The organism is Streptomyces justiciae, assembly GCF_015163075.1.
Taxonomy (GTDB): Bacteria; Actinomycetota; Actinomycetes; order Streptomycetales; family Streptomycetaceae; genus Streptomyces; species Streptomyces justiciae.
The window spans coordinates 1-57187 of sequence record NZ_JADDXU010000030.1; the positions used below are offsets into that span (position 1 = coordinate 1).

General features: G+C 69.9%; 45 protein-coding genes and 1 pseudogene (1 of these 46 cut by a window edge). 25 read left to right on the top strand and 21 right to left on the bottom strand.

All coding sequences use genetic code 11. The annotated features are described in order from the left end of the window. From IQ210_RS44420 to IQ210_RS44430, 3 genes are all read left to right on the top strand, one after another. The coding region (locus IQ210_RS44420; RefSeq protein WP_194084951.1) for an aggregation-promoting factor C-terminal-like domain-containing protein at nt 1-250 on the top strand (250 nt) is incomplete at its 5' end. 60 nt (nt 251-310) lie between these two features. After that, the gene (locus tag IQ210_RS44425; RefSeq protein WP_194084952.1) at nt 311-1270 is read left to right on the top strand and encodes an RNA polymerase sigma factor; all 960 of its coding nucleotides are present in this window, start codon (nt 311-313) and stop codon (nt 1268-1270) included. A 108-nt stretch (nt 1271-1378) separates the two neighbouring features. Beyond that, nucleotides 1379-2281 carry an alpha/beta fold hydrolase gene (locus IQ210_RS44430; RefSeq protein WP_194084953.1) on the top strand — a complete coding sequence of 301 codons (903 nt, stop codon included), beginning with the start codon at nt 1379-1381 and terminating at the stop codon, nt 2279-2281. Nucleotides 2282-2446: 165 nt separating this feature from the next. Here IQ210_RS44430 and IQ210_RS44435 read toward each other — a convergent pair whose 3' ends face one another. From IQ210_RS44435 to IQ210_RS44445, 3 genes are all read right to left on the bottom strand, one after another. Further along, nucleotides 2447-2827, bottom strand: coding sequence for a DUF6009 family protein (locus tag IQ210_RS44435; RefSeq protein WP_194084954.1), 381 nt, complete (start codon nt 2825-2827; stop codon nt 2447-2449). A 202-nt stretch (nt 2828-3029) separates the two neighbouring features. Continuing rightward, nucleotides 3030-4607 carry a DNA primase family protein gene (locus tag IQ210_RS44440; RefSeq protein ID WP_194084955.1) on the bottom strand — a complete coding sequence of 526 codons (1578 nt, stop codon included), beginning with the start codon at nt 4605-4607 and terminating at the stop codon, nt 3030-3032. Beyond that, nucleotides 4604-5749: a bifunctional DNA primase/polymerase gene (locus IQ210_RS44445; RefSeq protein ID WP_322658405.1), complete on the bottom strand. Its 1146-nt coding sequence runs from the start codon at nt 5747-5749 to the stop codon at nt 4604-4606. The genes IQ210_RS44440 and IQ210_RS44445 overlap by 4 nt, the downstream gene beginning before the upstream one ends. A gap of 936 nt (nt 5750-6685) precedes the next feature. On the opposite strand from IQ210_RS44445, the gene IQ210_RS47710 reads away from it, so the two are divergent. From IQ210_RS47710 to IQ210_RS44470, 5 genes are all read left to right on the top strand, one after another. Beyond that, a complete protein-coding gene (locus IQ210_RS47710) occupies nt 6686-7495 on the top strand; it encodes a hypothetical protein (RefSeq protein WP_228049573.1) in 810 nt (269 codons plus the stop codon). A gap of 309 nt (nt 7496-7804) precedes the next feature. Further along, the gene (locus IQ210_RS44455; RefSeq protein WP_194084957.1) at nt 7805-9070 is read left to right on the top strand and encodes a ParA family protein; all 1266 of its coding nucleotides are present in this window, start codon (nt 7805-7807) and stop codon (nt 9068-9070) included. Next, nucleotides 9067-10218 (top strand): ParB/RepB/Spo0J family partition protein, encoded by a 1152-nt coding sequence (locus IQ210_RS44460; protein ID WP_194084959.1) that lies wholly within the window; start codon nt 9067-9069, stop codon nt 10216-10218. Before IQ210_RS44455 ends, IQ210_RS44460 begins: the two co-directional genes overlap by 4 nt. 444 nt (nt 10219-10662) lie before the next feature. After that, nucleotides 10663-10920 (top strand): replication initiation protein, RepL2, encoded by a 258-nt coding sequence (locus IQ210_RS44465; protein ID WP_194085022.1) that lies wholly within the window; start codon nt 10663-10665, stop codon nt 10918-10920. A 345-nt stretch (nt 10921-11265) separates the two neighbouring features. Beyond that, a complete protein-coding gene (locus tag IQ210_RS44470) occupies nt 11266-11898 on the top strand; it encodes a peptide deformylase (protein WP_194084960.1) in 633 nt (210 codons plus the stop codon). 32 nt (nt 11899-11930) lie between these two features. On the opposite strand, the gene IQ210_RS44475 is transcribed toward IQ210_RS44470, so the two are convergent. Continuing rightward, complete coding sequence (locus tag IQ210_RS44475) at nt 11931-12932, bottom strand: helix-turn-helix transcriptional regulator (RefSeq protein ID WP_194084962.1); 1002 nt, start codon at nt 12930-12932, stop codon at nt 11931-11933. Between the two features lie 65 nt (nt 12933-12997). After that, entirely contained in the window at nt 12998-16741 is a 3744-nt protein-coding gene (locus tag IQ210_RS44480) for a S8 family serine peptidase (RefSeq protein WP_322658408.1), read from the bottom strand. Between the two features lie 290 nt (nt 16742-17031). On the opposite strand from IQ210_RS44480, the gene IQ210_RS44485 reads away from it, so the two are divergent. After that, complete coding sequence (locus tag IQ210_RS44485) at nt 17032-17460, top strand: Ohr family peroxiredoxin (protein ID WP_194084965.1); 429 nt, start codon at nt 17032-17034, stop codon at nt 17458-17460. Between the two features lie 245 nt (nt 17461-17705). Here IQ210_RS44485 and IQ210_RS44490 read toward each other — a convergent pair whose 3' ends face one another. Next, the gene (locus IQ210_RS44490; protein ID WP_194084966.1) at nt 17706-18629 is read right to left on the bottom strand and encodes an SGNH/GDSL hydrolase family protein; all 924 of its coding nucleotides are present in this window, start codon (nt 18627-18629) and stop codon (nt 17706-17708) included. A gap of 202 nt (nt 18630-18831) precedes the next feature. Here IQ210_RS44490 and IQ210_RS44495 point away from each other — a divergent pair, with 202 nt between their 5' ends. From IQ210_RS44495 to IQ210_RS44505, 3 genes are read left to right on the top strand one after another with little or no spacing between them, the layout of a single operon-like run. Continuing rightward, nucleotides 18832-19278, top strand: a complete 447-nt coding sequence (locus IQ210_RS44495; protein WP_194085023.1) for a VOC family protein — start codon at nt 18832-18834, stop codon at nt 19276-19278. Nucleotides 19279-19328: 50 nt separating this feature from the next. Continuing rightward, nucleotides 19329-20774 carry a dihydrolipoyl dehydrogenase family protein gene (locus IQ210_RS44500; RefSeq protein WP_194084968.1) on the top strand — a complete coding sequence of 482 codons (1446 nt, stop codon included), beginning with the start codon at nt 19329-19331 and terminating at the stop codon, nt 20772-20774. Beyond that, a complete protein-coding gene (locus IQ210_RS44505; protein WP_194084970.1) occupies nt 20771-21373 on the top strand; it encodes a GOLPH3/VPS74 family protein in 603 nt (200 codons plus the stop codon). The genes IQ210_RS44500 and IQ210_RS44505 overlap by 4 nt, the downstream gene beginning before the upstream one ends. Before the next feature lie 74 nt (nt 21374-21447). Here IQ210_RS44505 and IQ210_RS44510 read toward each other — a convergent pair whose 3' ends face one another. The 4 genes from IQ210_RS44510 to IQ210_RS44525 form a co-directional block, all read right to left on the bottom strand. Continuing rightward, nucleotides 21448-22482, bottom strand: coding sequence for a class I SAM-dependent methyltransferase (locus tag IQ210_RS44510; protein WP_228049575.1), 1035 nt, complete (start codon nt 22480-22482; stop codon nt 21448-21450). Nucleotides 22483-22636: 154 nt separating this feature from the next. Next, the gene (locus IQ210_RS44515) at nt 22637-23203 is read right to left on the bottom strand and encodes a hypothetical protein (protein ID WP_194084972.1); all 567 of its coding nucleotides are present in this window, start codon (nt 23201-23203) and stop codon (nt 22637-22639) included. Between the two features lie 242 nt (nt 23204-23445). Beyond that, the gene (locus IQ210_RS44520) at nt 23446-24210 is read right to left on the bottom strand and encodes an MBL fold metallo-hydrolase (protein ID WP_194084974.1); all 765 of its coding nucleotides are present in this window, start codon (nt 24208-24210) and stop codon (nt 23446-23448) included. A 93-nt stretch (nt 24211-24303) separates the two neighbouring features. Next, nucleotides 24304-24828 (bottom strand): YbaB/EbfC family nucleoid-associated protein, encoded by a 525-nt coding sequence (locus IQ210_RS44525; protein ID WP_194084975.1) that lies wholly within the window; start codon nt 24826-24828, stop codon nt 24304-24306. 132 nt (nt 24829-24960) lie between these two features. Here IQ210_RS44525 and IQ210_RS44530 point away from each other — a divergent pair, with 132 nt between their 5' ends. Next, nucleotides 24961-25359, top strand: a complete 399-nt coding sequence (locus IQ210_RS44530) for a 6-pyruvoyl trahydropterin synthase family protein (RefSeq protein ID WP_194084977.1) — start codon at nt 24961-24963, stop codon at nt 25357-25359. A gap of 27 nt (nt 25360-25386) precedes the next feature. Here IQ210_RS44530 and IQ210_RS44535 read toward each other — a convergent pair. Next, a pseudogene (locus tag IQ210_RS44535) lies at nt 25387-29470 on the bottom strand (discoidin domain-containing protein). Between the two features lie 192 nt (nt 29471-29662). On the opposite strand from IQ210_RS44535, the gene IQ210_RS44540 reads away from it, so the two are divergent. Then, nucleotides 29663-30124 carry an MEKHLA domain-containing protein gene (locus IQ210_RS44540; RefSeq protein WP_194085024.1) on the top strand — a complete coding sequence of 154 codons (462 nt, stop codon included), beginning with the start codon at nt 29663-29665 and terminating at the stop codon, nt 30122-30124. A 79-nt stretch (nt 30125-30203) separates the two neighbouring features. Here IQ210_RS44540 and IQ210_RS44545 read toward each other — a convergent pair whose 3' ends face one another. Further along, nucleotides 30204-30608 carry a cupin domain-containing protein gene (locus IQ210_RS44545; protein WP_228049580.1) on the bottom strand — a complete coding sequence of 135 codons (405 nt, stop codon included), beginning with the start codon at nt 30606-30608 and terminating at the stop codon, nt 30204-30206. Between the two features lie 418 nt (nt 30609-31026). Between IQ210_RS44545 and IQ210_RS44550 the strand changes: the two genes are divergently transcribed. Next, nucleotides 31027-31524 (top strand): sigma-70 family RNA polymerase sigma factor, encoded by a 498-nt coding sequence (locus IQ210_RS44550; RefSeq protein WP_194084979.1) that lies wholly within the window; start codon nt 31027-31029, stop codon nt 31522-31524. Between the two features lie 187 nt (nt 31525-31711). Here IQ210_RS44550 and IQ210_RS44555 read toward each other — a convergent pair whose 3' ends face one another. Then, on the bottom strand, nt 31712-32470 hold the full coding sequence (locus IQ210_RS44555) for a glucose 1-dehydrogenase (protein WP_194084980.1): 759 nt from the start codon (nt 32468-32470) through the stop codon (nt 31712-31714). A gap of 134 nt (nt 32471-32604) precedes the next feature. Here IQ210_RS44555 and IQ210_RS44560 point away from each other — a divergent pair, with 134 nt between their 5' ends. Continuing rightward, complete coding sequence (locus IQ210_RS44560; protein WP_194084982.1) at nt 32605-33312, top strand: TetR/AcrR family transcriptional regulator; 708 nt, start codon at nt 32605-32607, stop codon at nt 33310-33312. Here IQ210_RS44560 and IQ210_RS44565 read toward each other — a convergent pair. Continuing rightward, entirely contained in the window at nt 33309-35480 is a 2172-nt protein-coding gene (locus IQ210_RS44565; protein WP_228049576.1) for an AfsR/SARP family transcriptional regulator, read from the bottom strand. The genes IQ210_RS44560 and IQ210_RS44565 overlap by 4 nt on opposite strands. Nucleotides 35481-35875: 395 nt before the next feature. On the opposite strand from IQ210_RS44565, the gene IQ210_RS44570 reads away from it, so the two are divergent. Then, a complete protein-coding gene (locus IQ210_RS44570; protein ID WP_194084984.1) occupies nt 35876-36499 on the top strand; it encodes a hypothetical protein in 624 nt (207 codons plus the stop codon). A 237-nt stretch (nt 36500-36736) separates the two neighbouring features. Continuing rightward, a complete protein-coding gene (locus IQ210_RS44575; protein WP_194084985.1) occupies nt 36737-37423 on the top strand; it encodes a hemerythrin domain-containing protein in 687 nt (228 codons plus the stop codon). A gap of 40 nt (nt 37424-37463) precedes the next feature. On the opposite strand, the gene IQ210_RS44580 is transcribed toward IQ210_RS44575, so the two are convergent. The 3 genes from IQ210_RS44580 to abc-f form a co-directional block, all read right to left on the bottom strand. Next, nucleotides 37464-38027 carry a CGNR zinc finger domain-containing protein gene (locus tag IQ210_RS44580; RefSeq protein ID WP_194084987.1) on the bottom strand — a complete coding sequence of 188 codons (564 nt, stop codon included), beginning with the start codon at nt 38025-38027 and terminating at the stop codon, nt 37464-37466. A 78-nt stretch (nt 38028-38105) separates the two neighbouring features. Continuing rightward, nucleotides 38106-39707: an ABC-F family ATP-binding cassette domain-containing protein gene (locus IQ210_RS44585; RefSeq protein WP_194084988.1), complete on the bottom strand. Its 1602-nt coding sequence runs from the start codon at nt 39705-39707 to the stop codon at nt 38106-38108. Nucleotides 39708-39788: 81 nt separating this feature from the next. Further along, entirely contained in the window at nt 39789-41423 is a 1635-nt protein-coding gene (abc-f, locus tag IQ210_RS44590; protein WP_194084990.1) for a ribosomal protection-like ABC-F family protein, read from the bottom strand. A gap of 338 nt (nt 41424-41761) precedes the next feature. Between abc-f and IQ210_RS44595 the strand changes: the two genes are divergently transcribed. The 5 genes from IQ210_RS44595 to IQ210_RS44615 all read left to right on the top strand — a co-directional run bounded on the left by IQ210_RS44595 (nt 41762) and on the right by IQ210_RS44615 (nt 45925). Next, complete coding sequence (locus tag IQ210_RS44595) at nt 41762-42478, top strand: molybdopterin-dependent oxidoreductase (protein ID WP_194084991.1); 717 nt, start codon at nt 41762-41764, stop codon at nt 42476-42478. Then, nucleotides 42432-43097, top strand: a complete 666-nt coding sequence (locus IQ210_RS44600; RefSeq protein ID WP_194084992.1) for a cytochrome b/b6 domain-containing protein — start codon at nt 42432-42434, stop codon at nt 43095-43097. The genes IQ210_RS44595 and IQ210_RS44600 overlap by 47 nt, the downstream gene beginning before the upstream one ends. A gap of 83 nt (nt 43098-43180) precedes the next feature. Beyond that, entirely contained in the window at nt 43181-44767 is a 1587-nt protein-coding gene (locus tag IQ210_RS44605) for a tannase/feruloyl esterase family alpha/beta hydrolase (RefSeq protein WP_194084993.1), read from the top strand. Between the two features lie 44 nt (nt 44768-44811). After that, nucleotides 44812-45393 (top strand): DUF308 domain-containing protein, encoded by a 582-nt coding sequence (locus tag IQ210_RS44610; protein ID WP_194084994.1) that lies wholly within the window; start codon nt 44812-44814, stop codon nt 45391-45393. Nucleotides 45394-45487: 94 nt separating this feature from the next. Continuing rightward, a complete protein-coding gene (locus tag IQ210_RS44615) occupies nt 45488-45925 on the top strand; it encodes a nuclear transport factor 2 family protein (protein ID WP_194084995.1) in 438 nt (145 codons plus the stop codon). On the opposite strand, the gene IQ210_RS44620 is transcribed toward IQ210_RS44615, so the two are convergent. From IQ210_RS44620 to IQ210_RS44635, 4 genes are all read right to left on the bottom strand, one after another. Beyond that, on the bottom strand, nt 45922-47154 hold the full coding sequence (locus IQ210_RS44620) for a cytochrome P450 family protein (RefSeq protein ID WP_194084996.1): 1233 nt from the start codon (nt 47152-47154) through the stop codon (nt 45922-45924). The genes IQ210_RS44615 and IQ210_RS44620 overlap by 4 nt on opposite strands. A 138-nt stretch (nt 47155-47292) precedes the next feature. Next, entirely contained in the window at nt 47293-48144 is an 852-nt protein-coding gene (locus IQ210_RS44625; protein ID WP_194084997.1) for a Bax inhibitor-1/YccA family protein, read from the bottom strand. A gap of 133 nt (nt 48145-48277) precedes the next feature. After that, a complete protein-coding gene (locus IQ210_RS44630; RefSeq protein WP_194084998.1) occupies nt 48278-48745 on the bottom strand; it encodes an SsgA family sporulation/cell division regulator in 468 nt (155 codons plus the stop codon). A gap of 219 nt (nt 48746-48964) precedes the next feature. Further along, nucleotides 48965-50662 carry an amidohydrolase gene (locus IQ210_RS44635; RefSeq protein ID WP_194084999.1) on the bottom strand — a complete coding sequence of 566 codons (1698 nt, stop codon included), beginning with the start codon at nt 50660-50662 and terminating at the stop codon, nt 48965-48967. A gap of 423 nt (nt 50663-51085) precedes the next feature. Between IQ210_RS44635 and IQ210_RS44640 the strand changes: the two genes are divergently transcribed. Both IQ210_RS44640 and IQ210_RS44645 read left to right on the top strand, forming a co-directional pair. Beyond that, a complete protein-coding gene (locus tag IQ210_RS44640) occupies nt 51086-52663 on the top strand; it encodes a hypothetical protein (protein ID WP_194085000.1) in 1578 nt (525 codons plus the stop codon). Beyond that, nucleotides 52660-57187, top strand: the 5' portion of a protein-coding gene (locus IQ210_RS44645) for an FtsK/SpoIIIE domain-containing protein (RefSeq protein WP_194085001.1). The gene runs 71 nt beyond the window's last position; 4528 of the gene's 4599 nt are visible here — the first part of the coding sequence; it begins with the start codon at nt 52660-52662; its stop codon lies beyond the right edge, outside the window. Before IQ210_RS44640 ends, IQ210_RS44645 begins: the two co-directional genes overlap by 4 nt.

Here is a 57187-nt window from a genome sequence, read left to right on the forward strand (position 1 = left end):
CAGCGCCCAGTTCCAGTGCTTCAGCAACATCGTGGACCACGAGTCCAGCTGGAACTACCAGGCGGTCAACGCCTCCTCCGGCGCCTACGGTCTCTTCCAGGCGCTGCCGGGCTCCAAGATGTCCTCGGTCGGCGCCGACTGGCAGACCAACCCCGCCACCCAGATCAAGTGGGGCCTCAACTACATGAACGGCGTGTACGGCAGCCCCTGCGAGGCATGGACGTTCTGGCAGGCCAACCACTGGTACTGAGCCTTCAGCCCGCGCAGCGATTAGGGTCGAAGACACGTGTCGTGGCCGGGAGGACAAGGTATGAGCGTGATACCCAAAGGCGCCGACCCGGCGCAGGACGCGGCTCTCACCCTGGCAGCGCAGTCGGGCGACGTGTCGGCGCTGGCCCTGCTGCTGAAACAGCATGCGCCCGGGATGAGAGCGGTGGCGCTCAGTGTGCTGGGGCCAGGCCCTGACGTGGACGACGTGATGCAGGAGGCGGCGCTGGTGGCGCTGCGCCGGATCGTCGACGTCCGCGATCCGCAAGCCGTGGGGCCCTGGCTGCACATGGTCGTACGCAACTGCTGCCGCACCCTGCTGAGGGCCTCCCGGCGGGTCGAACCCATGGCGGCGGTCCCCCTGCCCGCTTCCGGCTCCACACCCGAACAGCTCCTGCAGAGCCACGCGCTGCGGGACTGGGTCTGGGAGGCCGTGGAGGCGTTGTCTCCGACCCTGCGCCTGCCGCTCGTCCTGCGGTACTTCTCCACCGAGGTCACCTCCTACCAGCAGATCGCCGAGGCCTGCGCGGTTCCGGTGAGCACGGTGCGCAGCCGTCTGCACCAGGCGCGCGGTGCCCTCGCCCAGGCCCTCACCGCCACCGTCGGCTCGGCTCACGATGACGTGGCACGTCGTACCGAAGCCAGCTGGCAGGAAGCCCGCGAGACACTGGCGGCCGCCGAACGCGGCGAATTCGGCAAGGTGGTGAAGGACCGCTACTCCCCCGAGGTAGCACTGCTGGCCGGCGGCCGACGGATCGGCGGCGCCGGTCTCATGCTGGCGGGCATGGACGGAGACCTCGCGGCGGGAGTGCGCCAGCGCCCGCTGCATGTGGTGGCCGGACGATCGCTGGTCGTCTGGGAGATGGAACTGGTCAACCCGCCCGACGACCCGGACCACTGCCCGCCCGGAGTCGCCTGGATCATGTCGCTCAACGCCGGCCGCTTCGACCGGGTCTCCCTCTATCACGCGGCCCGCCCGCAAAAAGCCCCTGCCGAGGCCTGAGGAACAGGCCTCACGGATATGGCTCAGATCACATCACGGCGATAAAACTTCTCGGCCTCCGCGGCGTCTTGTCGGTGTCACTGACCTCACGGACTGACGGAGACCCCGATGAGCACCTCCCCCACCCACCCCGACCCCCTCTCCATCGGCACCCATACCTACCGGACGGGCGGGGTGATCCAGCGATACCACGTTCACGGCCGCGGCCCGGTGTGCGTGGCGCACTCCGGTGGTCCCGGCATCTTCTACGACTACCTGCGCATGCCCGCCCTCGAAGAGCACCTGACGATGGTCTACGTCGAACCCGTGGGCACCTCCGAGGACAGTCGGCTGCCCTCGCACCCGCACGGCTACACCCGCGAGCGCTACAGCCGCTTCCTCCAGGTGCTGATCAACCGGCTCGGCGTGTCGAAGGTGCATCTGCTGGGCCATTCACACGGCGCCTTCGTGGCCGCGTATCACGCCTTGCACCGCCCCGAGCAGGTGGCGGGCGTGGTGCTGTACGCAGGCGCCCCCGTCACCGGGCCCGAGCACGGCGCGGAAGCCAGCCGCATGGTGGAGGCGTTCGTCGCCAAGCACGCGGGCCACCCCGGACTGCCCGATGTCCTGGCCGCGTTCGGGGCCATGGGCAGCATCTCTAGCGACGAGCAGACCCTGGCGGTCGCGCGAGGTGTGCTGCCTTCGTACTTCGCCGACTACTGGGCCAACGAAGAGCGGCTGGCCCCGTTCCGTGACGCGGTCCGTGCCACCTACATCTCGGGCCTCGACGAGGACCTCGCCCCCGCCGTCATCGACGACCGCGCCGCCCTCAAGGAACTGGCGCCGCCCGCCCTGGTGATCGGAGGCCGTCACGATGTGATCTGCGGACCACGCTGGGCCTACGAACTCGACGAGCTGATCCCCGACTCACAGCTGCTGATGCTGGAGAACAGCGGACACATGGGCCACCTCGAGGAGCCCGAGACGTTCGCGGCGGCGGTCAGGGACTTCGTGCTACGGACCAAGGTGTAGGCCACCGCCGGGTTCATGTGCGTCGGCTGCTCCGGGGGCTGACGCACATGAACCCGATGCGCGCGCCGGTCCGTCGTAAGAGGGGGACTATGTGCACGTTCAGGACGCCACAGCTCGTGAGCCTGCCAGGACCTTGCGCGGGAGCCGGCCAGAAGGAAACAGCGGTCAGGGCGCCGACGCCACGGCCACCGACCCGGACTGGGAGCGAGGGGTCTTCGCTCCCGGCTTCTTCGGTTCGATCGTGCGCGGGTCGACGGCCTCGCCCGGGGCCCCCTCGCGGTACAGACCGTCGGGCAGGCTGTCACGGTCGTGGGGCAGCAGGAAGAACACCCGCCGCTTGTACAGGCCGCTGTCGGGGTCCGGCGAGGCATCCTCGTCCAACAGCGCGTAGCCGATCATGCGGCCGTCGCGTGCGTACGGCGGCTTGGTGTTGCGCCGCCGGGTCTTGTCCAGTGCCTGACGGACGTAGTCGAGCCGCTCGAGGTTCTCCAGCCACACCACCTCGGCCTCGTGGATGAGGTCGCTCTCGGTCAACAGCGAACTCATGGCTGCAGCCCCTCCTTCGTCGGCATGCTCCCCGGCCATGGAGGCATGTCCGGGCATCGATCTGTCCCGCCCCGGCCCGCTCGCCGCCAGGTGACGGGCCGCTCTGTGAAGTCCACCGCGTACGGGGCCGGGCCACCATCGTAGAGCGCGCCGCGACACCGGTGTAGGGCACGTCGGGTGGACGGCTGCCCGACGCCAGCCCTCATGCCTGCTCCAGCAGGCCGATGCCCGGGTAGTACTTACGGCCGTTCGACTTGATCATGTCGTTCGGTGAGGCCACGCCCACCTCCTGGCGGACGCGATTCGCGAAGGCCCGCGGAGTCGCCGGCCGGATGCCCTCACCGGCGTTGCACCACGAGCTGTACTCCGCGTAGAGCAGCCCCTGTTCGACCCGCAGATCCTTGCCCGGATCACAGTCCCGCGTGCAGCACTCGGCGAGGAAGCGGCCGATGTGGTCCTCGGTGGTGGCGTAGGCCGTAGTCGCCATACGAACCCGGTCGGGGCCCTCCAGCGGGTCTCTGGTGCGCAGATACCGCTGCGCGCCTTGGATCAGCCAATGCAGAATCCCCGGGCCTTCGTCCCTTACGAGTTCGAAGGCGAGGTTGTCGATCCTGCGGTGCGCCGGGACAGTCCGGGTGAAGGGCAGCAGACGGATGCGGCGCCAGAAGGCGAAGCCACCGGTGGAGACCTCCGGGCGGTGGTTGCCGAGCAGCCACAGGTGATGGGTGGGCGTGAACGAGAAGTAGTCCTGCCGCATACGGCGGGCCTTGATCTTGTCGCCGCCCGTCAGCAGCCGGACGCGTGCCTCGTCGAACTTGTCGTTCGGCTTCAGCTCGCTGCACACCACCAGGCGGCGCCCGTGCAGTTCGGTCAGCTCCGTGGAGTGCTCGGAGAAGGCACCCCGGTCCATCAGGAAGCCGGGCGGGGCCGCGTCGGCGTAGTCACCCAGGATCTGGATCATGATGTCGAGCAGGACGGACTTGCCGTTCTTGCCCTCACCGTGGAGGAACGGCAGCACCTGGGCGCCGACGTCGCCCGTGATGGAGTACCCGAGCAGCAGGTGCAGGAAGTCGATCATCTCCCGGCCCTCGTCGTCGTCCCCGAAGGTGTCGGCGAGGAAGCGGTGCCAGCGAGGAGTCTCCATGTCCTGCGGAGCGACGCTGGTGGCACGGGAGTGGAAGTCGCGGGTGGGGTCGGGCTTGCGCAGATGCCCGTTGTTGAGGTCGACGACGCCGACAGGGGTGCACAGGGCGTAAGGGTCGCCGTCGAGCCGGTCGGGGTCGACGGAGATGTCCGGGGACGCCTTCGCCTGCGTCAGGAGGGCTTTGAGGCCGGTGGTGGAGAGTGTGCGCCGCTTGTGCTGAGCGAGCTCACGATCGCTGAAGACACCGCGCGGATCGCTGAGCGGCATGTCCTCGGCCATCTCCCCCGCCGCCCACAGCGCGGCCTTCTCCCCTCCCCCACGCTTCCACCGGTAGCCGTCCCACGAGAACCAGCCCAGGCCCTCGACATGACGGAACTGGTCGCGGTGCAGCTGCACGAACAGCCGGGCGTTGCCCCGGTCGGAGAGCGAGGGAGGCACCGCGGCCGGGACACCGATACCGGACCCGGGCGGGACGAGCGGACCCACCTGCGGGACCGGCACGACGGATGAACCGACGACGCCCTGTGCGGGAAGCCGGGCGGCACCTGGAGCCACTTCCGCCGACTGAAGGTCGAGCATCTGCTGAGCGGCAGCCTGCGGATCAAAACGCGGGGAGCCTTCGGCACTGCTGCTCATGGACGTCCTTTGAGGTGAAGAGGGCGGACGGACCCTACGGCAAGGGCGTCGTCAACGATCTTTTCATTCCGGGACTGCTGCCAAGGGCGGGCATAGTGAGCGACACGGACAAGTCGCTCGCGAATGGCGGCGTGCTCAAGATGGCCCGCACCGACCAGGCCACCGGCGGTGTAGGCAGCCCTGTTGAGCTTCTCCGAGAAGCCCATGCCCTCCGACTCGGAGGCGCACTCCGCGACTTGGGCGATCAGGGGGTCAATGATCTGATGAGCGCCGACCGTCCGCCTGGGACCGCTCCTGCTCGGGGCAGCTGCCTCGGCAGGCAGGGCGGTTGTCGATGGCCCGGCTCCTGCGGCCTGCGGGGGCCGGGGCTCGATGACATGCCCTGTGCGGCGGAGTTCGCCCCGTAGCCACTCGGGTATTACGGCCGGATACCTGGCGGCACCTTCGGCACGGTAGACGCCCTGGGGCGTACGTGTGCCCGGGGCCACGATGTAGCCACCGTCCGCGCGCACATCAACTTGCCAGGCGAGCGCCGTGTTTCGCCCGGAGCCCGTCGAACAGCGGTAGCGGGTGGCGGAGTCGGGGTTCCGGTACCAGACATGCAGGCCGCCTGAAGGAGTCCGTACCCGCAGCGTGTTCTCGTCGTGCGCGGGATCCTTCTCGCCCCGGTAGGCGGCAAGCAGGGCCAGGGTGTCGAAGCCGGAGGCCAGACCTGCGAGTTCGACCTGCTCGGGGATGGGGATACCCGGCAGCAGATGAGCCCTGTCGGCGACAGACACCTGGTGGGCATCGATGTCGATCACGACGAGCCCTGCGGGGGCGCAGGCGACGCCCACGCCTGCGGAGGGACTGTCGGCCCACCACCGGTCGATGAGCGCCGGGTCGGTCGTCGCGGAGTGGAAGCCATGGCAGGGGCGTCCTGCGGGGAGGCAGGGGCAGGTCGCGGGGTCGTGTCGGACTCCTGCGCAGGAGGGGCAGTTGCCGACAGGCGTCTTACGTCCTGGGGAGAGCGGGTGCACCGGCCAGCCCTGCGCCGCACACCAGCGGGCGACGGCCTGCGGGGGCGCAGGGGACGCGGGCGCGACGCTGGCTGCACTGTCTCGGTCCTCACCTTCGCGCGGCACAGGAATCGTCCTTGTCACTTCTTGTCTGCCCGGTCACTTCACACACCTGATGCGAGGCCGCCCCGCCAGGGACCGAAGGGACTCTGATGCGAAAAGAGTGTAAGGCCCACCTTCGCAAAAGGAAGGTTGTCCAATCGGCGTGCCGTTTCTATCAGGTTCCTCAGTCCCTTGGGTCCCTTCGGTCCGGGGGCTGGTGTTCCACCCTAGGGGCGGAAGGGACTGAAGGGTTGGAGGCCCCCGACCCCGGTCCGGCGGGGCTGGGGAGGGACCAAAGGGTCCAGGGACCAAACGGCAGGGTCTGTGGGTTATGGGGGTCCCTGCTCGGTCCATGGACATCATTGCAGGTCAGAGAAGTACACCGTACTGGAACAGGGACCGTAGGGACTGAACTTCGCCATTATGAGCTGAAGTTGATGTGTGTTTCGTATACGCGCGCGCGTACGAATACATGTCTTGTCTACGTCATAATTGCGCTTTTCAGTCCCTTCGGTCCCTACGCAGCACAGCGAAAAGCCTCTGACCTGCAAAAACACCAGGGACCGAGGCCCAGGGACCGAAAGGGACCCGGTCCCTCTCAGTCCGGCCCTCAGCCCCTGGTCCCTGAGGACCACGTTCTGGGCATGCAGCAGCGTGAACCTCTTCGGTCCCTGCGCTCGTTGCCATGGTGTGGAGCACCGGAGCAGGGACCGAAACACCAACAGACCACTCCCCCGCCCGGGGCAGGCGGCGCTCCAGTCCCTGGGGTCGGCGAGTGCGTCCCTGTGGCGCGAGCCACCGCCGTTTTCGGGTGGCTTCACCACTCGCCCCCTCTGGGTACGGCATCTCCTCCCTGCTGGCGCTCGCCGAACCGGGCGTGGAGGGAGAGGGACCTATTACGGCGTAATAGGTCGGCCCGTCGTCCTGGAGAGAGGTTTCACAGAATGTGAAACGGGGTCCCTGGGACAGGATGTTGGCATGAAGAAGCGTGTGCGGAGTTCGGTTCGGCCTACGTCTCCCCTGGTCAAGGCCCCACTGCGGATCGGGGCCCTTGATGCCGTAGCTGTCGTTGGCGAGCTGCGGCAGATGCATGAGGACGCTGAGGATCCGGATGTGGAACGGATGCCTGCGGATGATGAGTTGTTCGGTGCACTGCTTTACGCGGAGAAGCACGCCCAGGCGCTGAGCACCCGCTCCCCCGAGGTACGGCGTTCAGCCGCGCTGAAGCGGGTGCAGCTGTGGGAGTACCTCCGTGAGCAGGCCGAGGTCCATCAGGCACGTGCGGTGGATGATGCGCGAAGTGCAGGAGCCCAGTGGATTCAGTTGGCGCCGACATTGGCGGTGGGAGCACCGAGCGCCGCGTACAACAAGGCGAAGCGGCTGAAGGCCGCCGAGCTTGTTGATGAGACTCCCCGGGCGAACCCGGTGCGCCGGACCCCTGAAGCCGTACTCAAGGCAGAACGTCGGCACGCCCTGGAGCAGGCCGCTGAGCGGAGGGCTCAGCAAGAAGCGCAGCAGCGGCACGCGCTCATGGTGCCTGTTGCCGCTCGGCTGTTGGAGCACCGTGAGTCACTGGTCCGGGATGACGACGTCGATTACTGGCTAGAGGAGATTGAGGCGGTCCTCCCCCACTGCCGGACTCCGCTGCAAATGGTGAGCCTCAACCGCTATCTCGACGCCGCCCTACGCGCCCTAACCAAGCTGGAGAAGGAGAGTGCTGGTTCTGTCGCCCTCACCGAGGAAGCTCGTCTAGCGGTGGATGCGGCGGTGGAGCTTCAGCAGCGGTAGCCAGGAAGCGGCGGGGCTGTCGTGTGTCTGTGGGTCTCCTCTGCCCTCAGACCTATTACGCCGTAATAGGTCTGAGGGCTCGACAGGTGCTTGAGGCCCCGTCGAGGAGAAGAGACCCGAGGGGTGCGGGGGCTTGTCGAGGGGGGTGTAGCCGAGGAGTCTGGGGAGTCCTGTGTCCCCTTGTCTGGCTTGTGAACCTGGGCGAGCTATTACGCCGTAATAGGGGTAGAGGCCTCTCCCCCATCACCAAGTCGCACTAACTAACGTGTCGGTGCAGCAGATGATCTATGACGTTAGTAAGGTAGCGCCATGAGTATGCCAGCCACCTCAAGCGACCGAGCCAAGGTCGTCTCCAAGCTGCCGGGATGGCTCCGGCAGAACCTCAAAGTCAGAACTGCCCAGCTCGGTATCGAGATTCAGACGGCCGTCGAGCAGGGCATCACCGCCTGGTGCGAGCTGGCCTCGGCCACCGCAACGGTCGACACCGCTGGAGCCGAGTCCTTCTCCACCTTCCTGCCGCCGGGCCAGTGGGAGGAGTTCCGGAGGATCGCGGAGGACCGTCGCGTATCCCTGATTCAGGGGCTCGCCCAGTCCGTTCAGCTCTGGCTCGACACGAACCCCGCGCCCGATGTCCAGCGTCCGGCCATCACCCGCCGCATCGTCGTCTGCAACCAGAAGGGCGGCGTAGGCAAGACCGCCATTACGGCGGGAGTGGGTGAGGCCCTGTCAGAGGACTCCAACCGACTCTTCCCCGTGCGCGTCGCCAAGGCCCTGGTCTCCGCACTCCGTGCCGGTGAGGCCGAAGCCGATGCGGCTGCTGTCGACAGCGACCCGCTCGATGTCGAGAAGCTTCCTGGGCATGGGCTCCGTGTCCTGCTCGTCGACTTCGACCCCCAGTGCCACCTCACCAACCAACTGGGCGCCGCTCCCCTGGCCATGAACGGTGACAGCCTCACCAACCACATGGCCGGCGACCCCAAGGGCGAGCTGAAGGACCTGATCGTCTCGGTGGACGAGGACAACTTCGGCGGCCGGTTGCATCTGCTGCCCGCATGCCATGACGCCTTCCTCCTCGACGTCCGACTGTCCGCGGTCCGCGCCCGCGAGGCGGCTCTGGAGCGGGCCCTTCTGCCGCTCGAAGCCGATTACGACGTAGTGATCGTGGACTGCCCGCCCAGCCTCGGCCTCAGCATGGACGCCGCCGCCTACTACGGACGCCGACGGGATGGCGAAGGGCCGGGCCAGTCCGGTGCCCTTATCGTCGTCCAGGCCGAGGACAGCTCCGCCGACGCCTACGACCTGCTGACGAACCAGATAGAGGATCTCCGTAACGACCTCGCCCTCGACATCGACTACTTGGGCATCGTCGTCAACCTCTACGACGGCCGACGTGGCTACATCGCCACCTCGTCCCTGCAGGGCTGGGTCGACATAAAGGATCCGCGAGTCGTGGGCCTCATCAACGACCTCAAGGAACAGAAGGAAGCCGTCCGCATGAAGCAGCCGCTGCTGAGCTATGCGCCGGCCTCGCAGCAGGCCATCGCCATGCGTGCACTGGCACGGGAGATCTCATGAGCAAGGCCGACCAGCTGGGAGCCGGACGCTTCGGGGGAGGGACCCGGCCCGTCAGTGCCCGGCGAGCTGCCATCGGCGCGGCCACCGGCGTGCCGACCGACGGGGTCGCTCCTCCGAACCGACTTCCCATCACCCGCATCAGCCCCAACCCCGAGAACCCCCGCACCTCGCTGGGTGATCTGACCGAACTCGCGGACAGCCTCAAGGAGCACGGGCAGAAGCAGGCCATCACGGTCATGAACCGTGACGCCTACATCAAGGCCAACCCCGCCCGGGCGAACGACCTCGAGCCCGACACCACCCATGTCGTCGTGGACGGCAGCAGCCGACTGGCCGCCGCGCGTGACGCAGGCCTGACCCATCTCAACGTCATGGTCGACGATGAGCAGGGGAGTGATGGCGACGCCATCCTGGAGTCCGCCCTCGTCGCCAACATCCACCGCAACGACCTCGATCCTCTGGACGAGGCGAAGGCGCTTCAGCGGCTGCTCGCCATTCACGGGTCACAGGTCAAGCTGGCCAAGCGGCTCAGTAAGTCTCAGGGCTGGGTGTCCCAGCGTCTCGCGCTGCTCAACCTGAGCCCGGAGCTTCAGGCGGCAGTGGGGGAGGAGCCCGTCGAACTCCTCCGTTCCGTGGCCAAGGAACCCCACGACCGGCAGGAAGCCGCTCTTCAGGAGCTCAAGGCCGAACGCGCCCGCAAGGAGGCGGAACGGCGAGAGCCGCCGCCTGCCCCCGCACCGGAAGTCCCTGACGTTCCTCAGGTGCTCGACGAACCGGAACCGGTTGAGGAAGCGGTCCCCGAGCCGACACCCGCGCCAACCGCAACTCCCCAGCCGACAAGGGGTGCACCGCCAGCCGTCGACTCAACGCCGGTGGCGGCGAAGCCGTTTGAGCCCCCGGCGCAAGCGGCGAAGAAGGACGCACCGGTGAAGTCGGGGGAGACCGTGCCCGATCCCCGGGCCTCCGACAGTGTGATCGGAGACGTGGATCAGGACCAGGCCGAGTCCAGCACTGCTCGCCGACTCCCTTATGAGGACGGCGCGTTCATCGCCATGCATCTCATCCAGAAAATGAGCGACGCCGAGTTCGACAGGATGCTCGACATCCTCAATGAGCATCAGAGCCAGCGCCTCGGATCCCGAACCTGATTCTTCTTCATGCTGCCTCTGGCTGTTACGGCTGTGGCCGGCACGAGAACTCTCGTGCCGGCCACAGCCGTCTCTACCTATTACGGCGTAATAGGTCGGCCGGGCAGCAGGTCCCGCTCTCCACCTTGGGGCGAGGCCCCGTCCGCTTGGGCCGGGGCTGGTACCCCGTCAGCCTCCTTGTGCCGGGTTCACAAGCGGATGGCGTGGCTGAGCCGAGTGGGGGCTGACCGAGGCATACGCGCGCCCCGGCGACCGCGTACTGGTACGTCGTGGCTGGCTTTCTGTGAGGCGGGAGCAGAGGGGGCGAGATGGTGTTGAGCGTTTTGGTCGGCGGGGGCGAGAGCGGGGTGGGGGAGTGGAGTACGGCGCTGTGTCACAAGGTAGGAGAGCGGCAGGCACACTCAAGGCTTGGAGCAGCGTGAAGCGGTGAAAGCAACGGCCGACATGACCGCCAACCAGCGTCTCGTCGTCATGCTTTACGCCCTGCACCCGACGGACCGGTCAGGTGCGGTTCTGGAGACCGCGGCTCAGCTGGCCAAGCTGGTCGGCATGGCGCCGCCTGTCTTCTCCAGGACACGGAAACAGGTCATCGGGCTTGGCTGGCTGGAAGAGACCGAGAAGATCGGGCACATCAAGTACTACCGGATCACGCCGGGTCGGCTGGGGGAGCGAGTCGTCGTTCCTCTCCGCCGGGCCACCTGACGGAGCCATCTCAGGCGTCCCAGGGATCGCCCCTCATGTACGTCACGTCAATGAGGGGCGATCCCTGGGACGCCTTGTCTGCCGTAAGGGCAATGCCGCCGTTTGACGGACTGGCGTCTTGCCTGAATCTCGCAAAAGGCGCAGATGCCTAGCAATCGGACTCAATTCGAACAGTTCGATTCTTCGCTCAGAACGATTCTCCCGTGAACGGCCTCATGGTGACCCGAGCGCCGTTCGCGCTCGTGCGATTTCCGTATGGGCTGTTTGTCCGGTCTCTGCTGTGCCCTTACTCACTCCGCGGTGATCGCGTGAACCTCGCACCGCTCGGGCTGCGGTTGTGCAGACATGGGAAGCAATGAACTCGCCGAGAAGGTGGCTCAACTCCTCGAGAAGCCCGGGCCCTTGACTATTGTTCAGGCAGGCGATCCCGTACTCCGCCAGAAGATCGCTTTCTATGACGGCCAGCTCGACGACGACACGCTGGGCCGTCTGATCGCCAGGATGCGCGAGACGATGAGCGAGATCCACGGAGCTGTCGGACTGGCCGCACCGCAGGTTGGGCTTCCGCTCCGGCTGGCGGTGTTGGAGACGCCCGCAGAGTTCTCCGCCCGGCTGATCGAGCGGGGGCAGCAACCCGTGCCGTTCACCGTGCTGGTCAACCCCTCGTACAAGGCCATGGGCCGATCGCGGACGGCGAGCTTCGAGGGATGCCTGAGTATGGTCGGCTGGCAGGCCGTAGTGGCTCGGCCCGACCGGATCCGGCTGACCCGGGAGGACGAGACGGGACGGCACCTGGTGGAGGCGTACGACGGACTCGGGGCGCGGATCGTGCAGCATGAGGCCGATCACCTCGACGGAATGCTCTACCTCGACCGTTCCGAGCTGCGCTCCTTGTCCACGACTGAGCAGGTTGTGGCGCGGTGGGGTGTCGCGGGAGTGACCGCCGCCTCTCAGCAGCTCGGGTTTGCGTTGCCGTAACAGACACTGCCGAACCGGGAGTTGAGGGACCGTCAGAGCCAGCCGCGGCGGGCGGCCTGCCACGCCAGTTGCATGCGGGTGCCCGCGCCGGCGCGTGTCATCAGGCTCTGGATACGACGCTGGACGGTACGTCGGCTGAGGCCCAGCTGCGAGGCGATCGTCTTGTCGGCGACTCCGGCGACCAGCAGGGACAGGAGTTGGCCGTCGGCCGGTGACAGGGAGGGGTGTGCGCCGGTGTCGTCCGTGGTCAGGTCGGCGCCCTTTGCCGAGAGATGCAAGGGGACGGCGTTCTCCCAGTAGCTCTCGAACAGGGCGACCAGGGCATCGAGCAGACTGCTGTCTCTGACCAGGGCGGTGGTGGGCTCTCCGGGACTGCCGTGGGGGCCGCCGGGCACCAGGGGGAAGATGCCCACGGACCGGTCCGCTATCGCGAGGCGCAGAGGCAACCACGGGACGGAGCGGGCGAGTTCGCCTGCGCGTACGCCCGCTACAACGTTGTCAATGGCCCCCTCGTCGTCGAAGAAGGCCTTCTCGTACAGCACGCGGTAGCGGACACCCCGGGCGAGGGCCTCGAACTCCTCCGTGTTGCTACCGGAGGGCATGGCCACGTACTGGGCGCGGCAGAACCAGAGCATCTCCTCGCGGGCGTTGACCTGGATCTGCTTGAGCCGCTGGCGCAGCGCCTCGGCCCCGGTGATGACCTCCAGGAGCTGTCCGGCGTCGTGGCGGCGCGCTGTCTCGCGGTACGTCTCCAGCAGACGGCCCGCCTCGGCTCGTGCGGTGTCCAGCGCATCGGCGGTGCTTTTGATGCGGGGGAGGAGCGCCACGTCCGGGGGGACCGCCTGGAACATCCGGGGTGTGCCGTCGGTGTGGGTGGCGAGTCCTTGGCGCACCAGGGCTTCGAGCACCTGTGTGCTGTCGGTCCCGTTCAGACCGGTGCGGAGTGAGATGTCTTGGGCGGTGGTGCCACCCGATGCGACCAGGAGGCGGTAGACCGCCTCCTGGTCTGGTGAGACTCCCGCGGCTTCCAGCATCCCGAAGGTCTTCTCCGCTCATGGTGGCGTGGACAGTTCGAGGACTGTACTCCACGCCGTGACCGTCAGCCGCGTACCGCCCAGGCTCGGTGCACCGTCTGCTGGATGCTGTTGCCCGCGGTGTCCTGGGCGGTGACCCGGACGGTTGCGTAGGCGGTATCGCCGTTGTGGGGTGGGCGGTTGAGTGTGGCGCGGAAGGTGTTCCGGCCGTGGTCGCGGAGGTTGGCCGTGCGCCAGGTGCGGCCGTCGTCGTAGGAGATCTCCACGTGCATCTTCGGACGATGTGGGGCGGGGGCTCCGTCCTGGGCGCGGACGCCGATTATTACGCCGTAATAGCCCGACCCGGTAACGGTGTTGTGGGCGTCGACCGGTACGGCGTAGTCGAGTTGGAGGAGGGGGAGTGCGGTGGGCTTGTCGGTGGGGGAGGAGCGGAAGGACCAGGTCGTCGCGGTCCTGGTGGCGTAGTCCCAGTCGGGGGAGGTGCGGGAAGTGTGGAGTTCCAGGCGGTAGTTGGCGGGGGCGGTCGGTACTTCGATGTCGGTCCAGGCGGTGTTGAGGTCGGTGAGTTCGGTGCCGTCGCGGTAGAGGGCCGCGGTGACGGTGTCCTGGGACGCCTCCGTGGTGCGGGTGCCGATGCCGCCGCCGTCGTCGGGTAGGTAGCGGGACCAGTGGCCGGGCTGGGAGTCGGTGAACTCCGGTATGCGCAGGCGCATGACGTTGCCCTGGCGCGCGGTCGGTTCGGTGGCGTTCACGGGAATCGACGGGCGGACGACCGAACCCTGCCAGATCTCCTTCGCTGTGGTGCCGGCCCGGTAGGTGTGCGGGGTGTCGCGCATGCCGAGCGAGAGCGGTACGTCGGGGTCGTAGACCGTGGTGTGGTGGACGAGGTGTTGCCAGGTGGTGTCACCGGCGCCGACGTACTCGGTGCGGGTGATGCCGGTGGGGACGTAGCGGTTGTACTGGAGCCAGGCCGTCTGCTGGTAGGGGCGGCGGGCGAAGCGCTGTTCCGCGGCCCAGCCGCTGCCGCCGTTGTCCGCGTACGTGGTGTGCAGTACGGCGCTGTCGCGGGCGGTGACGGTGTGGACGACGTGTTGGGGGATCTGCTGTCTGGCCACCTGCATGACGTCGTAGAGGTAGGGGCTGCGGGCCGTGCCGCGGAAGGTGAGTTCGGTGGTGCGGTGGTGGATGCGGGTCAGGATCTTGGCGCCGGTGGTGGCTCCGACGCGGATGACCGGCAGGGGGGAACGGTCGCCGTCGGGGGTCCAGCGGGTCCACGGGCTGTCGTCGAAGTGGATCAGCAGGACACCCTTGGCGCCGGCGGCCGCGATCTGTCGCAGTGCCTGGTCCGTGCCGGTGCCCTGCTGGTCGGTGAGGACCGCGAGTCGGCCGCGGAGGCCGCCGAGTTGCGGGGCGGCGGCGTCGCCCGCGTTCACGGCGCGCAGGGTGGTGCCGCGGTCGCTGAAGAGGGGCGAGTTCGGCATGTAGTAGGCGTTGAGGGGGTCGGGCAGGCCGGTGGCGCGGACTTGGAGGAGCGGGGCTACGAGCTGCCAGCGGGAGGCGAACTCGAACGTGCCGTTGTGTACTTGGGCGGTCGGGCTGACGTAGAGCCGCTTGGCGATGTCGAAGAACATGGTGCCCTGGACCAGGGCGTGGCCGTCGAGTTCGCGGTAGGTCTGGTAGCTGAGGACTCCGCGCTGTTCTGCGGGGCGGGGGGTGCGGATCTCGACGGGGACGGTCTTGCGGGCGTCCACGGTGACCGTCGTGTCCTTGGTGACGTTCACCTCCGGCAGGACGACTTCGCGCAGTTCCTGACCGTCCTCGGCGGTGCTGAGGGAGGAGTGGCTGACCTGGTAGGTGCCTTCCTCGACTTCGGCGATGCCGTGTTCGGGGTCGGAGTAGGGGACGAAGCCGGCGGGGCCCCAGATGAGGGGCTGTGCGGGGACGCGGGTGCCGTGCTCGTCGTACGTCCGTACCGTCAGCCGGTGGATGGGGCCGTGCACGATCAGGCAGAGCGTGGTGTGTACGGGCGCGACGGCGGCGTCGGTGGGGGTGGCGATTATGTAGCCGTAATAGGTGCCCTGGCCGGTCCTGGCCGGGTCCGTGGTGAGGGGGACGGTGGTGGTGCCGTGGGCGGGGACGGTGACGGTGGCGGCGAGTCGTAGGGCGTCCGGCGGGGCCGGGCGGCCTGCTGTGTTCGTCAGGCGGGGGGCCAGGTTGAGGGTGATGGCCTGGTCGGAGGTGTTGGTGTAGGTCAGGTCGAAGGTGCGGGCCGGGTCGGTGAGTTGGAAGGGACCCGGGGTGAGGGTGCCGGTCGCCGTGAGGGTGCCGAGGGCCGCCGCCGGGGCGTCGACGCGGCCGCCGCCCTGCTCGGTGACCTGCTGGCCGGTGATGGTGCGGGCGGTGCTGACGAGGGCGTCCTTGAGCCGGCGGCCGGTCCAGTCGGGGTGGCGCTGGGCCACCAGGGCGGCGGCGCCCGCGACATGGGGCGTGGCCATGGAGGTGCCGGAGTAGGCCACGTAGTACTGGTCGACGACGTCGCCCTCTGTGGTGCTCGCGGCGCGGGCCGCCACGATGCCGACGCCGGGCGCGGTCACGTCGGGCTTGACCGCGCCGTCGCCGACGCGGGGCCCACGGCTGGAGAAGTCCGCGAGGGAGTCGTCCCGGTCGATGGCGCCCACGGTGAGCGCCGACTCGGCCGCGCCGGGGGAGCCGACGGTGGAGGCACCGTCCCGGCCGCTGTTGCCGGCGGCGATCACGAACAGGGCGGAAGTGGTTCGGGAAAGCTCGTTGACGGCCTGGCTCATGACATCAGAGCCGTCGCTGGGCTGGTCAGAGCCGAGGCTCATGTTGATGACCTTCGCGCCCTGGGCTGCCGCCCACTCCATACCGTCGATGACTTGGGACTCGGAGCCCGAGCCGTTGTCGCCGAGCACCTTGCCGACGAGGAGGTCGGCCTCGGGGGCCACGCCCTTGCGGGTGCCGGAGGAGGCGGCACCGCTGCCGCCGACGATGGAGGCGACGTGGGTGCCGTGGCCGTAGGGGTCGTCGGTGGTGGCGCTGTCCGAGAAGTTCGCCGTCTTCGTGACGCGTCCGGCCAGGTCGGGGTGGGTCTGGTCGACACCCGTGTCGAGGATCGCGACCTTGACGCCCTGCCCGCGTGCACCCGTCTGCCAGACGGCCGGGGCACCGATCTGGGCGGTGCTGCGGTCCAGGACGGCGTGGACGCGGCCGTCGAGCCATACGCGGGGAACGGCGGCCCTCTTCAACTTCGCGTCGGTGCGGGCCAGTTGGGTCCAGAAGCGGCCGAGGTCGGCCTGCGCGACATGGAGGGAGTGGGCGTCGATGCTGGGCAACTCCCTGCTCGGGGAGCCCGGCTCGGCGAACGCGGTGAGCCGGTCCGCGGTGCGCTCGGCGGTGCCGCCGGGGGTGGCGACGATCAGGGGCAGCGCGTGGGTGTGGGCGTCGTCGTAACCCTGGGCGAGGAGGTTGGTGACGTCGAAGAGGGCCCGGTCCAGGCGGCCTTGGGAGACGAGGGAAGCGGCGTCGGACGGGAGCACCGTCAGGTGTCCGTCCTGTTCGAAGGTGTGGAAGACGATGCCGTCGCGGCCGGGGCCCGGCCGTATCGCGGCTGTCTGGTGGCCGTCCGGGCCCTTGGCCACGGTTACGCGGTCTCCGGTGATCAGGTGGACGGTCGCCTCGGTGGATGCGGGCCGGGCCGCCGCCGTGCCCTGCGGCGGTGCGGTGGGGGCGGCGGACGACGGGGTGACCGCTGGGGTGAGTAGGGCGACGCTCGCTGTGAGTGTCGTCAACAGGCGGAGGTGTCTCATCGGTCCGTGCCTCTCCCGGCGCGCTGTGTGCTGTTCATCTGCGCGACAGAATCCGTCGGCCGTACGACAGGTGTCACTCGATGCCGGTGGCACACCTGGGACATGTCACAAGGGCGACAGCCGGCATGTATACCCGGGAGACACTAGTCACCACCTTGACGGGTGACGTTAGGGGCTGCCATGATTGCGTCACCGCTTGAACCGGTGACACGAAAGTGTCCTGGTCAGCGGTCAGGCAAAGACCTTTTTCGACCCAGATGGGGAGCACAGTCATGGCAGTCAGCTACACCGCCGTCGTCAACGTCGACGGAGAGGGCCGCAACGGCGGTCACGTCCGCTCCTCCGACGGTCTGCTGGCGACGAGCCTCGCCCTCCCCAAGGAGCTCGGCGGCGCCGGTACCGCAACCAACCCCGAGCAGCTGCTCGCCGCCGGCTGGGCCGCCTGTTTCCTCGGCGCCCTGCGCCGCGCCGCCACTGGCCGCAAGATCCGGCTCACGAGCACCGCCATCACCGCCGAGGTCACCCTCACGCACGGCGACGACGGTGAGTTCTCCCTCTCCGCCGTCCTCAGCCCCGTGCTCGGTGGTGTCGACGAGGCCACCGCTCAGGAGCTCGCGAACGCCGCCCACCAGATCTGCCCGTACTCCAAGGCCACGCGCGACAACGTCCCGGTCACCATCAACGCCAGCGCCGCTGCCTGAGAGGCACACCATGGTCTCCCTGACGCACATACGTGTACGGGCCGCCGAGAAACGTTGTGCACACTCCCGACGCGCTTCTGGTGAGCATGTTTCTGATGAGCAGGTGTCTCGAGATGTCTCGGTTCCCGAGGGGGGCCGTGACTGGCCCACGGACGCGCAGGTGTGGGGCTGGGCGGAGAGCGCGGTGCTGGCGGGGTACGGTCCCGGGCCCGCGAGCCTGCTCTGACCCGCGGGCCCGGGACATATCAGTGGCGTCGGCCGTGACCTGCGAGAACGCCCTCGACCACAGTGGCCATCGCGCTCTCACCCGTGGCGTTGGGGTGCACCGGCGCCGCCGGAGTCTCAGGCGCGAAGGTCTCTATCCACCGCTCGCCGACCGGCTTGCAGAGGTCGTGCCCGATGGTCGGCGTGTACGTGTCCACGTACCGAGCCCCGCCGCGGCGGGCCTGGCGGGCCAGCATCGCGTTGAGTTCCTTCTCCTTGTCGCGCAGCCACGCGAAGTCGCCCGCGGCCAGCGGTACCTTGCTGCTGGTGCAGCCGACGCCGTCCTCCGGGAACAGGTCGGGGTAGCCGACGACCACGACCCGGGCGTACGGCGCCCGGTGGTGAACGGCCCGCAGGACCTGCGCCACCTTCGGACCGGTCGCGGCGATCGCGTCCGTGATCTGGTCCGCGCCGCTGCCCGCGAAGTGGGCTTCGCACGGGGCACCCGCAGGGTTGCCGGATGTGAGCCGGGCGCACGTGCCCAGCACCGTCGAGAAACCGATGTCGTTGCCGCCCACAGTCACCGTGACCAGGTCGGTGCTCCGGTTCAGGGCATCGAGCTGCGCCGGGACACCGTCGGCCTGCGGGGCGGTCATGTCGGCGGTGGTGGCACCCGCGCAACTGACATCGGTCAGCCTCGCGGAACGCGAGCGCGCCACCAGCGAGGGGTAGTTCTGGTCGGAACGCTGACAGGTCGCGTCGACCTGGGTGGGCACCAGGGGCGCGGAGGCGTACGAGTCCCCGAGGGCGACGTAGTCCACCCGGTGCCTGCTCTCCGCGGCGGTGCTCGCCGCGGCCGTTCCGGCCGGGGCGAGGGCGGCCGCGGAGAGCAGCGCGGCCCCCGCCGTCAGCGCCCGGCCGGTGCGGGAGGTGGGGAGGAGTTTCCTCAAGATCCGTCCTTCCATTCGGTCGACGGCCCCCGTACGGGGGCCCATCAGACACACGTATCGGGCAGCCGTCCGGTGCGGTGACTTCCGTAACGAATTGCCAACACGTCCGCGATTCACCGTCAGTTGACTGAGGCGGCACATGTCGACCGCCGCCGACACTGAGCGCACCGTTCCTGCTCTGCGCGGACACCACACCATCGAAAGCGAGATCACAGTCATGGACATGAAGCTCGAAGTCGTCATCCTGCCCGTCTCCGACGTGGACCGGGCCAAGAGCTTCTACGTCGAACGGCTCGGCTGGCGCCTCGACGCCGACTTCCCGATCCACGACGGCTACCGGATCGTGCAGGTCACCCCGCCCGGCTCCGAGTGCTCGATCATCTTCGGGGAGGGGCTCACCCGGCAGGAACCGGGCACGCTCCACGGCCTTCAGCTGACCGTCACCGACATCCTCAAGGCCCAGGAGGAGCTGACCTCGTACGGCGTGGAGGTCTACGGCCCGTTCCGCGACGAAACGGGCGCCTTCCACCACGCCGGTGACACCCACCGCGTACTGGGCCTGCACCCTGAGCGAGCCAGCTACGGCACCTTCGCCGCCTTCAAGGACCTGGACGGCAACGAGTGGTTCCTCCAGGAGGTCACCGAGCGGGCCCCGGGCCGCTGAGACCCGCCTGACTCCACCCACCCGCCCGGCACACAGCCACCGGAGGACACATGACGACCGAGAACACCCGCACCTACGACGTCATCGTGATCGGCGCCGGACCCGTCGGCGAGAACGTCGCGGACCGGACCACTGCCGCCGGTCTGAGCACGCTCATCGTGGAGAGCGAACTGGCCGGCGGCGAGTGCTCGTACTGGGCCTGCGAACCCAGCAAGGCCCTGCTGCGCCCCGCTCTGGTCCGCGCCGACGCCGCGCACATGCCAGGAATCGACCCCGCCGTGGCGGGCCCGCTGGACGTCGACGCCGTACTGGCGCATCGCGACCGCATGTCCGCCGACTGGAAGGACGACGGCCAGGTCGAGTGGATCAAGTCTGCGGGCATCGACCTGCTGCGCGGCCATGGACGGCTGGCGGGGGAGCGCGAGGTGACGGTGGAGACGCCTGACGGCGACACCGTGCGCTTGCGGGCCCGGCACGCCGTCGCAGTGTGCACCGGCAGCCGCGCTGCCCTGCCACCGCTGCCGGGGATCGAACAGCTGCGTCCCTGGACCAGCCGGGAGGCCACCAGCGCCCGCCGGGTGCCGCGCCGCCTCGTCATTGTCGGTGCCGGTGTGGTGGGCGTCGAGATGGCCACGGCCTGGCAGGCCCTGGGCAGCGAGGTGACCTTGCTGGCCCGTGAGGACGGACTGCTGCCCCGGATGGAGCCCTTCGCGGGGGAGTTGGTCACCGAGCGGCTGCGGGAGGCCGGAGCGGACGTACGGTTCGGTGTCTCCGTCGTGGACGCGAAGCGGGCGGACGGCACAGGGGGCGAGGTCCGGGTCTGGCTGTCGGACGGTTCCGAACTCGCCGCCGACGAGATCCTCTTCGCCACCGGCCGGGCCCCGCGCTCGCAGGACATCGGTCTCGACACCGTGGGACTCGAGCCGGGGGACTGGCTCACCGTCGACGACAGCCTCACCGTCAGCGCGGTCCCGGGGGAGTGGCTGTACGCCGTCGGCGACGTCAACCGGCGCGCCCTGTTCACCCACCAGGGCAAGTACCAGGCCCGCATCGCCGGTTCGGTCATCGCGGCCCGGGCGCGGGGCGAACGGCTGGACGCCGGGCGCTGGACACCGCACAGCAGTACGGCGGATGTCGAGGCCGTCCCGGGCGTCGTGTTCACCGACCCCACGATCGCGAGCGTGGGCCTGACCGTACGGGAGGCGGAACACACCGGACGGGACGTCGAGGTCGTCGACTACGAGATCGGGCACCTCGCGGGTGCCGTCCAGTACCGCCCCGGCTACCGGGGCCGGGCCCGCATCGTCATCGACCGGGACCGCCAGGTCGTCGTCGGCGCCACCTTCGTGGGGCCGGGCGTGGAAGAGCTGGTGTACTCGGCCACCGTCGCCATCACCGGCGAGGTGCCGGTCGAACGACTCTGGCACGCCGTACCCGCATTCCCCACCCTCAGCGAGGTGTGGCTGCGTCTGCTGGAGACGAGGAGGGACTCATGAGCACCGCACGCGACCTCGTGCTCGTCGCGCTGGGCAAGCCGGCCGGCCACCTCGTGGGCCAGGGGGACCTGTCGCTCACGCTCGCCGGCGCCGAAGCCGTCGATCTGCTGCGGAGCGGGGCACTGAAGCTGGACGGCGACCGGATCGTGCCCGGGCCCCCGACGGTGACCGGTGATGTGCTGCTGGACCAGGCGGACGCCTCCCTGGCCCGGCAGGAACCGTACGAAACCCTCGATGACTGGCTGTGGCGCCGCGCCGACGGACTCGCGATGGCCTATGTCCACGAACTGGAGCGGACCGGGCTCCTCGTGCATGAGCACAGGCACGGGTTCCGGCTGCTGTCCGAGCGGACCGTCCTGGCCGATTCGAGGGCACGCCGCGCTGCGGAGGAGCGCAGAGCGTCCGGCGAGCCCGTCCTGACCGCCCTGCTGGCGGCGGCGGGCATCGATGAGGAGCCGTTGGCGTCGGACGGGAGTGCTCTCGACGACGCCGTCACCTCCGTACTGGCCGCTGTCGGCGACGCGGTGGTGCAACTCGAGTCCCTACGACTGCGGCGTGACGTCGAGAACGCCGCGTTCGACAACGTGTGGCGCGGATAGGCGCCGCGCGCCCCGACCCGACTGGTTCCGACGCGGCCGGCCGTGCCGGAACCAGCTCGTCCTCCCGTTGCCGGTCAGCGGGTGACGTCGTAGACGCGGTTGGTGAAGGTCTCGACGGCGAGCTTCCAGCTGCGCAGGCCCGCCTCGGCGGCGATCTCCTTGAGCGTGTCCGGGCCGGGGTGGTTGCCGAGCGCGTGCGGGCCGTTCTGCGCGAGGGCCACCGGAAGGCAGAGGACGGGCGAGGTGGAGGCGAAGGAGCGGCCGATGGGGTTGATGTTCTCCGAGGGCACGGCCGACACGTTCGGCTCGACGACCAGGCAGCGCCCGTCGACCGCGAGAGCCTGCTCGGCACGGCGGAACGCCGCACCGGGGTCACCGAGGTCGTGGAGACAGTCGAAGAACGTGACGAGGTCGTAGTCCCCGCCGGGGAAGTCGTTCGCCGCGGCGACCTCGAACGTCACGCGGTCGTCCAGGCAGGCCTCCTTGGCCAGCCTGCGGGCCGTCTCGATGGAGGGTGCGTGGAAGTCGAAGCCGTGGAAGCGGGCCTGCGGGAACGCCTTGGCCATGAGCAGGGTCGAGTGGCCGAAGCCGCAGCCCACGTCCGCGACCGAGGCACCGCTGCGCAGCTTGGCCTCGACGCCGTCCAGGGCAGGCAGCCACTCCTGGACGAGAACCGCCTCGTAGCCGGGCTTGAAGAAGGCGGCGACGCCCTCCGCCAGTTCCGGCCCGAAGTCCTGCCAGCCGACACCGCCGCCGTTGCGGTAGGCGTTCGCCAGCGCCTCTTCGGCGCCGTAGAGGGCCTTGAGCATGGTGAAACCGCCGCCGACGTACGTCGGCAGCGAGGAGTCGGCGAGCACAGCCGCGTGCTCGTCCGGCAGTACATAGGTGTTCGCTGTGGGTTCGTACACCACGTAGGCGCCGGCCACCTGCGCGGCCAGCCACTCGCGGACATAACGTTCGACGAGACCCGTCTTCTCGGCCAGTTCGTCCGAGGTGAGCGCCCCGGCCCCTGCCATTGCCTGGTACAGGCCGAGGCGGACCCCCAGAGACGTGGTCACCCCCGCGAAGGCGGCCGCGTTGTCAGCGACCACCCGCTCGAGGAACTCCATTACGCGATTCTCGTCCGACATGTGATGGACCGTTCTCCCGTGGGTTCCCTGGAACAGAACCCCTCGCTCCCGCAACGGGAAAGGGGCCGCTCCCGGTTCACACACCACCAAAGGCCGGGCTCACACCTCGAACGGGCGCGATTGCCGGGACGAGTCAGGCGGAGCCGTCCGCCGCACCCGGCTTGACCAGGGTGTACATGACGGAACGCTGCTGCTTGTGACGCCTGATACGGCCCTTGGCAACCAGCGATTCGAGGGTGTTGCGCACCACCTGCGGGGTGGGGTTGCGGTCCGGGTGCTTCTCGAGGAGTTCGTCTCGCAGCTCTTTCGCCAGCCGTGGTTCCTCGTACTGGCCGAGCAGGTCCGCCAGCAGGTCACCGAGCAGGGACTGGCGCGACTTCCCCTTCGCGCCGGCCTTCGCCGTGGTGCTGGACGAGGCGGTCTTGACCGACGCCGAACGCCGTGTACCGGCTCCGCCGACCGTCTTCTTGGCCTTTGCGACGACGGGCTCGTCCTGCAGCTGCTCCGGCAGCCGGGACGCGTCGGCGAAGCCCTCGTACTGCTCGGCGAGGTTGAGGATGTCCGCGAGGAGAGCCTCCTCCTGCTTCAACGTGGAAATCCTGTCCGCCAGCTGCTGTTGCAGCCGACGGTTCTCCTCCAAGTCCGACGCGGCCTGTGCTACGTACCGCGATCGGAGCGTGGCGGCTGATTGGCTGGTCACAACCGTTCACTCCTTCGATATGGATGACGTTGCGCATGGTACCCACGCCGAGGGTCCCGTATGGATAAGTGTCAACGCCAGATGGTTTCTCCGGACATGCTCACTCTTCACGATAAGCGTTGATGTGCCCCGGCATACAGCTATGTGCCTCATCTTCCCCCTTGTGAGTATGCCGCTGACGCCCGCTCGCCCCAGGGGAAGCCCGGACATACTGTCCGGTAAGTGTGTCGATGAACCGGTGCTCACCCCACGGCGTGCTCACGGGCGGTAGTGGCGGCCTCCTTGGCGGATCCGTGGTGCACGGGCCCGTGGCCGGGCAGGAGAAGGCCCGCATCCAGGTTCTCCAGCAGTGCCAGGGAGTCCAGGGCCCGCGCACGGTCGGTGTGGAACATGTCGGGCAGCAGCTGCGGGCCGCTGATCCGTGACGTGGGGTGCGCGGTCACCAGCGCGTCGCCGGTGATGAGGATGCCGCTCTCGGGCAGGTGGTACGCGCAGTGCCCCTTGGTGTGTCCGGGCGTGTGCACGGGCACCGGCGCCCCCGGCAGATCCAGCGCGCCTTGAACCGGGAACGGCTGCGGCTCACAGACGGGCACATGGGTGGTACCCCCGGCCCGCAGGGCGTGCACGGCCCACGGGAGCACCCCCGGCCGCCAGGCCTGCGCGACCACCTGCCCGACGGACACCTGGTCGAGGAAGTCACGGCGGGCGTGCGGCACCTCCTCCTGGTGCATGAGCACCGGCACGTCGTACTGGGCGCGCAGGTGCTCGGCCGCCCCGATGTGGTCGTTGTGCGCGTGCGTGACCAGTACGGCGGCCACGTCACGCGGATCCAGTCCGAGCGCCGCGAGCGAGCCGAGCACGGCGTCGCGGTCGCCGGGGTAGCCGGTGTCGACGAGGGTGCAGCGGTCCCCGTCCTTGACGATCACCCAGTTGGTGTTGCTGCCGGACACCAGGTACACGTTGCTCTCGACGCGGACGATGCCGTTCGAGGGCGTGGGCTTCGGCATGGTCGTTCCGACCTCATTCCCTGTGAGTGTCCCTGTGGGTGTTCTACCGACAGGGGAAGTGTGTACACTGAAACATGTGTGTCAGTGGGTCTCTCAGACGCACTTGACCGCGTCGCACACGGAGTCCGTCAGGGCCAGCACGGCTGCCCGCAGCTCTGGCGGCAGGGGGGCGTAGGCCGAGGAGGATCCACGGCCCCACAGCGGCCCCTGTGGACGGGGGCGCTGGGCTTCCCGGGCCGGCTCGCAGGCCTGCGCGGGTATCGCGCCCAGCGGCAGCGGTTCCTCCCACGACCTGGGCTCCGCAGGTGGCGGCAACCGCAGCCAGGTGGCTGTGACCAGCGCACTGATCCGCGCCGTGGCCTCCGCCTGTGCCGTGCCGAGTGCCTCGACGACGCTGTCGCCCAGCTGCGCGGCCGGCACCTGTCTGAACCGCTCGTCGACGAACCGGATCCGCGCCGGGCTGCCGTCGGCGCTCACGGTGACCTCCACGACGTCGTCCCGGGAACGGGCCGTCACCGACAGCGCCCGCATCTGTTCCCGGGCTCTGCTCAGCGTTTTGTACCGCTCGGCGAAGTCGGCAAGGGCCCGCTCCAGGCGTCTCACCGGTGGTGTCTCCATAGTCCTCCTCTGCCGGTGCGGCCAACCGACACACCAAGGACACGAGAGGATCTCACATTTGGTTCACACACACCCTCACATGTGTCTCGACTATATGCTCCGTGCCGAGTGCCATACACACCTGGAGGATCGTTGTTCAGTATCACCGTGCGTGACCACATGATGATCGCCCACAGCTTCCGTGGCGAGGTTTTCGGACCCGCCCAGCGGCTGCACGGGGCGACGTTCGTCGTGGACGCGACGTTCCGGCGCCCGGAGCTGGACGACGACAACATCGTCGTGGACATCGGTCTGGCCACCGCCGAACTCGGCAAGGTGATCGGTGAGTTCAACTACCGCAACCTCGACGACGAGGAGCGGTTCCAGCAGATCAACACCTCGACGGAGTACCTGGCCCAGGTGATCGCGGACCGCCTGGTCGAGGCGATCCACGCGGGGGCCCTGGGGGAGGGGGCCCGGGGCATCCGCGAGGTGGCCGTGACCCTGCACGAGTCGCACATCGCGTGGGCCGCCTACGAGCGCAGCGTCTGACGCCTGCCCGGCACCCCTCCGTACGGCTCAGCCGCGCGCCGTGACCGGCGGGGTGTTGTAGCCCTCCACTCGCAGCTTCGGCCGGCCCGAGGGCAGCGCGGATGCGGGCCACGACAGCGTCACCGTGCGCGACTCCCCGGGCAGCAGCCACAGGTAGTTGTCGTCGTAGAGGGTCGGCAGGACGCGGGCGCCGTCCTCGTCCAGCAGGGAGAGACGGACCATCGCGGCGACCATCGAGCCGTGGTTGCGGACCGTGGCGGTCGTCGTGCGCCGGTCCCCGTCGCGGGACACCCGGGTGAGGGAGGCCGACAGCTTGGCCTGCCGGACCTGGTTGAGGGCGCGCAGCGCCTCGGGTGTGCGGCAGCGCCAGTAGGTGTTGCGGGACAGAACGCTACCGTCCGCGTCCTCCAGGGTCAGGCGCAGCAGATGCAGGTCCGGCTGGTCGGCCGTGGGCGCCGCGGTGAACGCCGCCGCCGTGGCGGCCGGTTCCACGTCCACGTGGGTGTGCCGGGACTCGGCGACACGACGGCCCGACAGGTCGTACGTCTCCGCCCTGACCGTCGCCCGCTTCAGCGCCTCGCGGGTGTGGTTGACGGCGATGACCTGCCACTTCACCGGGTCGGCTTGCACGTGCAGCGGCTCGCAGGCGGAGCGACAGCCGAAGTAGGCGCCGTTGACGTCGAAGTCGTAGTCGTAGGTCTGCCAGACCGTGCTGTGCCACGCGGGATGGGACATCCACAGCATCAACCCGCTGGCGTTGTCCCACAGGTGGGCGTTCCAGGCCTCGAACATGGCACGGAAGTTCTCGTAGTTGACGAACTGCGCCTTGCGCGTGAAGTCGTCCAGGTCGCGGCGCGGTGCCGAGGCGGGTCTCGATGGCCGCCTTGTAGTTCTGCGGGGCCTGGTTGCCGCGCTCGCTCCAGTCGTGGTGGTACCAGGCGCCGCCGATCGGCCACTCCGGTCCGTCGTCGCCGAGCATGGCGCGGGTGCTGGCGGCGGTGGAGACGACCGGCATGCCGATCTCGGTGTGGAAGCCGAAGTCCTTGCTGCCGTAGGTCGCCGGGTCGAAGTACTTCTCCGGCTCGATCCAGCCGTACGGGCCGCCGCCGGTGACGACGCCGCCGGCGGAGTTGCTCTGGTACAGCAGAGCCGGCGCCTGGCTCTGGACCGCCTTGCGCATGCCCTCGTCGACCGCGGCGGGCGGATTGCCCTCGTTGGCGCCGCACCACACCGCGATGCTCGGATGGCTGCGGTAGCGCAGGACGGTGTCGCGGGCCACGGACAGGAACGCCTCGTGGTCCGGCGGGTCCATGCCCCAGGCGTTGGGGAAGTCGTTCCACACGAGGATGCCGTGCGCGTCGCAGGCGGCGTAGAACTCCTCGCGGTTGCTGCTGCCGACCCAGTTGCGGATCATCGTGAAGTTCATCGCCCGGTGCATCCGCACCGCCGCGTCCATCCGTTCGGCGGGCATCCGGCGCAGCAGTTCGTCCCAGCCCCAGTTGCCGCCGCGCACCAGTACCCGCACGCCGTTGACGCTGATCTTCAGCGGGTCGGGGGTGTTGGAGACGGTCGTGACGTCGGTCCAGGTGTCCCCGTCGTCGGAGACCTGGAGGGTGTACGTCTTCGGGTACGCCTGCTCCCAGACGACCGCCATCCGGTCGAAGCGGCGGCTGGCCCCGAGGTCGACCTGGAGCCACTGGTGGTCCTCGTAGGCGGAGGACCAGCGCGTGCCCGGGTCGCCGTCGGTGGCGTGGGCGGCCGGGTGGCCGTCCTCCTCGGTGGAGGCGGTGGCCTCGCGGTGCAGCGCGAGGTCGGTGCCGGGGTCGGCGCTGTCGATGACGGCGAGGGACCACACCGAGTTGCCCCAGCTGGTGTTGCGGACGCCGCAGGACAGCCGGACATACCGGGCCGTACGGGCGTCGAAGTCGGTGATCCGCAGGCTCGCGTCGCCGCTGTTGAAGGGGAGGGGGACGGCCGTGTTGTCGACGGACGCGGCGTCCGTCCACTGCTCGCCGTCCGCCGAGACCTGGACGACGAAGGTGCGCGCGTAGGCCCGTTCCCAGACCAGGTCGACGCGGTCGAAGGACTGCGTCGAGCCGAGGTCGACACGTATCCACTGGTCGTCGGCGAAGGCGGAGGACCAGCGGGTGGTCGAATCGCCGTCCGTGACGTTGGCCGCCGCGTGGCCGTCCTCGTCGGTGGTCGAGGCCTCGGCGGAGGCGTGCAGGGCGAGGTCGGTGCCGGGGCGGGCGCTGTCGTACACCGACAGGGCCCACAGGGAGCTGCCCCAGTCGGTGGCCCGGGTCAGGCAGCGCACGCGGACGTGGCGGGCCTTCTGGGCGCCGAGCGGGACGGTCTGGGTGTACGCGTCGGAGGACGGCGTGAACTTCAGCGGGGTGTCGTACGCGTAGCCGAACTGCCGGATGCCGAAGCGGGTGGTGCGGCGGTCGCTCTCGGCGCCGCCGGTGCGGGCCGTGAGGGTGAGGTCGTGAAGGGTGGGCTCGCCCAGGCCGTTGGGCCACCACAGCTCGGGGTCGCGCACGCGCAGGGCCGCGAACGCGTCCGGGGCGAAGGTGACATCGATGTCCTCGCCCGCCGGCACGGTGACCGTGCGCGAGACCCGGACATCGCCGAACTCGGCGGTGACGGTGGCCTCGTGGGCGGTGGAGTCGGCGTTGCGGACCGGGACGGTCAGGGTGAGCTCGGCGACCGACAGGTCCGGCATCTTCGGCAGCACGGTGTCCACGCGCGGGTCGCCCAGGACGATGTGTCCGGTCGATCTCAGGCGTACGTGGTTCCAGATGCCGGCCGCGCGGTCACGGACGGCGGGCATCCAGTCCCAGCCCGAAGAGGCGAGGTACGTCGGTGAGTTGAGGTTCATCGTGTTGGCTCCGGCGTCCACCCAGGCCTCGCCCGCCGGGCCCTTGTCGCCGGGGCTGCCGGGCACGGGCATGGGGGAGATGCGGACGGCGAGCGCGTTGCCGCCCTTGGTGGTGAGGAGGTCGGTGACGTCGTGAGCGGAGCGGGCGAAGGGGAAGGTCACCTCGCCCGCTCCGTGTCCGTTGAGCCAGATCTCGGCCTTGTGGTTGACGCCGTCGAACTCCAGCCAGACATGCCGCCCTTGGCCGGTGCGCAGGCCGCGCGGCAGGTCGAAGGCACGCCGGTACCACCAGGTATGGCGGGAGAGGGCCTCGGGGATGCGCAGGTTGTTCAGGCCCGCGACCGGGTCGGGCAGCTTGCCCTGGTCGACGAGGGAGGTGAGGACGGTGCCGGGGACGGTCGCGGGGAGCCAGCGGGTGGTGTCGACGCCAGTCCGCGACAGGGTCGTACCGTTGCCGTCCGCCCAGTCGTCGAGGGTGAGTGTCCACCCCGACTCCAACGGCACCGTGCCGTCCGCGGCCACTTCAAGCGCCGGTGCGTCGCCGTGGTGGGTGCCCCAGTCGGTCCAGCCGGTGGCCTTCGGACGGTGGGCGGGGGCGGTGCCGTAGACCTCGAAGCCGTTGAGGCCGAGGGGGTTGGGGCTGGAGCGCCGGCGGGCCGTCAGGCGTACCCAGCGGCCCGTGACGGGGACGGGCAGCGGGATGTCCACCACGCCGCCGGTGCCGGCCGTGGTGCGGTAGGCGCTCGTCCAGGTGGTGTGGTCGCGGGAGGTCTCTACGACGAACTCGCGGGCGTAACTGGAGAGGATCTCCTTGCCGGTGGTGCCCTGGCGCGGGTTTCCGCTGCTGGGAGGCGTGAAGACCGGGTCGCTCGCGTCGGCCTCGAAGGTGAGCCGGACACGGTCGACATGGCAGTCGGCCTGGAGGTCGACCTCGATCCACTGCGGGTCACCCGCCTCGGCACGCCAACCGGTGCCGCGTACGCCGGGCTGGGGGAGCGCGTCCACCACGAACCCGGCGGGGGTCGGCGCGTAGGCCTGCGTGGAGGCACGGACGGGGCGGTACGCGGCGATCTCACCTGGGGCGGAGGGGGTGCTGCTACCGGTGGCGTCGGCGGCTTCGACCGCCGGCGCGAACACCGTGCCCAGGCCGAACCCGGCCAGCAAGGTGGAGCCGGCGGCGACGACGGTGCGCCGGGAGGTGTGTCGTGAGGAGCACGACTGATCGACCATGTGTGATCGTCCCATCACAGCGTGTGAGTGAGCGGTGGCGTGGGCGCTGCCGGGCACGCGGAAGCGGCTCCGCGATCTGACAACGTTGCCATAGGCTGTTGGGGCGGACACTTTCCTGTCAAGGCTCTTGACGAGAAAGAAACCCCCGGAACAACCACAGCCGTCCCCGGACAAAGAAACATGTGAACGGTGATGACACCCCTTGACGACGACTTCGCCGACCTGCTGCTCTCCAGCCATCTGCGCCTGGTGGGCCAGCCGCTGTGCCCCACCGAGTGGCAGTCCGGACCGGACGCCGCGCGGTGGCTGTACGAGCGGGCCCCGTTCGGGCTGCTGGCGCACGACACCTCCGCCGACCCGCGCTTCATCTATGCCAACAGCACGGCACAGGGCTGCTTCGCCTACTCCTGGGACGAGTTCGTGGGCCTGCCGTCCCGGCTGTCCGCCCGCCCGGACGGGCAGGAGGACAGGGACGCCTTCGTCCGGGCCGTGACGGAGGATCACTTCGCCACCGGTTACCGGGGGATACGGGTCGGCAGGAGCGGTCGGCCGTTCTGGATAGAGGACGTGACCATGTGGGACCTGATGGATGCCGACGGGGGCGTCCACGGGCAGGCCGCGGTGTTCCGGTCCTGGGCTCCCGTGGAGGGCTGAGCCGGTTCTGGGGCCCCGGAACGCGCGGAGCCCGCCACGGGGAGATGCCGTGGCGGGCTCGTTTTGTGCGGGGCGCGGCTTACTGAAAGTCGCAGCCCGGGTTGGGGGCGTCCTCCGACAGCGGGGCGCCGTGCGGGAGGACGTACAGGACGTCGAGGACGACGTCGGTCTTGCCGAGGTTGCGGCCGATGTGCACGTGGTCCGCGCCGGACGGCTCGGTCAGGGACTGGCCGGCCTTGTAGACGCCGTCAGCCTGGCAGTCGGAGTCGAAGTGGCTGAGCGTGCCGTGCTGGACGAAGCCGTAGAGGGTTCCGTCGTGGTAGTGCCAGCCCGTGCTCTGGCCTGCGGGGATGGTGATCTGGCGGAGGATGTAGTCCGTTCCGCCGATGGTGGTCTGGGAGATGATCTTGCCTGTCACGCCCGGTCCGGCCGGGGTGGCGAACGCGGTGCCCGCGCCCAGGGACAGACCGACGGCGGCAGCCATGGTCACGCCCAGCCGCAGCAGGTTCTTACGCAATGTGGTCATACCTTTCAGGTGGTTCCTCAGTGTGGCAGTCTCACACACGTATCTTCCAGCTTCATGCGCACACATTGCATTTGGGTCAAGGCGGCGCGATGGCGCGTGACATACAACTCATGTGCGGCAATTGTTTGGAACCCGTAGAGCCACGGAATAAGTAAAAGACGCGGTAAAGGTGCTGGTGAAAGCGTAGATGCACCTCTCCGTTCGGGCATACGTGTTAACAGGGTGCAGGTGCGGCAGCAGGACGACACAAACGCAGCACTTTTCTGGCACCTGACGCTGCCTACAGTGCGATTGCGGGGGTTGCATCCGGCCTCCGGTCGCCGCACCACAGAGAACCAGGATGGTTCAGAACACTATGGCTACGCCCCTCACGGGTATGTCCCGATCCGACCTGCTCGGCAGCATCATGAGGGAACACCGGGAAAGCCTCGTCTCGTACGCCGAGAAGATGCTCGGTGACCACGGACTCGCCGAGGACATCGTCCAGGAGACCATCATCCGGGCATGGCGCAACATCGACCGTCTGCTCGGCATGGACGGGTCGGTCCGTGGCTGGCTCTTCACCGTGACCCGGCATCTGGTCATCGACTGGGTGCGCAAGCCCCACGCGCGCAGGGAAGTCGTCGGAGTCACGTACAACGACCCCGTGTCGCGGGCCGACGGCACCGAGGCGGTGCACGACGCCTTGGTCGTGAGGCCCTTGTTGCAGCGGTTGTCTGCCGAGCACCGTGCGGTGCTGGTGCACATATACCTGTGCGACCGCACCATCCAGGAGACGGCCGGCATCCTCGGGGTCCCGGCGGGAACGGTCAAGAGCCGTCACCACAACGCCCTGCGCAAGCTGCGGGGAGTGGTGCGGCCGGAGGCTGCTTAGGGGTTGGCAGCCACTCAGAGGTCGCCGTTGTCTGGTGATCTCGGTACGACGCCCTGTTCGAGGTCAAGAGGTCAAGAGGTCAAGCAACAAGCACAGTGCCTGTGTCGGAGCCTCTGGTTGCGCGCCGGAGGTTCTGACACAGGCACTCATCGGGGCGGTCTTCGGCAGTTGCCTCGCCGCCGTTTCATTACTGGGCCTTGTAGCCGCCGTCGACGTTGAGGACGGTTCCGGTGACGAAGGACGCGGCCGGCGAGGCGAGCCAGGCGATGCCTTCGGCGACCTCGGTGGGACGGCCCATGCGGTTGACCGGCTGGAGGGCGGCGATGTCGGCTTCATTCCAGGTGCCGGCCTCGATGGCAGCGTTGAGGATGTCGGTCTTGATTGCTGCGGGGGCGACTGCGTTGATGCGGATGTTGTCGGTGGCGTACTCCAGCGCGGCGGACTTGGTCAGGCCGACGACGGCGTGCTTGGTGGCGGAGTAGTTGGCCGCGTAGCGGATGCCGCCCAGGCCCGCGATCGAGGCCAGGTTGACGATCGAGCCGCCGGGGTTGTCCTGGGCCAGCATCTGCTGGATCTGGTACTTCATGCTCCAGAAGACGCCGAGCACGTTCGTGGTGAGCATCCGCTGGAAGCGGCTGGTGGGCTCATCAGCCATGCGGCCGGTGTCGAGGGAGATACCGGCGTTGTTGACGGCGACGTCGAGGCGGCCGTAGTGCTCGACGGTGGCTGTGACCAGGGCGGCGACGGACTCTTCGTCGTCGACGTCGACGGCGACGAAGACGGCCTCGCCGCCGTTGTCGCGGATCTCGCGGACGACGGCGTCGCCCGCTTCCTTGCGGCGGCCGGAGACGACGACGGCGTGATCGGTGCGGGCCAGAAGAAGGCTGGTCTCCTTGCCGATGCCTTGGGTGGCACCGGTGACCAGGGCGATGCGGGAGACGCTCATGACGGGGGACCTCTTTCACATGCAAGTGAGCACAGCCGACGATCCAGGCTTATTAGACCGTCGGTCTCTTGTGCTCCACATTAAGAGACCGGCGGTCCGATGTCAAAAGACCGGCAGTCTGTAACATGGGGGGTATGACGACCTTCCAGCGAGCGCGCAGCGAGGAACAGCGCGAGATCCGGCGGCAGGCCATCCTCGACACCGCGGCCGCGATGCTCGACGAGATGACCGTGAGCGCCCTCAGCCTCAACGAACTGAGCCGGCGCGTGGGCCTGGCGAAGTCCAACGTGCTGCGCTACTTCGAATCACGCGAAGCCGTCCTGCTGGAACTGCTCGACCGCGACTGGCGCCAGTGGACCGCCGCCCTCCCCGCGCAGCTGGCCGCCGCCATCACCCCCGACGCCCCGCCGAACCAGCGCGGCCAGGAGTTCGCCACCGTCCTGGCCCACTCCCTCACCCAGCGCCGCACCCTGTGCGACCTGCTCAGCGCCCAAGCAGGCGTCCTGGAACACAACATCTCCCCCGACGTCGCCGCCCGCTACAAACGCGCAGCCCTCGACAACGTCGCCGCCCTGGCCACCCTCGCCCGCCGCCACCTGCCCGAACTCGGCGACCACGCCGACCAGCTGTGCGCCCAGACCATCATGATCAGCGGCGCGGTGTGGACCCACGCCCGCCCCTCCACCGCCATGCTCACCGCCTACGCCGCCGACCCCACCCTCGCCGCCCTCCGCATGGACTTCACCACCACCCTGCAGGAGATGCTGACCACCCTCATCGCAGGCACCCTCACCAGAACACAAACCCGACCCACCACCCAAACCACCGACACAGGTGCTTAGGAGCTGGAGGGCTGGAAGCACATCTCCAGGGCCGAGGTCAGGCGGCGGTGCAGGGTTTCGTCCTGGGGGTGGTTCTCGATGGAGCGGACGAGTTCCGGCAGCAGGTACTGCTCGGCGACGATCCACTCGGCGGCGTCCGCGTGTCCGTTGAACCGCTCGGGGCGGACGCCGGGACGCGGGGGCGGCAGCAGTACGGTGCCGCGATGGGGCGCGAGGCGTGCCGTGGCGGCGTCGGCGCTGTAGAGGTAGTGCTCGACCATCCTGGCCAGGGCCTCGGAGCGCGCGGCGGGGGAGTCGAGGACCGCGCCGAGTTCCCTGGCGTAGGTGCGCAGCAGTTCGTGGCAGGTGTACCGGCCCGCGGTCAGTTCGACCAGCAGATGATGGTCCATCAGTTCCGCCACGTCCTGCCGGGTTCTGCGCGGGTCGGTGCCGGCCATGCTGACCGCGGCCGGCATCCCGATGTCGCGCGACGGGTGCAGGCTCAGCAGCCGGAACAATCGTGCGGCGCTACTGCTCAGCGCATCGTAGGAGCGGTGGAAGGAGCTGCGGATGTCGGTGCGGTCGTCGTGGCAGGACAGGGCGTCGAGGCAGTCGTCGGCATCCTGCAGTCTGGCCGCGAGTGACACCAGCGGAAACCTCGGCTGCGCCAGGGCCCGGGCACCGGTGACGGCCAGGGCTAACGGCAGCCCGCCGACCAGTTCCACGATCTCTTCGGCAGTGGTGTGCTCGGCCCGGATCCGGTCGGTGCCCAGCCGCCGGTCGAGCAGTTCCAGGCCTTCCGCGCGCGTCATGGGCTCCAATGTGATGACGCGGGCGTTGTCCGTCACCGCCAGACCCTCCAGTCGTCGGCGGCTGGTGACGACGGCGACACAGCCAGGCGTGGCGGGGAGCAGGGGGCGTACCTGCTCACAGTTCTCGGCGTCGTCCAGGACGAGGAGGAGTCGCCGTCCGCTGAGGGCGCTGCGGTAGAGGGCGGCGAGTGCGGCTGTGCCGGCGTGGGTGTGGTCGTGCTCCACACCGAGTGCCCCGAGGATTTCGCTGATGGCCTCGGCGGGGTCGAGCGGGGGCCGGGAGGGGTGGTGGCCCTGGAGGTCGATGTGGAGCTGCCCGTCGGGGAAGTGGTCGGCGATCAGGTGGGCCCAGTGCACGGCCAGCGTCGTTTTGCCGACTCCCGCCATGCCGCAGATGGCCGCAGTCATGGTGGGCGGGCGGCTTTCGCCCTCGATCGGAAGTAGTTCCAGGCACTGGCTCAGAGGTTCGCGGCGGCCGGCGAAAGAGGCGCAGTCCGCGGGGAGTTGTGAGGGGCGGCCGGGTTCCGCGGGCAGGGGCAGGGGGCTGTCGGGGGATCGGGAGGTGCGGCGCTGGAGCAAGTGCTGCTGGGCGGCGCGCAGCTCGGGGCCGGGCTCGACGCCCAGTTCCTCGGCGAGTGCGTCGCGGATGGTCTCGAACTGTCGCAGGGCTTCGGCCTGTCGGCCGGTGGCCGCCAGAGCGGCGATCGCGCGGGCATGGAGGGCCTCGTCGAAGGGGTGGTTCTCCAGGGCGTTGCGCAGGACGGTGAGGACTTCTTCGGTCAGCGCGGGTGCCGCGTTCAGGACGGCGTCGGCGGCCTCTTTCACCGTGGCGACGAACTCGTGTCCTACGGAGGTGAAGACCGGATGCCGGGCCACGGAGGTGCCGGCCGCGACGATGGGTCCGCGCCACAGCCGGAGTGCGTCTATGAAGTCCTGGGCGGCTTCGGCGGGGGCTCCGTCGCGGAGCGCGAGCTGTGCCTGGGCGCGCAGGTCGCGGAAGCGCAGCAGGTCCGAGCTGGAGGTGTCGACCAGGAGTCGATAGCCGTCGGCGGCGCGGACGAGGTGTGCGGCGTTGCTGCGGCTGCGCAGTTCGGGCTCGAGTGTTCTGCGCAGGGCGCCGATGTGCCGGTGCACCACGTTGGCGGCGCTGGGCGGCGATTCCCCGTCCCACAGGATGTCGACCGCTTCGCCCAGCGTGAGCGGTCCGGGGGCGCGGAGCAGCAGCAGGGCGAGCAGGGCCAGGCGTTTCGGGGGGCCCACATCGATCTCGGTGTCCCCGCGCGTCGCCCGTACGGTGCCGAGGAGTGAGTAGCGCACTGTCGCGTCCATCTCGCGGCTGGCCTCGCTGTTTCTCCAGTGGTGCTGCTGGTCGCTCATCCGGTCCCGTCTTCACTGCGCCGGTGCGGGAGCCACGCCGTCTCTGTGTGCGGGGCGTGTGACCAAGACCGCGAAGTGTAGCCACGTTTCTTGACATGTGTGTGCGGTCGGAGGTGTCCCGGTCGGGCGGCGCTGCCGAGTCTGGCAGGCGGGTGGCAGTCGGTGATCGGTCACGTGACTTAGTACCCCTCGAGTGAGTCACCGCTTTAACAGGTGACGGCCGTTTCTCATGGTGCCGTATCATGCGTCACTCGTCAAGGCGGTTACTTGCGGGGGTGGCGGTCAGTGCGGCTACCGCCGGCGATCCCCGTGAACCCCCGCGGTCGCCCACTCCGTTCAACCTCATGACCGGCCTTGCCGGCCGGGCGATTCGTACCCGTGAGAGGAGGTGGCCCTTGTACGTTCTGGTCCCTGACGACCCCGTGTTCTACGCGAAGTTCCAGAGCCTCGAGGAGCCGCTGCTGCGCCACCTCTACCGGCTGCATCACACGGGCGCGGAACCCGACGACGAGCGGATCATCGCGGATGCCTACGACAGCTGGGTGCAGGTGCTGCTGAAACTGCCGCTGTGGGCGCGCTGGCACACCGAGGACGTGCCCGCCGTCACCGCTCCCGCGGAGCCGCCTCCGCCCCGGTACACCCTGCACACCATGCGCGGTGACCAGCTGACCAGTCTCTATCCGATCGAGGTGACCGCGGTCGATCTCGGGCAGTTGACGGCCTGCCTCGACTTGCTCGCCGCCCTCGGTGAACGCCCGGGTGCCCGCGCCGGCTCCGGGCTGCCCGACGACGAGAAACGTCTCACCGATGTCTTCCGGCGCGTCGTCGACGTGCTGCTGCTGCCGCCTCCGCCGAGGCTGCTGAACATCCTGCGGTTCGTGACCCAGGGGGTCGCCGTGTCGGTGACCCTGCCGACCGAGCGCGAGCAGGAGTACCAGCGCTTCTGTGCGGAGATCGTGACCATTCTCAGCTCGGGTGACACCTTCGCCTATCAGAGCCACCGGGCCATGTATCTCTGAGTGTGTCCGAGGTGTGCCACCGGAACGGTTGGTTCCACATGTTGTGGTGAACCTTTCAGATCCGCTGTCCCGTTCTCCAGTTGGAAGGCTCCGCCGTCGAACACGCGGGCGGGGGAGCCGGGATGGGGTGCTCGGAGTCCAGCCACGCCCGCGTGGTCCGTCCCCGTCCCCGCACCGGCGGCCCGGGTCCCCCCTCGGGCCGCCGGTGCGCTCACGTTGGTCTAGAAGGGTTCACGGATGTCCGCCACGCAGGCGCCGATCACGGACGGCGCCCGTCTCTTCGAGGAACTCCTCGCCGCCCATACGGTCATGGCCCGGGGCGCGGATCTGATCGCGGAGTCATTCACCCGACTGGCAGACGGCGCGCCCGTCGAAACCAGCACCCTGGTGACGACTGCACGCTGGTTCGTCGACTTCGTACGCCATCACCGGCGCACCGAGGACGAGCTGCTCTGGCCGGTGCTGCGGGAGCGGTGCCCCGAAGCGGTGCGCAGTCTCGATCTCCTGGACGAGGATGACGACGCGATGGCCGAGGGGCTGGACGCGCTGGAGAGCGTCATGGAGCAGATCGCAGAGGAGCGCCGGGTCGGCGGATCGGTGAGCTGGGGACATGCGATGAAGGAGGGCACGCTCGCCTCCCACCAGGTCCGCCAGGGGCTGACCGGGCATCGTTCCGTCGTACGCCCCTTGCTCAAGGGGCTGCTCACCAAAGCGGGCGAAGAAGATCTCGAGGTGCTCCGCAGGGCGGCGGCCGACGGCGTCTGGCGCAGTGAGCCGCACCTGACCATCGGGTTCTTGGAACACCCCGAGCCCGTTCCCGGCCGGGAACGGGTCTGCGCGGGTTTCCCGACGCCGGTGCGCTGGGCCCGGAGCGTGCTGATGAACCGGTTCCGCAGGACCCTCAGGGACCTCGCGGCCGACTGAGCCCCGCGCCCGCCGGGACGTGTACTGCCGTGGGTCAGGGTCAGCGCGCGGCCGTGGCGGGCGCGGACTTCTTGCGGGCCCGGTAGGCGGCGGCCTTGATCTTGTTGCCGCAGGACTCCATGCCGCACCACTGGCGCCGCATGCCCCGGGAGCGGTCGATGTAGACCCGGGTGCACTCGGGATTGCCGCACTCCTTCATCAGGGGCACGTCCGGGCCGCTGAGCAGCTCGACCGCCTGCCGGGCGACGGTCGCGAGCGCCTGCTCGGGCGTTGCCTCGGTGAGCCGACCGGTCGCGGTGAGCTGGGGCGTGACCGGGGTCTTGCGCGCGGCTGCGTTGACCGCGTCGAGTGCCTCCGGGTCGAACTCCTCGCCGAGGCGGCGGTCGGTCACGAGCCGGTAGATGGCCTCGCGTACGGCCGTCGCCTCCCGTACGTCGTCGTCCTGGCCCGGGGTGATGGTGTCCACCAGACCGGACTCCAGGTACCAGGCGTTCAGCCGCTCCGGCGTCACGAACATCTCGAACCGGGTCGAGCGTCGGGCCCGGAGCGTGGCCGCGAAGTCGAGAGCCGGGTGCCCGCATACGAAGACATGGTCAAGATTCACATCACCATCTTGACAGGTGACTCCGCTCGGGCGCAAGAAGCGTTACCGGTTCAGCTGGTGTTCCCGGTCTCAAGGGCGTCAGTGTCCCAGCCGGTGCTCCCTGCCCTGCCAGCGCCGACGCAGCCAGCGGTCGTGGCTGGCCACGACGACCGCGCCGGGGCCCGGACCCAGTGCCTCCTCCAGTTCGTCGCACAGGGCGGGGGAGAGGTGGTTGGTGGGCTCGTCCAGCAGGAGGAGCTGGGGTGGGCGGGCCACCAGCAGGGCCAGGGCCAGGCGGCGGCGCTGGCCCACGGAGAGGTGTCCCACCGGCTTGTCCAGGTCCGCTTCGTGGATGAGGCCGAGCGAGCCCAAGGGCACCTTCTCCGCCCGCTGCACGCCGAGCGTCTGCTCGTAGGTGTCGCGGACCGTGCGGTCGTACCGCTCGAAGGCCGTGTCCTGTGTGAGCAGGCCGACCGTCAGCCTGCGCCGCCGGACCACCTCGCCCTCGGCCAGGAGGCGCCCGGCGAGTACGGCGAGCAGCGTCGACTTGCCCGCCCCGTTGCCGCCCGTGACCAGCAGCCGGTCGGTCGGCGACACCTCAAGCCCCTCCAGGGCGAGCCGCCCCGGCACCCGCACCCCGCTCAGCGACACCAGGGGCCGCGGGCCCTCCTCGCTGCGTGCCGCCAGCTCCCCGGCCGCGAACCGCAGCGGGCGGGGCGGCTCGGCGACCCGGGTGCGCTCCAGTTCCGCCAGCCGCCGGGTGGCGTTGCGGACCCGGCGGGAGATCTGGCTCTGCACCCGGCCCGCCCGGTGGCCGTAGCCCATCTTCTCGTTGTCGGTACGGCCCCGGTCCGGCGCGACCCGGTGTGCGGTCACGCCCGCGGACTCCCGCAACGCCTCCAGCTCCTCCTGCTCCTCGGCGTACCGCCGCTCCCAGCGTTCGCGTTCGGCGCGCTTCTCCGTGAGGTAGGCGCTGTAGTTGCCGCCGTAGCGGACCGGGCCGTCCACCGCCGGGTCGAGATCGATCAGGTCGGTGCAGACGGCGTCGAGGAACGCCCGGTCGTGGCTGGCGACGACGACCGTGCCGGGCAGGGCGCGGAGCTGCTCCTCCAGGAAGGCGGCGGCGCCGTCGTCGAGGTGGTTGGTCGGCTCGTCGAGGAGCAGGGCCGAGGGGCGGCGGACGAGGAGCGCGGCCAGGGCCAGTCGGCCGCGCTGGCCGCCGGAGAGTGAGGCCAGGGTGCGGTTGTGGGCGAAGGCGCCGAGGCCCAGGCCGTCCAGGACGAGGGCCGCGCGGCGGTCGGCGTCCCAGGATTCGCGGTGCTGGGCCTGTTCGAGGCGCTTGCCGTAGGCGTCGAGGAGGTCGTGATCCTCCGGGGTCCGGGCCAGTTCCTCGCCGAGCCGGTCCAGTTCGGCGAGGTCCTCGCGGGCCTCGCGCAAAGCCTCGTCCAGCACCGCGGCGATGGTGGCTTCGGCGTCGTACGGCATCTCCTGGTGGAGGAAGCCGAGGTCGGCGGGGCGGGTGACGCTTCCGGCGTCGGGTTCGTCCGTGCCCGCGAGGAGGCGGAGCAGGGTGGACTTGCCGACGCCGTTCTCCCCGATGAGGCCGATGCGGTGGCCGGGAGAGGCGGTCAGGGAGATGCCGTCGAGGACGCGACGGCCGCCCAGGTTGCGGACGAGGTCGTGGGCGATCAGTGCGGACACAGGTGTCCCCCAGGGGTGAGCGGTGGTCGGCCCGCCGGGCGCAGGGCGCCTCGGACGCGGGCCATGGCACACGTCACCGGCTCACACCTCGGGCGCCCCCGTCTCCTTGAGCGTGCCGTCGGCCAGCCGCAGCCAGCGGTTCACGCCGATCTCGGCGAGGAACCGTTCGTCGTGGCTGACCACCATGAAGGCACCCTGGTAGGAGTTGAGCGCGCTCTCCAGCTGGCCCGCGCTGACCAGGTCGAGGTTGTTGGTGGGTTCGTCGAGGAGAAGCAGGTGCGGGGCCGGTTCGGCGCACAGGACGCAGGCCAGGGTGGCGCGCAGGCGTTCGCCGCCGGACAGGACGCCGACCGGGAGGTGGGCGCGGGGGCCGCGGAAGAGGAAGCGGGCGAGGAGGTTCATGCGCTCCGCCTCCGGTCGCTCGGGGGCGAAGGCGGCGAAGTTCTCGGCGACCGTGCGGTCCAGGTCGAGCAGGTCCAGGCGCTGGGAGAGGTAGGCGATCCGGCCGTCGTTGCGCTTGATCTCGCCGCTGTCCGGGGCGAGTTCGCCAGTGACCAGGCGCATGAGAGTGGTCTTCCCGGCGCCGTTGGGGCCGACGAGGGCGATCCGCTCGGGGCCGCGGACGGTCAGGTCGACGCCGCCCGGGGCGAACACGTCCCGCTCGCCGAGGCTGACCTGCATGCCCTCGCCGAGGAAGAGGTTGCGGCCCGCGGGCACCTGGGTGTCGGGCAGCTCCAGGGTGAGGCGCTGCTCGTCGCGCAGGGCGCGGCCCGCCTCGTCCAGGCGGGCCTTGGCCTCGCTGACCCGTGAGGCGTGCATGGTGCCGGACTTGCCCGCGGCCTCCTGGGCGCCGCGCTTCATGTTGCCCGCGAAGATCTTGGGCAGACCGGCGTTCTTGAGGTTCTTGGAGGCGTTGCTCATCCGCCGCTCGGCGCGTTCGCGGGCCTGCTGCATCTCGCGCTTCTCGCGCTTGAGCTCCTGCTCGGCGTTGCGGACGTTCTTCTCCGCGACCTCCTGCTCGGCGCGCACGGCCTCCTCGTACTCGGTGAAGTTGCCTCCGTACAGGCGCAGTTCGTTGCTGCCGAGTTCGGCGATGCGTTCCATGCGGTCGAGAAGTGCGCGGTCGTGGCTGACCAGGAGCAGGGTGCCGTTGAAGTCGCCCAGGACGTCGTAGAGCTTGTGGCGGGCCTCGACGTCGAGGTTGTTGGTCGGCTCGTCGAGGAGGAGGACGTCGGGGCGCTTGAGGAGCTGGGCGGCGAGGCCCAGGGAGACGACCTGGCCGCCGCTGAGGGTGCTCAGGCTGCGGTCCAGGGTGAGGTCGGCCAGGCCCAGGCGGTCGAGCTGGGCGCGGGTGCGCTCCTCGATGTCCCAGTCGTCGCCGATGGTGGCGAAGTGCTCCTCAGCGACGTCGCCGGACTCCACCGCGTCCAGGGCGCGGATGATCGCGGCGACACCGAGGACCTCGGCGACCGTGAGGCTGCCGGTCAGGGGGAGGCTCTGCGGGAGGTAGCCGAGGGTGCCGCCGACGGACACCGAGCCGGTGGCGGGCTTGAGCTCACCGGCGATGAGCTTGAGCAGGGTGGACTTGCCGGAGCCGTTCGGGGCGACCAGGCCGGTGCGCCCGGGGGTCACGGAGAAGGACAGGTCCTGGAAGACGGGGGTGTCGTCGGGCCAGGCGAAGGAGAGGTTCGAGCAGACGACGGACGCGTCGGACATGGGGATGACCTCGGGTGGATCGAGGGCAGAGATCAGACTTCTGCCCTGGTCAGCTGTGGGGAAAGGGGTACGACGAGACAGACCACCTCGGCAGCGCTCCTGAGCGCCGGCCGGTGGCCGTCAGATCCGGGTCTCACCCGGAGATGTCGTCTTCACCCACCACGTCTGTGACTCCTCGATACACGGTCAACGTCGCTTCCAGCTTAGCAGCCCTCCATTCACACGTTTGCGGTTGACAGCTCCGACACCACCATGCCAGCATCGTCACCAGTTAAACCGGTGACGAACGAATGACGGGCGAGCCGGACAGCTCACACGTGTCCGAAGGAGCGCACACCATGGCGGAAAAGCCGAAGCCGAGGACCGGGGGCGCCCCCGTCGGACGGCGGGCGATGCTGGGCATGCTCGGCGCGGGCGCGGCCGGTCTCGCCGCCGCGCCCTACCTCCAGCGGGGCTGGGAGGGATTCCTCGCCAAGGCCTCCGAGGTCGACGCCACCGGCCTGACCGGTCTGCTGCCCAACCCCGGCGGCTTCCGGTACTACAGCGTCGTCGGCTCGGTGCCCCACAAGGACGCCACCAACTACGAACTCCGGATCGACGGACTGGTGAACCGGCCGAAGACCTACACCCTCGACGAACTGCGCGCGATGCCGCAGACCCGGGTCGTCCACGACGTGCTGTGCACCGACGGCTGGCGCGTGGACGACACGCCCTTCGAGGGCGTGAAGCTCGCCGACATCCTGGATGCCGCGGGTGTCCGCTCGCCGAGCGCGGCCGTCCGGTTCACCTGCTTCGACGGCGCGTACACCGAGAGCCTCACCCTCGAACAGGCCCGCCGCTCGGACGTGTTGGTGGCGCTGAACATGCAGGACAAGCCCATCACCCACGCGCACGGTGGCCCGGTCCGCCTCTATGTGGCGCCCATGTACTTCTACAAGTCGGCCAAGTGGCTGTCCGGCATCTCGGTCACCGACAAGGTCGTCCCCGGCTACTGGGAGGAGCGTGGATATGCGGTCGACGGCTGGCTCGACGGCGCCGACCGGGACGCGGCCTGAACCCGAGGGCCGCATCCGCCGCTTCACCACCGCCGAGCGCCTGGTCCACCGCGCCACCGGCTATCTGATGCTGCTGTGCCTGGTCACCGCCGCCTGTCTCTACATCGGGCCGCTGGCCCTGCTCGTCGGCCGCCGGCATCTGATGGTCACGGTCCACGAGTGGTCCGGCATCCTGCTGCCCCTGCCCTTCCTGCTCGGGCTCCTGTCTCCCGCTTTCCGCGCCGACCTGCGCCGGCTGAACCGCTTCGCGGTGTACGACCGCCAGTGGCTGCGGGCCGTGCGCAGACGCCGCAAGTCACCCGAGGCCCGCCCGGCCGGCAAGTTCAACGCCGGCCAGAAGCTCTACGCGGGCTGGATCGCCGGAGCGGTGCTGGTGATGATGTTCACCGGCCTGCTGATGTGGTTCATGGGCCTGCTGCCCTTCATCTCCCGCACCAGCGCGATCTTCGTCCACGACATCCTGGCCTGGGCCATCACCTTCGTCCTGATCGGACACATGCGCAGGGCCCTCGAGGACCCCGAGGCGCGGCTGGGTATGCGTACGGGATACGTAAGTCGGTCGTGGGCGGATCGGCAGCACTCGCGGTGGTTGCGGGAAGAGCGAGAGACCGTCGAATGACTGTGGTCCGGCTGTGCGTCGCTCAGTCAGAGTGCACATGTGTCGCCGATTCGGCGCACACCTACTTCTTGGATGGATGACCCATGAGACGACTCCTGACTGTCCTCGCGGCCGGTGTGCCGCTCGCCGCGGCGGTGTATCTGCCCTCAGCCTCCGCCTCCGCCGAGCCCCGGACGACCTCCACGTCCTCCAACTGTGCGGCGCCCTCGGTGAAGGCTCCCACCGGCACCAAGATCGAGTCCGTGACCGCGGTCAGCCAGCCCGGCGGCACCGTCCAGGGCACCGGCATCCTCCAGGGCACGGTGACCGATGTCCCGGCCTACTGCGAGGTCACCGTCACGCTCACCCACCCGGGCGCCGACGACCACGCCAAGGTACGGACCTGGCTGCCCGTCAGCGGCTGGAACGGCCGCTTCCAGGGACTCGGCGGCGCCGCCTACCTGGCCGGCGACAACAACCCGGGCCTGGCCACCGCCGTCAAGAACGGCTACGCCGCCGTCACCACCGACGCCGGCGTCGGCGACGCCCTCGACACCAGCTGGGCGCTGAACAGCCAGGGCCAGGTCAACACCGCGCTGCTGAAGAACTTCGCCTCCCGCTCCCAGCACGAGGCGGCGGTCGTCGGCAAGGAGGTCGTCGACGGCATCTACGGCAAGGCTCCCTCGTACTCCTACTTCAACGGCTGCTCCACCGGCGGCCGCCAGGGCTACATGGAGGCCCAGCGCTACCCCGACGACTACGACGGCATCCTCGCCAACGCGCCCGCCGTGAACTGGGACGAGTTCGAGGTCGCCACCCTGTGGCCCCAGGTGGTCATGAACAACGAGAAGACCCATCCGTCCTCGTGTGAGTTCAACGCCTTCACCGCCGCCGCCCTCAAGGCCTGCGACAAGCTCGACGGCGTCAAGGACGGCCTGGTCAACGACCCGTCCCGGTGCGACTTCGACCCGCGCCGGCTGATCGGCACCAAGGTCGTCTGCGAGGGCAAGGAGCTGACCATCACGGCGGCCGACGCGGCCGTCGTACGCAAGATCTGGGACGGCCCGCGCACCCCCTCGGGCAAGAAGCTCTGGTACGGCACCCCGATCGGCGCCGACATCAACGCGCTGGCCGGCCCCGCCCCGTTCCCGGTGCCCGCCGCCTGGACCAAGCTGTGGGTCGCCAAGGACCCCTCCCTCGACCTCTCGACGATCACCTACAGCCGGTTCACGGAGCTGTTCAGGCAGTCGCAGGCCGAGTACGACAAGGTCATCGGCACCGACGACCCGGACCTGTCCGCCTTCCGCAAGTCCGGCGGCAAGCTGCTGACCTGGCAGGGCGACGCCGACCAGTACATCCCCGCGCAGGGCACCGTGCAGTACCGCGAGCGGGTCGAGCGGGAGCTCGGCAGTGCCAAGAAGGTCGACGACTTCTACCGTCTCTTCCTCGCCCCGGGCACGGTCCACTGCGGTCTCAACAAGGGTGACGGCACGACCGACGACCTCGGTGCGCTGACCGCCTGGGTCGAGCACGGCAAGGCGCCCAAGACGCTGCCCGCGACCCTGATCAACGCCGACGGTCAGAGCGTCGCCCGCAACCTGTGCAGCTACCCGCGGGTGTCCCACTACCGGGGCTACGGCGACATCGCCGACGCCTCCAGCTTCAAGTGCGTCCTCCCGTCCCGGCACTGACCGGGCCGACCCCGAACCCCTGACCCGAGAGAGGCCGAACCACCATGAGCACCCAGACATCGACGCCGACGGTCACAGGCGAACGCGACTCCCTGCTGCGGCTGTACCTCGGCCGCGGTGTCCTGGCCGTGGCCTGGGCGCTGGCCTTCGCCAAGGCTCACGAGGACCTCGACGCCGTGGCGATCACCCTGCTCGTCGTCTACCCGCTGATCGACGCGGTGTCCTCGCTGATCGACTACCGGGCCACCCCGAACGGCTCCGAGCGCCGGGTCACCGCGTTCAACGGCGTGCTCAGCACGCTGGCCGCCCTCGCGATCGGCATCGCAGGCGCCGGTGACGAGGCGTCCGTGCTCCATGTGTTCGGCGCCTGGGCCATCGTCTCCGGTGCCGCCCAGGTGATCGTCGGAATCCGGCGGCGTGGCCCCGAACTGGGCAAGCAGTGGCCGACGCTGATCTCGGGCGGGCTGTCCTTCCTCGTCGGCATCACCTACAACATCCAGGCCGCAGGCGACAATCCGTCGCTCGACGTCCTGGCGGTGTACGCCACGGGCGGCGGCGTGTGGTTCATCCTCCAGGCCCTGCTGCTGGGCTGGAAGTCCCGCCAGCTGCGCACCCAGACCGTGTGACCCGCTCACACACCACCTCTCGACCCGCGGTCCGGACGGACCGCGGGTCGAAGCGTTGCCCGACCACGACTCACCCGACAGGAATCCTCGAACCATGAGCGCAGCCGCGGCCATTACGGCCATCACCCACCTCATCGCCGAATACGCCGAGCTGGTCGACACCGGAGACTTCGCGGGCGTCGGTGAGCTGTTCGCCGACGCCGTGTTCATCGGCACCGGCGCGCCCGTCTCCGGCCGTCATGGCGGGGTGGAGCAGATGCTCAGGGACAGCGTGATCCTCTACGAGGACGGGACGCCGCGCACCCAGCACGTCACGACCAACATCATCGTCGACGTCGACGAGGAGGCGGGAACCGCCGCCGCGCGTTCGTACGTCTCGGTGCTCCAGGCCCTGCCAGACTTCCCGCTTCAGCCGGTGGCCGCAGGGCGCTACAGCGACCGCTTCGAGCGCCGGGACGGGCGCTGGCGATTCACCGAGCGCCGGGTCCGGATCCATCTGGTGGGCGATGTCAGCCGCCACCTGCGCGCTTAGCCGACGCGATACCGCACCGGCAGGGCCAGCACCCCGCGGATGATGCCCGAGCCGATCCACTCCAACTTCTCGGCCGGTACCGCGAGTTCGAGTTCCGGGACGCGGGCCAGCAGGACCCGGAGCGCGATGGTCGCCTCCAGGCGGGCCAGCGGGGCGCCCAGGCAGTAGTGGATGCCGTGGCCGAAGGCCAGGTGCCGGGCGGCCGGGCGGGTCACGTCCAGTACGGCGGGGTCGGCGTCCTCGGCCTGCGGGGCGTCGCGTCCGGCGGCGCCAAGGGCGACGACGACCATGCTGCCCCGGGGGATCGGTACTCCGGCGAGTTCGAGATCCTCGGCCGCGTAGCGGCTGGTGGAGCGTTCGACGGAGGGGTCGTAGCGCAGGAACTCCTCCACCGCGCCGGGCATCAGCTCGGGGCGGTCACGCAACTGCCGTAGCTGGTCCGGGTGTTGAAGCAGGGCCAGGACGGCATTGCCGAGCAGGTTCACGGTGCTCTCGTGACCGGCGACGACCAACATCAGCGCGGTGCCGACGAGTTCCTCCTCGGAGAGGCGGCCGTCCTCCTCGTCCCGTACGGCGACCAGGGCGGACAGCAGGTCGTCCGCGGGGCGGCGGCGTTTGTCCGCGAGGAGGCCGGCCAGCAGGCCGTGCAGGCCGGTCAGGGCCGCGCGGTGTTCGGGAGAGGCCACGCGGAGGGCCTGGCTCGACCAGCGGCGGAAGTCCAGGCGGTGCTCGTCGGGGATGCCGAGGAGGTCGGCGATGACCGTGGCGGGCAGCGGGGCGTTGAACGCCTCCACGAGGTCCGTCTCGCCGGTCGCCGGCAGCGCGTCGATCAGGCCATGGGCGATCTGCTCGATGCGCGGCGCCAGTTCGGCCGTACGGCGTGGAGTGAAGGCCGCCGAGGCCAGCCGTCGCAGCCGGGTGTGCTCGGGCGGGTCGGCCTCCATCATCTGCGCGCCGAGCCCTACGGAGGGTTTGTTGAGTACGTAACCGGCGGCGGCCAGGGCCTCGGCGGCGGGGGTGGCGTCCTTGAGGAGCGCGGGGTGGGTGAGTGCCTCGCGGGCCAGGTCGTAGCCGACGACCACCCAGCCCTTGAGGCCGAGGTGGAACTCGGCCGGGTGGATGGGGCCGAGCTCGCGCAGGCGGGCGTAGCGGGCGGGGGCGTCCGCCTTGAAGGCGGGGTCGATGACGACCCTCGCGGCCTGGTGGGGGCACTGCTCGTCAAGGCTCATGCGGTGTCTCTCCCGTTGCGGCGGTCGGTCGTCACCAGGAGAACGATCGGGGTTCCGGGCGGGTTCGACCAGTGCGCCCGCGTGCGGACATGCCGAAGGGGCACGCGCCGCCGCGCGTGCCCCTGTCCCGAAGGAGACTCAGTTGTCGCTGTTGAAGAGGGACAGCACCCGCAGCACCTCCAGGTAGATCCACACCAGGGTGGTGGTGAGACCGAAGGCGGCCAGCCACGCCTCCTCGCGCGGGGCGCCGTAGGCGACGGCGTCCTCGACCTGCTTGAAGTCCAGGGCCAGGAAGGCCGCGCCGAGCACGATGCCGACGAGACCGAAGACGATGCCGAGGCCGCCGCTGTGGAAGCCGAGGCCGTCACCCGCGCCGAACGCGGAGAAGAGGAGGTCGGCGAAGAGCAGCAGGACGAAGCCGGTCGCGGCGGCGCCGACGAAGCCGGCGAACCGCTGGGTCACGCGTATCCAGCGCATCCGGTAGGCGATGAGCACGCCGGCGGACACCGCGAAGGTGCCGAGCACCGCCTGCACGACGACGCCGGGCGCGATGTAGGTGGAGACGGTGCTGGAGAGCACGCCGAGGAAGACGCCCTCGAAGGCCGCGTATCCGAGGATCAGTGCCGGGGTCGGTGTGCGCTTGAAGGACTGGATCATCGCCAGCACGAACGCGATGAAGGCGGCGCCGACGGCGAGGCCGTAGGAGTGGCCGACGTTCGCCTCGTCGACGGGGAGCAGGAGCCAGGACAGTACGGCCGTAAGAACCACGGTGCCGAGCGTCGTCGCGGTGCGGACGACGACGTCGTCCATCGTGACGGCGTTGCTGACGGTCCGCAGCGATGTGTCCGCGCCCGGGGCGTAGGGGTTGGTCGTGTCGTCCGCCGGTCCGCCGCCGACCGTCGCGCCCACCGGTCGGCCCGTGCGCGCTGCTGTGCGGCCGGTGTCACCGGCGCTGTCCCAGCGGGACAGGAAAGGGTTGCTGGTCCTCATTTCGGTCCTCCTCGTCCGCCGCACACGTGCGGCCTGCGGCACAGGTGTGTCGTCAGACGGAAACTCTGTTCGTCACCACTCTGGCAGGTGACGCAACGGGGGGCAAGTCATCCCCGTGTGGGCCGGGCCACGGTCACTCGGAGACCGTTCCGGGGTCATCGAGCAGCCCCCGGAGGAAGCCGTCCCAGTCCAGCCCGGCCATCTCCGCCTCGGCGGAGGTGACGCGGTACGTCGCGTCGAGCCAGTCCGCCAGCGGCGGGATGGGCACCTCGAACAGGGTGTCCACCTCCGCCGATTCCAGCAGCAGCCAGGCCGAGGCGCGCTCTCCGGGCGCCATCGGCCACATCCGTACATCGCCGTTGCCGCTCATCGCCGTCAGGCCGCGGTGCAGCAGCTCCCGGCCGATGCGCCAGACGAGCGCCGGCCCTCGTTCCGCCATGAACTCGACTGTGATCACCGCCGGCATGTCCGGGTCGAACCGGAATTTCGCGGTGATCGGCTGCCGGGTGAACTCGTCGACCATCTGGTCGACATCCAGGTACAGCGAGGGCACGAGCTCGGGCGCCGAACGCGCCCGCAGGGGTGACTGATCACGGTGCATGACAGGAGTTCCCCCTCCGTGGAACGAAGTCTGTGTGCACCACTCTTCGCCGGGCGCAGCCGTCGCACATCGGTCAGTTGACGGTCAACGGCCGACTCGGCACAGGGTCAGGTGTCCCGCCCACCCCGGGGCGGTTTGACGTAAGTCACCGAAGACCTCCGCCCGCGGTCGCGGGGGCGTGACGACCACGGGCGGAGGGGTGTGCGGGAAGCGGTGCCGTCAGGTCACCGGTGCGAGGGCGGGGCCGGTGCCGCCCAACTGCTCGGTGGACACGATCGGCGGCACCGGCCAGGTCACGCCCTTCGGCGGCCAGGACTGCCCGGTCGCCTTCAGGAACCCGGCGGGCGGCTCGTACAGCGGAGGCTGGTTGCCGTCGGGGATCATCGAGGCCCACTCGACGCCCTCGGTGCGGTCCTGGAACTCCTGCTTCATCGCGGCCAGCAGGTCCGGCTGCTCGATCAGGTCGATCGCGCCCGCCGCCAGATAGCGGGCGGCGGACAGCAGCGCCTGGTGGCCGATGTTGGTGGCCGCCGTCGCTGTGGCGCCCCAGTTGTGGTTCGGGATCCCGGGCGGATAGGCCGCGGACAGCAGCACCGCGGTGGGCGCCTGCCAGCTGATGTCGGCGGTGTCGGTGGCCAGACCGCCGGTGTAGGCCGCCGCCGGGGGAGCGAGCGGGGTCAGGTCGGTCGGCATGCCCACCTCGGGCTTGCCCAGCGACTTCTGCACCGCCTTGGCCAAGGCGTGGTCGGCGTCGGTGAACTTCGGCGCGCCGATCTGCCGCATGTTGTCGTTGAGCAGCTCCGCGCCGGCCTTGTTGGCCAGCAGGTTCCACGTCGCGGAGTGGAACTTGTGCACCAGGCGCGTCTGGCTGGCCTGGGCGGCGGCCTTGCCGCACTCCACGATCTTGTCGTAGAGCACCCTGGCCCGCGCCGGGCTGCCCTCGCGGACGAAGAACCAGATGGAGCACATGTCCGGGGTCACGTTCGGGGCGCCGCCCCCGTTGATGATCGCGTAGTGGAAGCGGCCGGAGGGGGCGACGTTCTTCTCCCGCAGGTACTCCGACATCGTCGCCATCAGCAGGGCGCCGTCCAGGCCGGACTTGTTGCCCAGCGGGGTGCCGCCGTGGCCGGAGGCGCCGAGGAAGGTGAAGGTGGCCGATATCAGCGCGCTGGTGGTGTTCCAGAACGGCACCGTGATGTTGAAGGGGTGCCAGTCCAGGAAGGCGTCGAGGCCGTCGTAGACCCCTGCCTTGACCGCGTACGCCTTGCCGACGAGTTGCTCCTCGCCCGCGCTGCCGAACAGCTTGACCGTGGCCTTCAAGCCGTGGGAGCGGATCGCCCGCGCGACCGCGATGGCGGCGGCGGTGCCGCCCGCGCCGAGGGCGTTGTGGGCGTCGCCGTGGCCCGCGCCGTACGTCGGGCCGTAGGCGTCGTAGTTGTAGACCAGCGGGTCGTGGGTGCCCACGCCCTTCTTCTGCGACAGGCCGGGCAGGGCGTCGTACTCCGCGTTGAAGCCGATGACTGGGCCCTCGGTGCCGTATGTGGCCACGAACGCGGTCGGGAAGCCGCCCGCGCCCCAGGTGACCGTGAAGCCGTTGTCCTGGAGTAACTTCGCGTGCGCGAGCGAGGACTTCCACTCGCGCAGCGACAGCTCCGCGTGCTGCCACACCTCGTCGCTGAGCCTGGTGATCGCGCCCTCCTCGGCCGCGATCCAGTCCAGGGCGGTCTGCTTGGCCGCCGTGTTCCGCGCCAGCCCCTTGGGGGCCCGGTAGGTGGTGGGGGAGACCCCGGTCTTCTCGTCGTAGCCCAGGGTCGCCGCGAGCACCGGGTCGGCCTGGAGGATGGCCGCCGTGGTCGCGGTGGCGCCCAGGCCGAACATCTTCAACAGGCGTCTGCGGCCGGGATGGAAGTCGTTCACGTCGGTCTCGTCCTCGGTGAGTGTGGGTGTGTGATCATGAGATGTCGCCGAAGAGCATATGTGTCTGCCGCCGGATCGTCCTGGCCGACGGGTGAGTGTGAACCATTCGCGGCCCGATTCCGTTGTTCCGTGCAGATGCCCTTCTCGCGGCTGAGGTGTGAGGGGCACAGCGGCCGTCCCGGACCCCCCGCCGGGCCGGCCGCGCCTGCGTCCGACTCGGCGCGTGCAGGTGACATGTTTCCGCTTAGACTCGTTGTGACAGCGGCGGAAGACCGGCCGCGGTCACACCTGTGCGGCCGGGGGCGGCCATGCGGCGGGGTGAGCACACGCCTGGTAGATGTGTCGTAGCCCTTCAGACATCCGGTCGTTCTCCGGTCGGCGACATATCGAGGGGTTCTCGTGCACATCCATCAGGCGGGTCCGATGGAAGTCTGGACAACGGCGGCGCAAGCCGACCGGACGCTCGCTCTTTCCTGGGACTCGGGTGTCAGTGCCGTGATCCTCGCGCTGGCCGAACTCCTGCTGCTGGTATGGCTGTTGGGGCGCTGGCTGGTGCGCAGGCAGGGTGGCCGACGCCGGGCCTGGCGCCGGCTGACCCGGCAGGTCCGCCTGACCCGCCAGGCCTTCTCCGAGCCAGTACGCGAGTTCCTGCGCTTCCGCGCCGCCGTACGACGCCTCACCCGGCTGCTGTCGTCCGACGGACCTGTGACCGTCGCCCGGTACGCCCTCGACGGCGTCGACGCCGCTGTCCGCCCCACCGCGCCCCAGGCCTTCGCCTTCGCGGTCGCGGTCCGGCCCGCTACCCGGCGCAGCGACGGCGCGGTGGCCGTGTCCGTGGCGGGACGGGGCCTGCCACAGCCCCGGGAGCCGTGGGAGACGGATGACGATCCGCTGCTCTGGTACGCCTCCGCGGTCGATGCCGAGCGCCTTCCACTGCCGACAGCGGAGGAGTCAGGGGAGACACCGGACGCAGAGGCCGGCGACGGGCCGCCGTCCGGCACCGACCGGGTGCTCGTGCCGCTCGGACTGAGCGGCGACGGCGTGGTCTTCCTCGACCTCATGCGCGGGCCCCGCATCCTCAACGCCTACGGCGAACGCCGGGCGATCCGCGCTTTCGTCCAGGCCGTCGCGGCCTATCTCGATCTGCCGGGCGGCCCGGCCGACGTGATTGTGGCGCACGGAGTGCATCCCCGCTTCGACGGTCCCGACCTGGACGAGTTGCTGGACTCGCTCGTGTATCTGATGTCCGACCGCACCCGGCCGGTGGTCGTGGTGTGCGCGGCGCCGGACGACGAACAGGCGGCACGGCTGGCCGAGTTGGCTGGTGCCCGGCCGCTGTGCGCGGTGGTGGTCGGGCCGGTCCCCGTCCATCGCTGGGAGATCCGGGTCAATTCGCGCGGTCGTACCGAGACACCTGGTCTCGGCATCGAGACCGACGCCGCGCCCCTCGGTCCGGCGGTCGCCCGTGCCGCCCGGAGGGGAGGGACGCGTAGGGCCCGTACCGGGGGGCCGGGCGGTGGCGCCGGCCGACCGCCGGGTGGTGGGGTCCCGTCGGCGAGTGGCGCTGTGTGGTCAAGGTCCGCCGGTCCGCGGGTTCCTGCCGGGTCTGGGCCTTCCGCCGGTCTGCGGCTCCCTGCCGAGTCACCACCTCTGGCCGGCCCAGGGGCTCCTGTCGGCGGCCCCGATTCGCGCCGTCCCGTGCTGGAGTCCGTCGGACGCCGTGCCCGGCCGGGGCTGTCTCTGCCCGCAGAGCCCGCCGCCATCGCCACGTCCTCCGTCCCCACCACACCCGTCACCGCCTCCACCACCGCCGCCTCCGCCACCCACCCCCTCCGCACCACCGCTTCCACCTCCGCGGAACCCGTGGCTCCCGCCATCCGCGACCTGTTCGCCGAGCCGGAGATCGGCGGGGTCTCAGCAGCCGGCGCTGGTGCCGGCACCGGCACCGGTGACCCCGAGCCCTTCGAGAACCCCCGAGCCGAAAGGCGCAACGAGTCGTGAAGTTCCTCGTCACCACCGTCGACGACCAGACGCGGGAGCAACGCGACGTACTCGTCAACGCGGCCGCCGCCACCCCCGTGCGCAGGCTCGCCGCGCAACTGACAGCCGCGCACCGAGTCGCCGCGCCCGAGGAGGAGCCGGACACCGCTGCTTCCGAGCAGGACATCCCGCTCTACCTCGGCGACCGGCTGCTCGACCCCGATCTCGTTCTGGCCTCCTCCGGCATCCGGGACGGCAGCACCCTCGGCCTGGGCCGACCGGTCGCCGACTCCGCCTCGGCGTACGGCCCCGCCCGTGACGCGATGCCCACGCCCAAGGCGCCCGGCTCCGCCCCCGTGGTCGAGATCCAGCTGATCGGCGGCCCGGAGGCCGGGCAGGTGTACCAACTCGGCATCGGCACCCACCTCATCGGGCCCCGGGCCGGCAGCTCCGTGCCGCTGACCGGCAGGGGAGTGCCCGAGGAAGGGCTGCGGCTGGCAGTACGTCCGGACGGAACGGTCCTCGCCGTGCTGCCCGAGGACGACGGACAGGTACGGCTGTCGCTCCCCGAGGCGCCGCCGCCGCGACCGCGCGCCGACGTGGTGGCACTGCCGCCCGAACCCGATCCCGGCCCCGAGGAACACGAGGACGACGGGCTGCCGCGCGGCTGGACGCCCTGGGAACTGGACGGAGAACTCGTCCTCGGAGAGCACCTGTTGCGCGCCGTCCGGCCCACCTTGGCCGACGCCGCCCTGGTGGTCTCGCCGAACGCCAGCCTCGACTTCAACCGGCCGCCGCGCCTGCTGCCCCCGCTCCAGCCAGAGACCTTCCGACTGCCCGGCCCGCCCGAACCTCCCAAGCGGCGGGGCCTGCCCTTTCTGGTGATCATCGCGCCCATGTTCATGGGCGTGGCGATGGTGTGGTTCTTCCACTCCGTCCTCTACCTGATGTTCATGGTGCTCAGCCCGGTCCTGGGCGTCGGCAACTGGATCAGCGGGCGGCGCAGCGGTCGTAAGGAGTATCTGGAGGGTGTCGCCAACTACCGTTTGCGCCGCGCCTCGTTGGAGGCGGACGTACGGGACAGGGTGGACCACGAACGGCGAGTGCGTGTCGCCTCGGCGCCGGACCCGGCGGTCGTCGGACTGATGGCCGTAGGACCCGGCGCCCGGCTGTGGGAGCGTCGGCCGTCCGACCCCGACAACCTCGTGCTGCGGATCGGCACCACCCAGCAGCAGTCGCTGCTCCAGATCGACGACGGCTCCCGCGAGGAGAACCACCGCACCGCCCACTGGCAGATCCCCGACATGCCCATCGGGGTGGATCTCGCGGGCAGTCAGGTCGTCGGTGTCGCCGGGCCCGAACAACCCGCCCGCGCACTGGCCCGCTGGGCGGTGGCACAGGCGGCCGTCCTGCACAGCCCGCGCGACCTGAAGATCTGTGTGCTCACCGACACCAAGGCCGCTGACGCCTGGGAGTGGGCCCGCTGGCTGCCCCACGCCCGCTCCGGACTGTCCGCCTCCCAGGACAACGCCCCCGTCATCCTGCTCGGCAACGACCCCGAGACCGTCGCCAACCGGGTCACCGAACTGATCAACGTCATCCGCAACCGCAACCAGGCGCAGCAGGCCACGATGCGCGGCGCGCTGCTCAGCGAGCCCGACGTGTTCGTCGTCCTGGACGGGGCGCGGGAACTGCGAGACGTCCCCGGAATGGTGCAGGTCCTCAAGGAGGGGCCGCTGCGCGGCATCCACCTGCTGTGCCTGGACCGGGAGGAGCGCATGCTGCCGGAGGAAGCCAGCGCCGTGGTGTCCATCGCCGCGGACACCCTCACGCTGCGCCGCACCGGCCTGCCCGACATCACCGGCATCCGCCCGGACTACGTGACCGCCGAGTGGGCCGAACGCCTGGCCCGCGGCATCGCCCCGGTGCACGACGTCACCCCGGACGCGGGCGGCGGACTGCCCGACAGCGTCTCGCTGCTCGACCTGCTGGATCTGGAGCCCCCGACCGCCCAGGAGGTCACCGAACGCTGGAACCGCCGGCCGGCCTCCACCACCGCGCTCGTCGGCCAGGGCTTCGACCGGCCGGTCGCCTTCGACCTGGTCAAGGACGGCCCGCACGCCCTGATCGCCGGCACCACCGGCTCCGGCAAGTCCGAGTTCCTCCAGACCTTCGTCGCCTCACTGGCCACCGTCAACCGCCCGGACGAACTCACCTTCGTGCTCGTCGACTACAAGGGCGGCAGCGCCTTCAAGGACTGTGTGCGGCTGCCGCACACCCTCGGCATGGTCACCGACCTCGACAGCCACCTCGTACAGCGCGCGCTCGCCTCGCTGACGGCCGAACTGATGCGCCGCGAGCACATGCTGGCCGCCGTCGGCGCGAAGGACCACCCCGAGTACCGGGCCCTGCGCCGCCGTGACCCGAGCCTGCCGCCGATGCCCCGACTGCTCCTCGTCATCGACGAGTTCGCCACCCTCGCCCGGGAGATCCCCGACTTCATCCCCGGCCTCGTCGGCATCGCCCAGCGCGGCCGCTCCCTCGGCCTGCACATGGTGCTGGCCACCCAGCGACCCGCCGGTGTCGTCACCAGCGACATCCGCGCCAACACCAACCTGCGGATCTCGCTGCGCGTCACCGACGCCGTCGAGAGCAGCGACGTCCTGGACGTCCCGGACGCGGCGAGCATCTCGGCGGCCACACCGGGGCGTGCCCTGGTGCGCACCGGGCACCGGTCGGCGATGAGCTTCCAGACCGCCTACGTGGGGGCAGCGCGGCCGCAGGACGGTCGAACTGAGGAGCAGTCGGCCGAACTCCCCGACGACGACACCGGATTGTGGATGACCCCGCTGTCCTGGCAGGGCCTCGGCCGTCCCGTGGACGCGCCCGAGGACGCCGAGGACGAGCTCGCCCTTCTCGACGACGAGGAAGGCCCGACCGACCTGATGGCGCTGGTCGACGCGCTGGTGGAGGCGGCGGGGGCCTACGGCCACGAACCGCAGCCCAGCCCCTGGCTGCCGCCGCTGACTGACACCCTGACCCTGTCGGACCTGCCCGAACCGGCGGCTCCCGGTGCCGACGGACGACTCGTCCCGGCCGCCTGGGCCCGCGAGGACCTGCCCCGGCTCCAGGCGCAGCCACCCGTCTTCCTCGACCCGAACACCTTCTCCCACCTGTACGTCCTGGGCATGCCCCGCTCGGGCCGCTCGCAGACGCTGCGCACCATCGCCAGTGCCCTGGCCCGCGCCAACTCCTGCGCGGACCTGCACTTCTACGCCATCGACGCGGGCGGCGGCGCCCTGTCGGCGCTCGAAGCGCTGCCGCACACCGGTGCCGTGGTGCCCCGCACGGACCTGGAACGGATGGGCCGCCTCCTCAACCGGCTCACCGCCGAACTCGCCCGCCGACAGGAGCTGATGACCGCCCACTCGGCCGGCAACGTCACCGAGCTCCGGGCGGCCCTGCCGCCCCACCAGCGCCCGCCGCACCTGATGCTGCTCATCGACGGCTGGGACACCCTCAGCGCGCTCGTCGGCGAGATCGAGGACGGCCGCATGATCAACCAGATCGGAACGCTGCTGCGGGAGGGCGCGGCGGCCGGCGTGCACGTTGTCGCCACCTCCGAACGGGCGCTGATGGCCGGGCGGATCGCCGCGCTGAACGACAACAAGCTGCTGCTGCGCCTGAACGACGTCGGCGACTACACCATGAACGGCATCCCCCGGGAACAGATCCCCTCCGTGATCCCGGCCGGGCGCGCCTTCCGCACCGACACCGGCGGCGAGCTCCAGGTCGCCGTGCTGCCGGGCGGCCACAGCGGTCCCGAACAGGCCGAGGCCCTGCGGCGGATCGGCACCGAGGCGGCCGCCCGGGATCTGGGCGTACCCGCCTCGGCACGCCCCTTCCGTATCGAGTCGCTCCCGGCGACGATCACGTTCCAGCAGGCGTACGAGCGAGTCGGCGCCGTCCCTCGCGGGCCGCTGATGGCGATGCAAGGGCTCGGCGGCGACGACGTGGCGCCCGTGTGGGTGGACTTCTCAGGTACGGCCTCGACGTACACGATCGTCGGCCCGCCCGGGTCCGGCCGCAGCACCGCGCTGCTGTCCCTCGCGGCGTCCCTGCTGCGCTCCGGCACGGGCGTGGTGGCCATCACCCCGCGCGAGTCGCCGCTGCGCGGGCTGGAGCGCCATGCCAAGGCGGTGGTGCTGCCGTCGGCCGCGCCGAGCGAGGAGGACCTGCGGGCGGCGCTCGCGGCGGCCGGTGACGCCGTGGTCGTCATGGTGGACGACGCCGACCTGATGTCCATGTCGCCGGTGGACACCATGCTGCGGGACATCTCCTCCTCGGGCCGGGACCGCTCCATCGGCCTGGCCGTCGCCGGTCCCGCCGAGGCGCTGGTGTCACCCCTCAGCCCGTGGCTCGGCCAGGTGCGGCGCTCGCGCAAGGGCCTGCTGCTGTCCCCGCAGACCATCAGTGAGGGCGACATCCTCGGGCTGCGGCTGCCGCACAACGTGATCCGGGTGAACCGTGTTCCGGGTCGGGCGT

What these genes read in the sequence shown, in the direction of transcription:
- IQ210_RS44425 (WP_194084952.1), top strand. Translation starts at nt 311, where the DNA reads ATGAGCGTGATACCCAAAGGCGCCGACCCGGCGCAGGACGCGGCTCTC.
- IQ210_RS44430 (WP_194084953.1), top strand. Translation starts at nt 1,379, where the DNA reads ATGAGCACCTCCCCCACCCACCCCGACCCCCTCTCCATCGGCACCCAT.
- IQ210_RS44435 (WP_194084954.1), bottom strand. Translation starts at nt 2,827, where the DNA reads ATGAGTTCGCTGTTGACCGAGAGCGACCTCATCCACGAGGCCGAGGTG.
- IQ210_RS44440 (WP_194084955.1), bottom strand. Translation starts at nt 4,607, where the DNA reads ATGAGCAGCAGTGCCGAAGGCTCCCCGCGTTTTGATCCGCAGGCTGCC.
- IQ210_RS47710 (WP_228049573.1), top strand. Translation starts at nt 6,686, where the DNA reads ATGAAGAAGCGTGTGCGGAGTTCGGTTCGGCCTACGTCTCCCCTGGTC.
- IQ210_RS44455 (WP_194084957.1), top strand. Translation starts at nt 7,805, where the DNA reads ATGAGTATGCCAGCCACCTCAAGCGACCGAGCCAAGGTCGTCTCCAAG.
- IQ210_RS44460 (WP_194084959.1), top strand. Translation starts at nt 9,067, where the DNA reads ATGAGCAAGGCCGACCAGCTGGGAGCCGGACGCTTCGGGGGAGGGACC.
- IQ210_RS44465 (WP_194085022.1), top strand. Translation starts at nt 10,663, where the DNA reads ATGACCGCCAACCAGCGTCTCGTCGTCATGCTTTACGCCCTGCACCCG.
- IQ210_RS44470 (WP_194084960.1), top strand. Translation starts at nt 11,266, where the DNA reads ATGGGAAGCAATGAACTCGCCGAGAAGGTGGCTCAACTCCTCGAGAAG.
- IQ210_RS44475 (WP_194084962.1), bottom strand. Translation starts at nt 12,932, where the DNA reads ATGCTGGAAGCCGCGGGAGTCTCACCAGACCAGGAGGCGGTCTACCGC.
- IQ210_RS44485 (WP_194084965.1), top strand. Translation starts at nt 17,032, where the DNA reads ATGGCAGTCAGCTACACCGCCGTCGTCAACGTCGACGGAGAGGGCCGC.
- IQ210_RS44490 (WP_194084966.1), bottom strand. Translation starts at nt 18,629, where the DNA reads ATGGAAGGACGGATCTTGAGGAAACTCCTCCCCACCTCCCGCACCGGC.
- IQ210_RS44495 (WP_194085023.1), top strand. Translation starts at nt 18,832, where the DNA reads ATGGACATGAAGCTCGAAGTCGTCATCCTGCCCGTCTCCGACGTGGAC.
- IQ210_RS44500 (WP_194084968.1), top strand. Translation starts at nt 19,329, where the DNA reads ATGACGACCGAGAACACCCGCACCTACGACGTCATCGTGATCGGCGCC.
- IQ210_RS44505 (WP_194084970.1), top strand. Translation starts at nt 20,771, where the DNA reads ATGAGCACCGCACGCGACCTCGTGCTCGTCGCGCTGGGCAAGCCGGCC.
- IQ210_RS44510 (WP_228049575.1), bottom strand. Translation starts at nt 22,482, where the DNA reads ATGGAGTTCCTCGAGCGGGTGGTCGCTGACAACGCGGCCGCCTTCGCG.
- IQ210_RS44520 (WP_194084974.1), bottom strand. Translation starts at nt 24,210, where the DNA reads ATGCCGAAGCCCACGCCCTCGAACGGCATCGTCCGCGTCGAGAGCAAC.
- IQ210_RS44525 (WP_194084975.1), bottom strand. Translation starts at nt 24,828, where the DNA reads ATGGAGACACCACCGGTGAGACGCCTGGAGCGGGCCCTTGCCGACTTC.
- IQ210_RS44540 (WP_194085024.1), top strand. Translation starts at nt 29,663, where the DNA reads ATGACACCCCTTGACGACGACTTCGCCGACCTGCTGCTCTCCAGCCAT.
- IQ210_RS44545 (WP_228049580.1), bottom strand. Translation starts at nt 30,608, where the DNA reads ATGGCTGCCGCCGTCGGTCTGTCCCTGGGCGCGGGCACCGCGTTCGCC.
- IQ210_RS44550 (WP_194084979.1), top strand. Translation starts at nt 31,027, where the DNA reads ATGTCCCGATCCGACCTGCTCGGCAGCATCATGAGGGAACACCGGGAA.
- IQ210_RS44555 (WP_194084980.1), bottom strand. Translation starts at nt 32,470, where the DNA reads ATGAGCGTCTCCCGCATCGCCCTGGTCACCGGTGCCACCCAAGGCATC.
- IQ210_RS44560 (WP_194084982.1), top strand. Translation starts at nt 32,605, where the DNA reads ATGACGACCTTCCAGCGAGCGCGCAGCGAGGAACAGCGCGAGATCCGG.
- IQ210_RS44565 (WP_228049576.1), bottom strand. Translation starts at nt 35,480, where the DNA reads ATGAGCGACCAGCAGCACCACTGGAGAAACAGCGAGGCCAGCCGCGAG.
- IQ210_RS44575 (WP_194084985.1), top strand. Translation starts at nt 36,737, where the DNA reads ATGTCCGCCACGCAGGCGCCGATCACGGACGGCGCCCGTCTCTTCGAG.
- abc-f (WP_194084990.1), bottom strand. Translation starts at nt 41,423, where the DNA reads ATGTCCGACGCGTCCGTCGTCTGCTCGAACCTCTCCTTCGCCTGGCCC.
- IQ210_RS44595 (WP_194084991.1), top strand. Translation starts at nt 41,762, where the DNA reads ATGGCGGAAAAGCCGAAGCCGAGGACCGGGGGCGCCCCCGTCGGACGG.
- IQ210_RS44600 (WP_194084992.1), top strand. Translation starts at nt 42,432, where the DNA reads ATGCGGTCGACGGCTGGCTCGACGGCGCCGACCGGGACGCGGCCTGAA.
- IQ210_RS44605 (WP_194084993.1), top strand. Translation starts at nt 43,181, where the DNA reads ATGAGACGACTCCTGACTGTCCTCGCGGCCGGTGTGCCGCTCGCCGCG.
- IQ210_RS44610 (WP_194084994.1), top strand. Translation starts at nt 44,812, where the DNA reads ATGAGCACCCAGACATCGACGCCGACGGTCACAGGCGAACGCGACTCC.
- IQ210_RS44615 (WP_194084995.1), top strand. Translation starts at nt 45,488, where the DNA reads ATGAGCGCAGCCGCGGCCATTACGGCCATCACCCACCTCATCGCCGAA.
- IQ210_RS44620 (WP_194084996.1), bottom strand. Translation starts at nt 47,154, where the DNA reads ATGAGCCTTGACGAGCAGTGCCCCCACCAGGCCGCGAGGGTCGTCATC.
- IQ210_RS44625 (WP_194084997.1), bottom strand. Translation starts at nt 48,144, where the DNA reads ATGAGGACCAGCAACCCTTTCCTGTCCCGCTGGGACAGCGCCGGTGAC.
- IQ210_RS44630 (WP_194084998.1), bottom strand. Translation starts at nt 48,745, where the DNA reads ATGCACCGTGATCAGTCACCCCTGCGGGCGCGTTCGGCGCCCGAGCTC.
- IQ210_RS44640 (WP_194085000.1), top strand. Translation starts at nt 51,086, where the DNA reads ATGGAAGTCTGGACAACGGCGGCGCAAGCCGACCGGACGCTCGCTCTT.